46 protein-coding genes (2 of these 46 only partly in view) are annotated in these 57,671 nt (G+C 65.8%); 27 read left to right on the top strand and 19 right to left on the bottom strand.

Annotated features, from left to right (window positions below; translation table 11 throughout):
* The 6 genes from DUGA2_RS01340 to DUGA2_RS01315 form a co-directional block, all read right to left on the bottom strand.
* Positions 1–4,832, bottom strand: partial view of a non-ribosomal peptide synthetase gene (locus DUGA2_RS01340; protein WP_070266763.1) — the 5' portion only. Its footprint begins 1,624 nt before the window's first position; the window shows 4,832 of its 6,456 coding nt (coding positions 1–4,832); it begins with the start codon at positions 4,830–4,832; the stop codon falls past the left edge of the window.
* Positions 4,833–4,863: 31 nt separating this feature from the next.
* Positions 4,864–6,651, bottom strand: a complete 1,788-nt coding sequence (locus tag DUGA2_RS01335) for a non-ribosomal peptide synthetase (RefSeq protein WP_168167746.1) — start codon at positions 6,649–6,651, stop codon at positions 4,864–4,866.
* Positions 6,652–6,696: 45 nt separating this feature from the next.
* On the bottom strand, positions 6,697–7,875 hold the full coding sequence (locus tag DUGA2_RS01330; protein ID WP_083296158.1) for an acyl-CoA dehydrogenase family protein: 1,179 nt from the start codon (positions 7,873–7,875) through the stop codon (positions 6,697–6,699).
* 31 nt (positions 7,876–7,906) lie between these two features.
* The gene (locus DUGA2_RS01325; RefSeq protein WP_070266759.1) at positions 7,907–9,052 is read right to left on the bottom strand and encodes an acyl-CoA dehydrogenase family protein; all 1,146 of its coding nucleotides are present in this window, start codon (positions 9,050–9,052) and stop codon (positions 7,907–7,909) included.
* A gap of 30 nt (positions 9,053–9,082) precedes the next feature.
* Positions 9,083–9,292 carry an MbtH family NRPS accessory protein gene (locus DUGA2_RS01320; protein WP_070266758.1) on the bottom strand — a complete coding sequence of 70 codons (210 nt, stop codon included), beginning with the start codon at positions 9,290–9,292 and terminating at the stop codon, positions 9,083–9,085.
* 307 nt (positions 9,293–9,599) lie between these two features.
* Positions 9,600–10,088 carry a MarR family winged helix-turn-helix transcriptional regulator gene (locus DUGA2_RS01315; protein ID WP_070266757.1) on the bottom strand — a complete coding sequence of 163 codons (489 nt, stop codon included), beginning with the start codon at positions 10,086–10,088 and terminating at the stop codon, positions 9,600–9,602.
* A gap of 78 nt (positions 10,089–10,166) precedes the next feature.
* Between DUGA2_RS01315 and DUGA2_RS01310 the strand changes: the two genes are divergently transcribed.
* Positions 10,167–11,357 carry a serine hydrolase gene (locus DUGA2_RS01310; RefSeq protein ID WP_070266756.1) on the top strand — a complete coding sequence of 397 codons (1,191 nt, stop codon included), beginning with the start codon at positions 10,167–10,169 and terminating at the stop codon, positions 11,355–11,357.
* Here DUGA2_RS01310 and DUGA2_RS01305 read toward each other — a convergent pair.
* The 3 genes from DUGA2_RS01305 to DUGA2_RS01295 all read right to left on the bottom strand — a co-directional run bounded on the left by DUGA2_RS01305 (position 11,354) and on the right by DUGA2_RS01295 (position 15,409).
* Positions 11,354–13,552, bottom strand: a complete 2,199-nt coding sequence (locus DUGA2_RS01305) for an OsmC domain/YcaO domain-containing protein (RefSeq protein ID WP_070266755.1) — start codon at positions 13,550–13,552, stop codon at positions 11,354–11,356. The genes DUGA2_RS01310 and DUGA2_RS01305 overlap by 4 nt on opposite strands.
* 84 nt (positions 13,553–13,636) lie before the next feature.
* Entirely contained in the window at positions 13,637–14,371 is a 735-nt protein-coding gene (locus DUGA2_RS01300; protein WP_210402523.1) for an ABC transporter substrate-binding protein, read from the bottom strand.
* Positions 14,372–14,425: 54 nt separating this feature from the next.
* Positions 14,426–15,409 carry a porin gene (locus DUGA2_RS01295; protein WP_070266752.1) on the bottom strand — a complete coding sequence of 328 codons (984 nt, stop codon included), beginning with the start codon at positions 15,407–15,409 and terminating at the stop codon, positions 14,426–14,428.
* Positions 15,410–15,738: 329 nt separating this feature from the next.
* On the opposite strand from DUGA2_RS01295, the gene DUGA2_RS01290 reads away from it, so the two are divergent.
* Both DUGA2_RS01290 and DUGA2_RS01285 read left to right on the top strand, forming a co-directional pair.
* Complete coding sequence (locus DUGA2_RS01290) at positions 15,739–16,659, top strand: hypothetical protein (RefSeq protein WP_070266750.1); 921 nt, start codon at positions 15,739–15,741, stop codon at positions 16,657–16,659.
* A 33-nt stretch (positions 16,660–16,692) separates the two neighbouring features.
* Positions 16,693–17,184, top strand: coding sequence for a hypothetical protein (locus DUGA2_RS01285; protein WP_070266748.1), 492 nt, complete (start codon positions 16,693–16,695; stop codon positions 17,182–17,184).
* Positions 17,185–17,236: 52 nt separating this feature from the next.
* Here the strand turns inward: DUGA2_RS01285 and DUGA2_RS01280 are convergent, their stop codons facing one another.
* Both DUGA2_RS01280 and DUGA2_RS01275 read right to left on the bottom strand, forming a co-directional pair.
* Positions 17,237–17,650 carry an SRPBCC domain-containing protein gene (locus tag DUGA2_RS01280; RefSeq protein ID WP_070266746.1) on the bottom strand — a complete coding sequence of 138 codons (414 nt, stop codon included), beginning with the start codon at positions 17,648–17,650 and terminating at the stop codon, positions 17,237–17,239.
* A complete protein-coding gene (locus tag DUGA2_RS01275; RefSeq protein ID WP_070267084.1) occupies positions 17,647–17,970 on the bottom strand; it encodes a helix-turn-helix transcriptional regulator in 324 nt (107 codons plus the stop codon). Before DUGA2_RS01275 ends, DUGA2_RS01280 begins: the two co-directional genes overlap by 4 nt.
* A 338-nt stretch (positions 17,971–18,308) precedes the next feature.
* On the opposite strand from DUGA2_RS01275, the gene DUGA2_RS01270 reads away from it, so the two are divergent.
* The 22 genes from DUGA2_RS01270 to DUGA2_RS01165 all read left to right on the top strand — a co-directional run bounded on the left by DUGA2_RS01270 (position 18,309) and on the right by DUGA2_RS01165 (position 45,746).
* Positions 18,309–20,834 carry an ATP-binding protein gene (locus DUGA2_RS01270; RefSeq protein ID WP_141753154.1) on the top strand — a complete coding sequence of 842 codons (2,526 nt, stop codon included), beginning with the start codon at positions 18,309–18,311 and terminating at the stop codon, positions 20,832–20,834.
* Positions 20,835–20,843: 9 nt separating this feature from the next.
* Complete coding sequence (locus DUGA2_RS01265) at positions 20,844–21,434, top strand: DUF4255 domain-containing protein (protein WP_070266740.1); 591 nt, start codon at positions 20,844–20,846, stop codon at positions 21,432–21,434.
* On the top strand, positions 21,431–22,087 hold the full coding sequence (locus tag DUGA2_RS01260) for a hypothetical protein (RefSeq protein ID WP_070266738.1): 657 nt from the start codon (positions 21,431–21,433) through the stop codon (positions 22,085–22,087). Before DUGA2_RS01265 ends, DUGA2_RS01260 begins: the two co-directional genes overlap by 4 nt.
* A gap of 24 nt (positions 22,088–22,111) precedes the next feature.
* The gene (locus DUGA2_RS01255) at positions 22,112–23,302 is read left to right on the top strand and encodes a hypothetical protein (RefSeq protein WP_070266736.1); all 1,191 of its coding nucleotides are present in this window, start codon (positions 22,112–22,114) and stop codon (positions 23,300–23,302) included.
* A 15-nt stretch (positions 23,303–23,317) separates the two neighbouring features.
* Complete coding sequence (locus DUGA2_RS01250; RefSeq protein WP_070266734.1) at positions 23,318–24,877, top strand: phage tail sheath family protein; 1,560 nt, start codon at positions 23,318–23,320, stop codon at positions 24,875–24,877.
* 12 nt (positions 24,878–24,889) lie between these two features.
* Entirely contained in the window at positions 24,890–25,333 is a 444-nt protein-coding gene (locus DUGA2_RS01245; RefSeq protein ID WP_008448509.1) for a phage tail protein, read from the top strand.
* Positions 25,334–25,350: 17 nt separating this feature from the next.
* Complete coding sequence (locus DUGA2_RS01240; RefSeq protein WP_070267083.1) at positions 25,351–25,731, top strand: hypothetical protein; 381 nt, start codon at positions 25,351–25,353, stop codon at positions 25,729–25,731.
* Positions 25,728–25,907, top strand: a complete 180-nt coding sequence (locus DUGA2_RS01235; RefSeq protein WP_008448507.1) for a DUF6760 family protein — start codon at positions 25,728–25,730, stop codon at positions 25,905–25,907. Before DUGA2_RS01240 ends, DUGA2_RS01235 begins: the two co-directional genes overlap by 4 nt.
* 5 nt (positions 25,908–25,912) lie before the next feature.
* On the top strand, positions 25,913–26,341 hold the full coding sequence (locus tag DUGA2_RS01230) for a phage tail protein (protein ID WP_070267082.1): 429 nt from the start codon (positions 25,913–25,915) through the stop codon (positions 26,339–26,341).
* Between the two features lie 479 nt (positions 26,342–26,820).
* On the top strand, positions 26,821–27,372 hold the full coding sequence (locus DUGA2_RS01225) for a hypothetical protein (protein WP_141753153.1): 552 nt from the start codon (positions 26,821–26,823) through the stop codon (positions 27,370–27,372).
* 11 nt (positions 27,373–27,383) lie between these two features.
* Positions 27,384–28,082, top strand: a complete 699-nt coding sequence (locus tag DUGA2_RS01220; protein ID WP_070266730.1) for a LysM peptidoglycan-binding domain-containing protein — start codon at positions 27,384–27,386, stop codon at positions 28,080–28,082.
* Positions 28,060–29,172, top strand: coding sequence for a phage late control D family protein (locus tag DUGA2_RS01215; protein WP_070266729.1), 1,113 nt, complete (start codon positions 28,060–28,062; stop codon positions 29,170–29,172). The genes DUGA2_RS01220 and DUGA2_RS01215 overlap by 23 nt, the downstream gene beginning before the upstream one ends.
* Complete coding sequence (locus tag DUGA2_RS01210; RefSeq protein ID WP_008448500.1) at positions 29,169–29,804, top strand: phage baseplate assembly protein V; 636 nt, start codon at positions 29,169–29,171, stop codon at positions 29,802–29,804. Before DUGA2_RS01215 ends, DUGA2_RS01210 begins: the two co-directional genes overlap by 4 nt.
* Positions 29,805–29,814: 10 nt before the next feature.
* Positions 29,815–30,111, top strand: coding sequence for a PAAR domain-containing protein (locus DUGA2_RS01205; protein ID WP_070266727.1), 297 nt, complete (start codon positions 29,815–29,817; stop codon positions 30,109–30,111).
* A gap of 19 nt (positions 30,112–30,130) precedes the next feature.
* Positions 30,131–30,541 (top strand): GPW/gp25 family protein, encoded by a 411-nt coding sequence (locus DUGA2_RS01200; protein ID WP_070266725.1) that lies wholly within the window; start codon positions 30,131–30,133, stop codon positions 30,539–30,541.
* The gene (locus DUGA2_RS01195; protein WP_141753152.1) at positions 30,538–35,529 is read left to right on the top strand and encodes a hypothetical protein; all 4,992 of its coding nucleotides are present in this window, start codon (positions 30,538–30,540) and stop codon (positions 35,527–35,529) included. The genes DUGA2_RS01200 and DUGA2_RS01195 overlap by 4 nt, the downstream gene beginning before the upstream one ends.
* A complete protein-coding gene (locus DUGA2_RS01190; protein WP_070266721.1) occupies positions 35,526–37,439 on the top strand; it encodes a putative baseplate assembly protein in 1,914 nt (637 codons plus the stop codon). The genes DUGA2_RS01195 and DUGA2_RS01190 overlap by 4 nt, the downstream gene beginning before the upstream one ends.
* On the top strand, positions 37,436–39,526 hold the full coding sequence (locus tag DUGA2_RS01185; protein ID WP_070266719.1) for a phage tail protein: 2,091 nt from the start codon (positions 37,436–37,438) through the stop codon (positions 39,524–39,526). The genes DUGA2_RS01190 and DUGA2_RS01185 overlap by 4 nt, the downstream gene beginning before the upstream one ends.
* 40 nt (positions 39,527–39,566) lie before the next feature.
* On the top strand, positions 39,567–41,048 hold the full coding sequence (locus DUGA2_RS01180) for a hypothetical protein (protein ID WP_070266717.1): 1,482 nt from the start codon (positions 39,567–39,569) through the stop codon (positions 41,046–41,048).
* Positions 41,045–41,908 carry a hypothetical protein gene (locus DUGA2_RS01175; RefSeq protein ID WP_070266713.1) on the top strand — a complete coding sequence of 288 codons (864 nt, stop codon included), beginning with the start codon at positions 41,045–41,047 and terminating at the stop codon, positions 41,906–41,908. Before DUGA2_RS01180 ends, DUGA2_RS01175 begins: the two co-directional genes overlap by 4 nt.
* Before the next feature lie 11 nt (positions 41,909–41,919).
* Complete coding sequence (locus DUGA2_RS01170) at positions 41,920–45,171, top strand: DUF4157 domain-containing protein (RefSeq protein ID WP_070266711.1); 3,252 nt, start codon at positions 41,920–41,922, stop codon at positions 45,169–45,171.
* On the top strand, positions 45,168–45,746 hold the full coding sequence (locus DUGA2_RS01165) for a GAD-like domain-containing protein (protein WP_070266709.1): 579 nt from the start codon (positions 45,168–45,170) through the stop codon (positions 45,744–45,746). Before DUGA2_RS01170 ends, DUGA2_RS01165 begins: the two co-directional genes overlap by 4 nt.
* Before the next feature lie 18 nt (positions 45,747–45,764).
* On the opposite strand, the gene DUGA2_RS01160 is transcribed toward DUGA2_RS01165, so the two are convergent.
* Positions 45,765–46,370 (bottom strand): response regulator transcription factor, encoded by a 606-nt coding sequence (locus DUGA2_RS01160; protein ID WP_229214560.1) that lies wholly within the window; start codon positions 46,368–46,370, stop codon positions 45,765–45,767.
* Positions 46,371–46,863: 493 nt separating this feature from the next.
* On the opposite strand from DUGA2_RS01160, the gene DUGA2_RS01155 reads away from it, so the two are divergent.
* The gene (locus tag DUGA2_RS01155; protein ID WP_070266704.1) at positions 46,864–50,082 is read left to right on the top strand and encodes a di-heme oxidoredictase family protein; all 3,219 of its coding nucleotides are present in this window, start codon (positions 46,864–46,866) and stop codon (positions 50,080–50,082) included.
* Between the two features lie 15 nt (positions 50,083–50,097).
* On the opposite strand, the gene DUGA2_RS01150 is transcribed toward DUGA2_RS01155, so the two are convergent.
* From DUGA2_RS01150 to DUGA2_RS01130, 5 genes are read right to left on the bottom strand one after another with little or no spacing between them, the layout of a single operon-like run.
* A complete protein-coding gene (locus tag DUGA2_RS01150) occupies positions 50,098–50,997 on the bottom strand; it encodes a copper resistance D family protein (protein ID WP_070266702.1) in 900 nt (299 codons plus the stop codon).
* Entirely contained in the window at positions 50,997–51,380 is a 384-nt protein-coding gene (locus DUGA2_RS01145; RefSeq protein ID WP_070266701.1) for a copper resistance protein CopC, read from the bottom strand. The genes DUGA2_RS01150 and DUGA2_RS01145 overlap by 1 nt, the downstream gene beginning before the upstream one ends.
* An 11-nt stretch (positions 51,381–51,391) precedes the next feature.
* Entirely contained in the window at positions 51,392–52,783 is a 1,392-nt protein-coding gene (locus DUGA2_RS01140; RefSeq protein ID WP_070266700.1) for a multicopper oxidase family protein, read from the bottom strand.
* Positions 52,780–54,138, bottom strand: a complete 1,359-nt coding sequence (locus DUGA2_RS01135) for a TolC family protein (RefSeq protein WP_070266699.1) — start codon at positions 54,136–54,138, stop codon at positions 52,780–52,782. Before DUGA2_RS01135 ends, DUGA2_RS01140 begins: the two co-directional genes overlap by 4 nt.
* Before the next feature lies 1 nt (position 54,139).
* Entirely contained in the window at positions 54,140–54,466 is a 327-nt protein-coding gene (locus tag DUGA2_RS01130; RefSeq protein WP_070266698.1) for a hypothetical protein, read from the bottom strand.
* Positions 54,467–54,948: 482 nt separating this feature from the next.
* Between DUGA2_RS01130 and DUGA2_RS01125 the strand changes: the two genes are divergently transcribed.
* Positions 54,949–57,102 (top strand): patatin-like phospholipase family protein, encoded by a 2,154-nt coding sequence (locus DUGA2_RS01125; protein WP_229214559.1) that lies wholly within the window; start codon positions 54,949–54,951, stop codon positions 57,100–57,102.
* On the opposite strand, the gene DUGA2_RS01120 is transcribed toward DUGA2_RS01125, so the two are convergent.
* Positions 57,076–57,549 (bottom strand): GNAT family N-acetyltransferase, encoded by a 474-nt coding sequence (locus DUGA2_RS01120; protein WP_070266696.1) that lies wholly within the window; start codon positions 57,547–57,549, stop codon positions 57,076–57,078. The two genes, DUGA2_RS01125 and DUGA2_RS01120, sit on opposite strands and share 27 nt — an antisense overlap.
* Positions 57,549–57,671 carry the final stretch of a hypothetical protein gene (locus DUGA2_RS01115; protein ID WP_008448473.1) on the bottom strand. It continues 165 nt past the right edge of the window, so the window shows 123 of its 288 coding nt (coding positions 166–288); the start codon falls outside the window, past its right edge; its stop codon occupies positions 57,549–57,551. The genes DUGA2_RS01120 and DUGA2_RS01115 overlap by 1 nt, the downstream gene beginning before the upstream one ends.

The raw sequence follows: 57,671 nt of genomic DNA, 5'->3' as shown, positions 1-57,671 counted from the left end.
GCGCCGCCGGCCTTGAGTACGGCCAGCAAGGCGACCACCATCCCGGCCGAACGCTCGGCGCAAATCGCCACCAGTACATCCGCGCCGACGCCCAGCGCCCGCAGATGCCGCGCCAGTCGTTCGGCGCGCGCATCGAGTTCGCCGTAGCTCAACGAGACATCGCCGACCACCACCGCGACCTGGTCGGGGGCCTCGGCCGCGCGCGCTTCGAAGCAGGCGTGGATGGTGGTGGCCTGCGTCGGCGCCAGCTGCGCTGTGTGGTTCCAGTCGACCAGCAGCTGCTTTGTCTCGGATGCGGTCAGCATGGGCAGCGCACCGACAGGTGTGTCCGGAGCGGCGGCGGCAGCCGCCAGAAGGCTGGCGAAATGGCCTGCTAGGCGGGCGATGGTGCCGGCGTCGAACAGGTCGGTGTTGTATTCGAAGGAAGCCTGCAAGCGCCCGTCGATCTCGATGACGTTGAGCGTCAGGTCGAACTTGGCGACGTTGCTCGGAATCGTGAGCATTTCCATCGCCAGGCCGGGCAGCGCCGGATTCGCCGGCGGCGTATTCTGAAGCACGAGCATGGCCTGGAACAGCGGCGTATGACTGACGTCCCTCACGGGCTTGAGCGCCTCCACCAGCTGCTCGAACGGCATGTCCTGGTGCGCGTAGGCGTCCAGCGACAGGTCGCGCATCTGCTCAAGCAGGCGCGTAAAGCTGGCGTTTTCGTCCACCTGCGCGCGCAGCACCAGCGTGTTGACGAAAAAGCCGATCATGCCCTCCACCTCGCCGCGCTGGCGGTTGGCGATCGGCGTGCCGATGCAGATGTCGTCCTGGCCCGAGTGGCGTGCCAGCAGCACACTGAACGCCGCCGCCAGCGTCATGAACAGCGTCGCCTGGTGGCGTTGTCCCAATGCGTGCAGGGCTTGCGTGGCCGGGCCGTCCACCATGAACGGCAGCAGTGCGCCGGCATAGGTTTGCACGGCGGGGCGCGGCCGGTCGCTCGGCAGCGACAGCAAGGTGGGCGCACCGGCCAGCCGGGCGGTCCAGTAGTCGATCTGGCGCTGCCGGGCTTCTCCCGCCAGCCACTGGCGCTGCCACTGCGCGTAGTCGGCGTACTGGATGGGCAGCGGAGCAAGCACTGGGGGCCGGCCGGCGATGAACGCGGCATAGAGCTCCACCATCTCCTGCATCAGCACACCGATGGACCAGCCATCCGAGACGATGTGGTGCACCGTGACGAGCAGCACGTGCTCCTGCGGGGCGAGCCGCAGCACTCCGGCGCGCAGCAAGGGGCCGGCGGCCAGATCGAACGGCGCACGCGCTTCGGCCAACATCAGGCGCTCTGCCTCGGCCTGGCGTCCGCCGCTATCCAACGTGGTCAAGTCCGTCACGGGCAGCGCCAGCGGCCCGGGAGCGCGGAACACGGTCAACGGTGCGCCGTCGTCCGATGCGAAGGTGGTACGCAAGGCTTCGTGGCGTTCCACAATGGTTTCGAGCGCGCGCGCCATGGCCTCAACGCTCAACGCCCCGGCCAGGCGCAGCGCCAAGGGCATGTTGTACAGCGCGCCGCCGGGCGCCATGCGGTCGAAGAACCACAGCCGTTGCTGGGCGAACGATGGCAGCAGCGCGCCGTGCCGGCTGGCCGGTGCGATGATATCGCTGCCGCCGGCATGGCCGGCCTTGTCGTTGCCGGCCTCGCGCAGGCGCAGCGCCAGCGCGGCGACGGTAGGCGCTTCGAAGATGGCGCGCAACGGCAAGGCAAGGCCGAACGCGGCCCGCAACTTCGATACGGCCCGCGTGGCCAACAGCGAATGACCGCCCAGGGCGAAGAAATTATCGTGCGCGCCTATCCGCTCGCACTTGAGCACTTCGCTCCAGATCGCGGCAACGGCCAGCTCGTCCGCGCCTTGCGGTGCGATGAACTCCGCCGCAACAACGCCAGGGACAGGCAGCGCCGCCCGGTCTACCTTGCCGTTGGGCGTGAGCGGCAGGCCGTCCATGACGACGATCTGCGCCGGCACCATGTGGGCGGGCAGCATGGCCGCCAGCGCTGAACGCAGCACGGTGGATAGCACGGCCGGCTGCGTGCCTGATTCGCCGGCCGCATCGGCGACCACGTAGGCATACAGGCGATCTTCGCGTGCGATCGCGAGCGCGTCGCGCACACCTGGCTGCGCCGCCAGCGCCGCCTCGATTTCGCCTAGCTCGACACGCATGCCGCGTAGCTTGACCTGCTGGTCGATCCGGCCCAGGTATTCGATATTGCCGTCGGCAAGGTAGCGCGCCAGGTCGCCGCTCTTGTACAGGCGTGCACCGGGCACCGGTCCGAAGGGATCGGGAATAAACTTGTCCGCGCTAAGGTCCGGGCGATTCAGGTAGCCACGCGCCAGGCCCATGCCGCCGATATGCAGTTCGCCGGCCACGCCTGCCGGCTGCGGATTCAGGTCTGCGTCCAGGATGTAGACCTGCGTGTTGGGCAGAGGCCGGCCTATCGGCGGCGCGCTGCCCTGCCCCGTTGCGCACTGATAAAGCGTGGCGCAGACTGTCGCCTCGGTCGGGCCGTAGCCATTGAACAGGCGGCGGCCCGTCGTCGCCCAACGGTTCGCCAGCGCCTGCGGGCAGGCTTCGCCGGCCGCGATCACGGTGTGCAGCTGCGGCAGGCCTTCGGGTTCCAGCAAGTTCAGCGCGACCGGCCCGAGCGTCGCCACGCCGATGGCGCGGTCCTGCAAGGTTTTCTGCAAATCCTCGCCGGGCATCAGCGCGTCGCGCTCGGCCAGGCACAGCGTGGCGCCGCACGACAGCGCCATGACGATTTCCCAGATCGATGCATCAAAATTGAAGGACGCGAACTGCAACACGCGCTGGCCGGGCGCCAGGCCGAAAGCCAGCGACTGCGCGTGGATCAGGTTGCGCAAGCCGCGATGGGCGAGCGCCGCCCCTTTCGGTCGGCCGGTCGTGCCGGAGGTGTAGATCACGTAGGCCAGGTTGTCGGGCAGCGCGTGATCGGGCAGATTGGCCTCGCCATCAGCGGCAGCCAGGCCGCCGGCGTCTTCGAAGCACAACACCGGCGTATCGCCGGCTGGCAGGCGGTCGAGCAGCGTCCGCTCCGTCAGCAGCAGCGCGGGACGGGCGTCGGCCAGCATGTAGGCCAGACGGTCTGCCGGATAGGCCGGGTCGAGCGGCACGTAAGCGCCGCCGGCCTTGAGTATGGCCAGTACGCCGGCCACCATGTCGGCCGACCGCTCCGCGCACAGGCCCACCAGCGCATCCGCGCCAACGCCGCGCGTGCGCAGTTGGCGCGCCAGACGGTTGGCCCGCGCATTCAGGACGGCGTAGCTGAGGCGCTCCCCGTGCGCGGTTTCAACCGCGCATGCATCAGGGGTGCGCAGCACTTGCTCTTCAAACTGGCGGTGCGCCGGCTGCCCCTCCGGGAACGGGCTGGCGGTGCGGTTCCAGCCTTCCAGCAGCTGGGCGCGTTCCGCGACGTCGAAGAAATCGATATGGCTGATGGGGCGTTCGGGCGCTTCGACCGCCGCCGTCAACACGCGCACCAGGCGCCGGGCCAAGGTCGCCACGCTGGCGCGGTCGAACAGGTCGGTCGCGTACTCGATGATGCCGGTCAGGCCGTGTGCGTTGGCGTGTGCGCCGCACCGCTCGGTGATGCTGATGCTCAGGTCGAACTTGGCGACATGCTGGTTGACCGGCTGCGGTGTCGCCGTCAGGCCGGGCAGGTCGAAGCCTGCTTCATCGTTGTTCTGCAGGACCAGCATCACCTGGAACAGCGGCTGGTGCGCCAGCGAGCGCGCCGGGCAGAGCACCTCGACCAGGCGGTCGAACGGCAAGTCCTGGTGGCGATAGGCGGCCAGGTTGGTCTTGCGCACGCGCGCCGCCAATGCCGTGAAACTGGGATCGCCCGACGTATCGGTGCGCAGCACCAGCGTGTTGGCGAAGAAGCCGACCAGATCGTGCAGCGCATCATCGGTGCGTCCGGCGATCGGGCTGCCGACGGCGATGTCATGCCCCGCGCCCATGCGCGACAGCAGCACGGCCAACCCGGCCTGCAGCAGCATGAACAGCGTGGTGCGGGTGGCGCGGGCCAATGCGAGCAGGCGCCGATAAAGCTGCGCATCGATTTCGAAGTGCAGCGTGTCGCCACGATGGTTGGCCAGCGCGGGACGCGGACGGTCCAACGGCAGCGTGGTCAGCTCGGGCAGGCCGGCCAGCGCCTGTTTCCAGTACGCGAGCTGCTCCGCGATCAGGCTGTCCGGTTCATGCTCGGCTCCCAGCAGCTCGCGCTGCCAGCGCGTATAGTCGGCATACTGGACCGGCAGCGCCGCCCAGCCGGGCGCCCTGCCCGCGCGGCGCGCGCCATACGCCGTGCCCAGGTCGCGCGCCAGCGGCACCATCGACCAGCCGTCCCCCGCGATGTGGTGCAACAGCAGTAGCAGCACATGGCCGCCCTGCTCCAGCCGGAACAGGCTGGCCCGCAAGGGCAGTTCGCGGGCCAGGTCGAAACAGTGGCCGGCGGCGTGCGCGAGCAAATCCGGCAGCGCCGCCTCGCTGCCGCTGACACGGTCGAAGGCCAGCGGCACGGCGCCGGGTGCGACGATTTTTTGTCGCGGCTGATCGTCCACCACCTCGAACAAGGTGCGCAGGCTCTCATGCCGGTCCACCACGTCGACCAGCGCCGCACCCAGCGCCTCCTCGTCCAGCGCCCCGTCCAGCCGAAGCGCCAGCGCGATGTTGTAGGTCGCGTTCGGCCCCTCCAGATGATCGAGGAACCACAGCCGCTGCTGGGCAAACGAAAGCGGTGGCGTGGCGGTGCTATCGGACTGGCGGGCTTGCGGCACTTGGGTCTCCTTGGTTGCTACACTACATTCGTCAGGCCGCGCGCAGCGCTGCTGGGCGGCGCACCGGCGGCGCGTGCTCGACGCGTTCCGCCAGGCCGGCTACGGTGGGTGCATCGAACACGTCTTCAAGCTCCAGCTGGACGCCGAGCGTGGCGCGTATCCGGCTGATCAAGCGGGTGGCGCTGAGCGAATGTCCGCCCAGGTCGAAGAAGCTGGCGTCGATGCCGACCAGTTCAAGACCGAGAATCTCGGCGAACAGCCCGGCCAGCGCTTCCTCGCGCGGCGAGCGCGGCGCCGTGTGGCCGTCGCCGTCGAACGTCGGCGCCGGTAAGGCCTGCCGATCGAGTTTTCCGTTCGGCGTCAGCGGCAATGCGTCGAGTTGCAGCAAGGCCGCAGGCACCATGTAGTCGGGCAGCTGCAGCGCGAGCGACTGACGCAACGCGCCGGCATCCAGCACCGCGCCGGGTGCGCCGGCCAGGTAGCCGACCAGCAGCGGCTCGCCGGGCCTGTCCTCGCGTGCCACGACGACGGCCGCAGCCACGCCGGGCTGTTTCATGAGCAGGGATTCGACCTCGCCCGGTTCGATGCGGAAGCCGCGCAGCTTGATCTGATGATCGGCGCGGCCCAGGAAGTCGAGGCGGCCGTCGGCGTGGCGGCGGGCCAGGTCGCCACTGCGGTACATGCGCGCGCCCGACGGCCCGGCGGGATCGGGCAGGAAGCGTTCGGCCGTCAGGCCGGGGCGTCCGAGGTAGCCGCGCGCCAAGCCGGCGCCGGCGATGTACAGTTCCCCGGCCTCGCCATCGGCAACCGGCTGTAGCGCGTCGTCAAACAACTGCACACGCAGACCAGCCAACGGCAGTCCCAGCGAAGGCGCGACGGCCCCGGACAAGGGCGCGCTCATCGTCGCGCACACCGTACTCTCGGTAGGCCCATAGGCGTTGATCATGCGACGCCCGGCCGACCACTGCTCCACCAGATGCGGCGGACACTGTTCACCCGCCACGATCAGCGTGCGCAGCGTGGGCATGGCCTGCGCAGGCATCGCCGCCAGCGCCGACGGCGGCAGCGTCGCGTGCGTGACGCCGGCCTGGTTGATCAGCGCGACCAGCGCATCGCCGGGCAGCAGCCGGGCAGCCGGCGCAAGAACCAGGCAAGCGCCGGCCAGCAGCGCGATGCACAGCTCCGAAACGGCCGCGTCGAAACTGGCCGAGGCGAATTGCAGCACGCGCGCATCGGCGCCGATGGCGAAGCTTTCGATCTGCGCCGAGGCCAGGCCTGCGATGCCGGCGTGCGTCACCAGCACCCCTTTCGGCTGACCGGTCGAACCGGAGGTGTAGATCAGGTAGGCCGCGCCGTCGCGCAATGGGACCGGGCCGGCGTCCGTAAGGCACTGCGCCACGGCCGCCGGCGCATCCAGCAGCATGCGCGGCACGCCCTGCGGCAGGCGCCCGTCCAGCGCGGCGCTGGTGAGCAGACACACTGGCTGTGCATCGGCCAGCATGTAGGCCAGCCGCGCGGCCGGGTAATCGGGATCGAGCGGCAGGAACGCAGCGCCGGTCTTCATAATGCCCAGCATGGCGACCGGCAGGTCGAGCGAACGGGGCAACGCCAGTGCGACGATCGCCTCCCTGCCCACACCGGCGGCACGCAAGCGCGCGGCGATCTGCTCGGCGCGCGCATCCAGCTGGGCGTAGCTGAGCCGCTCGCCCTCGAATTCCAGCGCTATCGCCGCAGGGCTGCGCGCCACCTGGGCCGCGAACAGCGCCGGCAGGGTCGCACCGGGCGGCAACGCGGGCAGACCGCCGTTATTTGTTTGCATGGTCATCCTTCATTGATGGGGTGAGAGACTGGCGAACGGCCCCGTTCACAGGAACGAGAACTGTGCGTCGAAGCCCAGGATCAGCCGGCCGGCGGCCTCCTGGCCCCGGCGCTGCGCCATCACGTGCTGGCACGCCGTGTTGATGTCGCGCAGATGACGCTCCAGCGCCGACTGGCCGGCGTAGATCGCGGCGCCGCCCAGGGCGTCGAACAGCAATTGCACGGCGTCGCGCGCGCTCTGGAAAGCGTTGGCGCGCGACAGGAACACCGCGACCCGCTCGGCCTCGTCGGGCAGTTCGCCGGCATCGAGCCGGGCGCCCAGCGCGGCCAGCGCGCCATGCACATAGGCGCGCGCGCTGGCGTACAAGGTATGGGCCTTGGCCAAGGCCAGCGTCGCCTGGTCGGATGCCTCCTTGCGCTCGCGCAGGATCGCCTCGACCGTCTCGATCGCGTTGCGCGCAAGGCCCAGAACGACCCCCGGCATCTTCGCGCACAGCACGGCCGGCCAGCGATACAGCGCGCCATCGTGGGCGCGGCCGCCCAGGTCGAACAGCTGATCGGCCGGCAGGAACAGGTCTTTGATTTCGATGTCGCAGCTGCCGGTACCGCGCAGGCCCAGCGTGTGCCAGGTGTCGTGCGCGATCAGCTGGTCGCGCCGCGCCAGGGCCATGCGGTGCAAGGGCTGCCCCGCCTCATCCTTGAGCGGTTCGTCGCCGTCGTCGCCGTACAGCAGGCAGCCGCCGGCAAACAGGTCGGTGTGCAGACAGCCGCTGGCGAAGCTCCAGCGTCCGTTGACGATATAGCCTCCCTCGACCTGGCGGGCGCGACCCGCCGCGCGGATCACGTTGGAGGTCGCGGTATCGAGACTGGGATACAGTCGCCGCCCTGTATCTTCTTCCAGCATGCCGCTGTATAAGCCGCTGTCGAGCTGTATCATCACGCACCACGCGGCGGCGGCGTTGCCCAGCGCAAGCTCCTCCAGCGCGATATTGATGTCGACCAGGTTCATTTCCGGGCCGCCCCAGGCGCGCGGCATCATCATGCGCATGGCTCCGGACGCGCGCAGCAGTGCGACCACATCGTCCGGCACGCGGCGGCCAAGCTCGATCTCGTCGGAGCGTTCGCGCAGCATGGGGCGCAGCGCGCGGATGTTTTCAAGGATGGCCACGCCATCCAGTTCGACTGGGGGCAAGGACGTACGGGCGAGTTCCAGCATTGCGGACATCTTCTCTCCTAACGGTGACGGACTGGCGGGCCTACAGGTTGTAGGCGATGATTTCCTTCATGACTTCATTGGCGCCGCCGTAGATCTTCTGCACGCGCGCATCGGCATACATCTGCGCGATGGGAAAATCGAGCGAGTAGCCATAGCCGCCGAACAGCTGCAGGCAGTCGTCGATGACGCGGCACTGCATATCGGTCAGATACCACTTGGCCATCGACGCCACATCGGTCTCCATGCTGCCATCGATGATCTTGCCGATGCACCAGTCGATGAACACCCGCGCCACCACCGCCTGCGTCTTCGCCTCGGCCAGTTTGAAGCGGGTGTTCTGTAGTTCGAACAGCGGCTTGCCGAAGACCTTGCGCTGCTGCGCGTGGTCGGTGGCGAGTGCCACGGCGCGTTCGATCGCGGCCACCGCCGTCACGCCGAGCAGCGTGCGTTCGTAGGGCAGTTCGCGCATCAGTTGGGCCAGCCCGCGCCCTTCGACTGCGCCGAGGACGGCGTGCGCCGGCACCCGCACGTCGTCGAAGAAAAGCTCGCAGGTGTCCTGGCTCTTGCGCCCTATCAGATCGAGGATGGGGCCGACCCGATAACCGGACAAGGCCCGCGTCTCGACCAGCAATAGCGAGATCGCCTTGGCGCCGCCGGCAGGATCGGTCTTGACCGCCAATACCAGCAGGTCGGCCAGATGGCCGTTCGAGATGAACGTCTTGGCGCCGTTGATCCGGTACTCGTCGCCATCGCGCACCGCGCTGCAGCGTATCGCCTGCAGGTCCGAGCCCGCATCGGGTTCGGTGATCGCGATCGCCGCGATCATTTTGCCGCTGGCCAGTTGCGGCAGGTAGCGCTGCTTCTGCTCCTCGCTGCCGTTATTGAGGATGTAGCGCGCCGCGACAGAATGCACATGGGTGCCGAAGCCCACCTCGCCCACCGCCATCAGCTCCTGCCACAGCACGACCATGTGGGCATAGCTGCCGCCGGCGCCGCCATACTGCTCGGGTACATCGGCCAGCAACAGATCCAATGCGCCCGCGCGTTCCCACAGCGCCCGGTCCACGTGGCGCTGCGCGCGCCAGCGCTCCTGGCCGGGCAGCACTTCGGCCTTGACGAAGCGCCGCACCGAGTCGCGGTACAGCTCCAGACCGGCGTCCATCCAAGGCGAAACCTGAACATCCATGCGAGACCTCTGCTGTCGGTGGAATGGGCCTCAGCCCGCCATTTGCTGGCGCAGCGAGAGTGGCCGCATGTCGGTCCAGACGGTGTTGATGTAGTCGAGGCAGACGCTCTTGACGCCCTGCTGGCCAACCAGGCGCCAGCCGTTCGGCACGCTGCGGCCGGCCGGCCAGATGGAGTATTGTTCCTCGTCGTTAATGACCACTTCGTAGCGAGGTTCGGCGAAATCAGATTCGGTAGACATACATCTCCTTTCAAGTGTTATCCGCTTGTTATGTAGACAAGCATGCTGCCTTGTTAATTGGTAGTCAAGTGGTTTTGTAATACTAATGCCGGAGCAATACCAAACCGCAGGGTTACGCATGCAGTGGCCTTGTCGGCAGAGACAGCTGGAGAGTGAAAAAGACGTTTGGCGGCGCGCATTCGGCCGCCTTGAAATAATACCAATTTCGCAACACTATCGAACTGGTATTATCTGTTGGGACGCAATGAACGATGAAAATCGTTCAATTGTTTGATGATTATCAATATGCGGATTGCCTATTGATTGCCTATTGATTGCCAATTCGATGCATGATGCGGTCAAAGATAGATTGCCGCTCCAGAGCGTCGTCGAGCTTGTTCAGCGAGGCCACGACATTGCCCGCTTCGGCGTTCAGCTCCAGGGCGGCTTCGTCAAATGCCGTCCAGATCGGCCGCAGTTTTGCGACCAGTTTCTTGCCTGCGGCGGTGAGCATGATCTTCTTCTTGCGGGCGTCCTCGGGATCAGGCTGCGATGTCACGATCCCGGATTTCTCCAGCGATTGCCGCGTCTGGCTCACGGAGACATGCGTGATTCTCAGCGTCGCCGCCAGTTCCCCCACTGTGGCGGAGCCGTTGATGGCCAGCTGATTCAGCACGCCAAACCAGCGCTGCTCGAATGCGATTCCCAGGGCGGCGTAGACCCGCGCCGAGTCGCCGTCGAGGCTTTCAGACAAGCGCCTTAGCCTGGCGCCGATGGCCGCCCCACCGGCGACGCGCGAATAATCCTGATTGCTCATGATAGCTTAAATTCTCCGATTGACATTTATGTAGGCACCTACACATAATAACACATCCATCAGAGAGAAAGCGACATCATGCCCGCCTACGCCCCCGCTCCTGCATCGCCGATTTCCCGACGCGCGTTTCTTGGCGCAGGACTATCAGCGCTCCTGCTGCCCGGTGCGGCGACGGCGGACGTCCTGGCGCCGCCCTCCCCGGATCTGGATACATTTATCCGCAACGAAATGCGCACGGCGAATATTCCGGGTCTGGCCGCCGGTTATGCCCGCGATGGCGCCGTGCGGTTTGCGCAAGGCTACGGCATGGCCGACATCGCGCAACGCAAGGCTGTGACTGCCAATACGATGTTTCATATTGCATCGGTCACAAAGACAGTCACCGCAACCATGATTATGCGTTTGGCTGAGCGAGGCAAGCTGACGCTGGATGAGCCGATCTCGCGCCACCTGGATTTCCCCGTTGCGAATCCGCGCTTCCGCGATACCCCTATCACGTTCCGCCAGCTGCTGACGCACACATCCAGCATTTCCGACGCACGGTATTACGAGATCGATTTCCGCGAGCAGGGTCGCGATGCCCAGCTCACCCTGCCCGACCTCCTCAAGCAATACCTCGCGCCGGGGGGAATCAATTATTCGGACGCGACGTGTTACTCGGCAGCGCGCCCCGGAGCGGCATGGGGCTACTGCAATGTGGCCTATGGCTTGCTGGGGCATCTTGGGAGCCGCATCGGCGGGATGGACATGCGTGAACTAAGCCGCAAGGAAATTCTCGCGCCGCTCGCCATGGATCATACGAGCTGGACAATCAAAGACACGCCTCAACTGCATAGCGCCGTGCCATATGAGCTCGTAGACGGCGCGCTGGTCGCTGTTCAACCGGTCGGCTTTCCAGACTGGCCGGCAGGCATGCTACGTTCATCGATCGGCGATTTCATGAAGTTCGTCGCCGCGTCGGCAAATGGCGGCAGATCGGGCGGCGTCGAGTTGCTGGGTACGGCTGCCATGGCGCAGATGCTGGAGATGCAGACACCGGCCGGGCTGCCTGCATGGCTCAGCGGCCAGGCCCTGGGCTGGATGGAGTCGCCCTTGGCCGGACAGGCGCGGCCCAACCACTGGGGCGGCGATCCGGGTGTGTTTACCGCCGTCTATCTGGCTCCTGCCACGCGCAGCGGCGTGGCGATATTCACCAACGTTGGCGCATCGGCTGAAACCAAAACCGCCGTCAAGAATATCGCCCATCGCCTTTTTCAGGCAGCTACCTAGGCAACTGCGGCCTTGGCGCGCGCCTTGTGCAGCTTTTTGTAGCTGTCGATCAGGCGCTCGTGGCGGTCCAGCCCTTCCAGCTTCATGCTGGTCGGCGTCAGGCCGTGGAAGCGCACGCTGCCATCCACCGAGCCGATGACCGCATCCATCCGTTCGTTGCCAAACATGCGGCGGAAATTGAACTCGTACTCGTCCAGTTCCATGTCGTCATCCAGCTCCACCTCCAGCACCGCATTCAAGGCCTGGTAGAACAGTCCGCGCTCGACCGAGTTGTCGTTGTACTGCAGGAAGGCTTGCACCAGCTCTTGCGCCTCTTCGAACTGCTGCAAGGCCAGTTGAATCAACAGCTTCAGCTCCAGCACCGTCAGCTGGCCCCAGACCGTGTTCTCGTCGAACTCAATGCCGATCAGGGTGGCGATATCGCCGTACTCATCCAGCTCGCTATTCTCCAGGCGGTCGAGCAGCGCTTCCAGCTGCTTGTCTTCCAGGCGATGCAAGTTCAGGATGTCGGCGCGGAACAGCAGCGCTTTGTTGGTGTTATCCCAGATCAGGTCTTCCACCGGATAGACTTCCGAATATCCCGGCACCAGGATACGGCAGGCTGCGGCGCCAAGATGCTCATACACCGCCATATACGACTCCTTGCCCATGGTTTCAAGGATGCCGAACAAGGTCGCGGCCTCCTCGGCGTTGGAGTTTTCGCCCTGGCCGGAGAAATCCCACTCGACGAAATCGTAATCGGCCTTGGCGCTGAAGAAGCGCCACGACACCACGCCGCTGGAATCGATGAAGTGTTCGACGAAGTTGTTCGGTTCGGTGACGGCGTTGCTGACAAAGGTAGGACGCGGCAAATCGTTCAAGCCTTCGAAGCTGCGGCCTTGCAGCAATTCGGTCAGGCTGCGCTCCAGCGCGACCTCGAAGCTTGGATGCGCGCCGAACGAGGCGAACACGCCGCCGGTACGCGGGTTCATCAAGGTGACGCACATCAGCGGGTACTGCCCGCCCAGCGACGCATCCTTCACCAGCACCGGGAAACCCTGCTCTTCCAGGCCTTGTATTCCAGCCAGGATGCCTGGGTACTTCGCCAGCACTTCTTGCGGCACATCCGGCAAGGCGATCTCGCCTTCGAGGATTTCACGCTTGACCGCCCGTTCGAAAATCTCCGACAGGCACTGCACCTGCGCCTCGACCAGCGTGTTACCCGCACTCATGCCATTGCTGACATAGAGGTTTTCGACCAGGTTGGACGGGAAGTACACGACCTCGCCGTCCGATTGCCGCACGAACGGCAGCGAGCAGATGCCGCGTTCCACGTTACCGGAGTTGGTGTCGTACAGATGCGAGCCGCGCAGCTCGCCATCCGGGTTGTAGATGTCGAGGCAGTACTCGTCGAGAATTTCAGCGGGCAGCGCATCCTTGCGGCCCGGCTTGAACCAGCGCTCGTTCGGGTAGTGGACAAATTCGGCGTTGGCGAGGTCTTCGCCCCAGAAGGCGCCGGCGTAGAAATGGTTGTTGTTCAACCGTTCGATATACTCGCCCAGCGCCGAGGCCAGCGCGCTTTCCTTGGTCGAACCCTTGCCGTTGGTGAAGCACATCGGCGAGTGCGCATCGCGGATATGCAGCGACCAGACGTTGGGAACGATGTTGCGCCATGACGCGATTTCAATCTTGATGCCCAAGCCTGCCAACAAGCCCGACATATTTGCGATGGTTTGTTCCAGCGGCAGATCCTTGCCCGGAATATAGGTGCGCGCTGCCGTATCCGGATTCAGCACCAGCAGGCCCTGGGCGTCCGCGTCCAGGTTCTCCACCTCTTCGATGACGAAATCGGGGCCCTCTTGCACCACCTTTTTGACGGTGCAGCGGTCGATGGAACGCAAAATGCCCTGGCGGTCCTTGTCGGAAATATCCGCCGGCAGTTCAACCTGGATCTTGAAAATCTGCTTGTAGCGGTTTTCAGGATCAACGATATTATTCTGCGACAGGCGGATATTTTCGGTTGGAATATTGCGGGTATTGCAATACAACTTCACGAAATACGCTGCGCACAAGGCCGATGACGCGAGAAAGTAATCGAACGGGCCAGGCGCCGAGCCATCGCCTTTATAGCGGATAGGCTGGTCGGCGACCACCGTGAAGTCATCGAACTTGGCTTCGAGACGTAGCTTGTCGAGAAAGTTGACCTTAATTTCCATGAAAGAATCCCAAATAGCGCTCAAAATTGACGTAGCCGCTATTATCCGTTCTTTTCGCTGTACAGCATAGGCTGACGACCGCCTTCAGTTCTTGTCCTTGTCGCCCAGGTATTTTTGATAGATCGCGTTGAACTTGCCGTTGTCCTTCAGTTGCTTCAGGCCGGCGTTGAAATCGTCGCGGATCTTGGGGTCGCGAAACACCGGCCGGTAGTCCATCGGGTTGAATTTGACGAAGCTCTGTTCGACGATCGGCTTGGGATGGAAAGCCTTGTTGAGTTTGAGCTGCAAGGTGAAATACTTGAAGATGTTGCGGTCGCTGAGCACCACGTCGTAGCGCCCGATATTCAGCGTCAGCACCTGCAATTCCTGATTGTTCTGCTCGAAATAATGGCCTTGGCGTTTGACTTCGTCCAGCCATTCGGGATAGCGCTTGGCCGCGCCCACGAACGAGATGATCTTCAGCCCGCGCAAATCCTCCGGTTTCTTGATGACCAGGTTGCGTTCCTTGAGACTGATGAACACGTTATCGTAGAACACTGCCGGGTCGCCGTAGTAACCGCCCCAGGCCGTCATGTCCTCGCCGAGGTCCGTCATGGCGGCGTCCACCTCCCCCGCCTTGAACTCGACCGGAATCCGGGCAAACGAATAGTAGCGCGGCTTCAATGTGTGTCCGCGATATGCCAGCGCCGCGCGCATCACTTCCAGCTCGATCCCGGAATCGCTCTCCGGAAAACAAAACGGCGGAATCTTTTCGCCGAAGGCCATGATCACCACGTCCGCGCTGGCCGAGGCACACCAGGCGCATGACAGCGCCAACATGGTCCGGACCATGCGTACCGCAAGATGTTTACTGCGCATCATAGACTCCACTGCTTAAAATTGATGACGTATTCCGGCAGCGATTATCCGCCTGGTCCCGCCCGGCTGCGCCGCCTGGTAGCCGGCGTTGGCGTCGTTGGCCAGCCGCGAGCCGACCAGGTAGAGATTGGTGCGCTTGGACAGGGTATGGTAATAGGCCAGTGCCAGTTGCGTGGCGTCGGCGTCGGAATAGAATTTGTCTTTCTTGTGGACGTAGTCGGCTGCGACGGTGTCCAGGCCCAGCGGCACGCTGATGCCGAACAAGGTGTCCTCGGTATCGAGCGTGGTGTCGTTGCGGCTGCGCGCGACCACCGCCCAGCCGCGCAGCGGGCCGAAATTGTAGTTGCCGCCGACCAGGTAGCTGCGCGCGGGATTGCCGCCGAAAGCGTCGTAGGTGCTGTGATAAGCCAGCTGGACATTCAATGGCCCGCGCGCGTAGCCCAGGTCCATGCTCAGCTGCCGGTTTGCGCGGGCATTGCCGGCGACCTCGCCGGCGCCGTACGCCACATCGCCATAGAAGCCCCGTAAGGTCGGCGGCAAGGAATACTTGACCGTGTTATTCATGCGCACGCCGCTGTCGTAAAACACGCGGGTGGATTCGCCCGGCCCCTTGGCGTCGAAGGGGTCGTTGCTTGCTATCGCGCCAAAGTACGGCGTGAAAATGCGGCCGATCGTGACGCTGCCCAAAGGACCACCCAGGCTGACCCAGGCCTGGCTGCCGAACAAGGTGCCCGCAAAGGATGGCACGCCCCTGTCCGCCTCGATCTGCGATTCGAGCACGAATCTGGCGACCAGGCCATCCCCCAGGTTTTCGCTGCCCTTGATGCCAAAGCGCGAGGCGGTCTGCTGCCCGCTGTCGACCGCCGCCATCGTCCTGCCGGAGTTGCTGTCGGAGGTAACGGCCAGGTCCACCACCCCGTACACGTTGATGGACTCCTGGGCCTGAGTCTGTTGCGAGAGCGGCAGAAGCAGCGCCGCGGCGATTAACGTTGATCTCATAGCAGTCACCCGGTGTAGAGCCTTTTCCCGCCGTCGTGTTCGCTTTCCTACCTCACAGTTTTACTCTCTGTCATGACACCGATCAATAACTATTGCAATACCGCGTTGCGCATACGCCGCGCCTTAAAAAAACCGCCATTTCTTGTTGCAATATTGCGTCAACCATAACGTTTACAAAAAGATATTAAGTCCATATACTTTTTTGGTGCCGACGATCGCAGCCGTAATCCAGCGACAGAGGCATTCAGGAACGTAGTGACCATGGCCGTATTTTTGGTGAAATGCTGATTTATATCTCGCAAATTAATCCACAAAAAATAGGAAAAACAATGGCATCAACACTTTCTCACAGCTTCAAACCGCTGCGCGTCGCGGCGGCTCTCCTGGCGTGCTCGGTCGCGCTGCAAGCCTCGGCGGCGCACAGCTACACCGACAAGCTGGTGGCTGGCGAAACGCTGCAAGCCAACGAATCGATCAAACCGATCGACAACAACCTGGCCTACCTGGTCATGCAAGGCGACGGCAATCTGGTGCTGTATCGCACATCGGACAACGCGCCTTTGTGGCACACCAGCAGCTGGGGCCATCCCGGCGCCGTCACCGTGATGCAGGGCGATGGCAATCTGGTGGTCTACGGCCCCAATCCCGGCGAAGTCCTGTTCCACACCAGTACCTATAACAATCCCGGCTCCTACCTGCAGCTGCTCTCTAGCGGCAACCTGGTGGTCAAGGCAGCCAACAACACCGTGCTGTGGGCCAGCAATACCTCGGTCCAGCCTGTTCCTACCTACTCCACGCCTTCGTACCAGCCGACCTTCTGGAACGACAATGGCACCGTCCAGCGCAACAACAACTGCTACAACTACGCGAACAACAAACGCACCGACACCTTCGCCCAGCCTGGCCGCGCACACGGCGTGACCGGCTATCCGATGACGGGATCGGCGGTGTACAACGCGGCCGTGGCCGACGGCCTGGTGCCTACCACCGCCAGCGGCACCTCGCCGGATGGCAAGACCAAAATCGCGCTGGTGGTCGCCCCTGGATACGACTACCATTGGTATCGTCAAGACAGCGATGGCCGCTGGACCCACAAGCCGGGACAAACCCGCGCTACCAACGTCGACAACAGCGGCGTAACGATATCCAATCCCGAAACGGCCAATCGCGGCGCCTATACCCAGTTCGTCGGCTACTTCTTCACGCCGTCGGACGCAGTCCAAGGACAAGGCAAAGCGGACATCCGCTAATCCGATCACTCCACACAGACAGGACATATCCATATGAAGCAATCTTTTATCAAGCACGCGCTATTGGTGGTCGGCACATTTTGCGCTCTGACGAGCGCGCAGGCGGGGGAAATCGTGAAGGCGTTGAAAGTTGAACTGCTGGTGTTCTCCGGCCGCCCCAACCCGACTTTCGTCGTGACCGATCCGGCCCAGATCAAGGAGATCCTGGCGCTGGCGAAAAACCTGCCGAAGAAAAAAGGCGTCAGCGCAAGCGACAACGACCAGCCTGAACCGAAGCTCGGCTACCAGGGCTTTATCGTCACCAACAATTCGGACGTCTCGTCCGAAATCAAATCGTTCGCGGTGCATGGTTCGAATGTGCATCTGGCGCTGGTGACGGGCGCCAGGGAAGCCGGCAAGTCTTCCATCGTGCAGGCCGCTGCCGTCGATGCGGACAGCACGCTGGAAAACAAGCTGCTCGCGCAGGGCCAGAAAACCGGCGCGGTCGATGACAAGCTGCTGGAGTTTATCGAGAACTCCAAGTAAGCCCTCGTCAGTTCGATGGAGCGCCGTGGCCGGCGCCCCATCTCCCGCCCGATCAGGCGGCTTCCTTCTGCACCAGCTGTTCCAGCGCGCCGAAGAATTTCTGCCAGCCGAACTTGGCGCCTTGATAGGCCTGCTCCTGGTCGGCGCGGAATCCCGACTGCTCCATCCGCAGATGCGTACCCTTGCCGCTGGCTTCCAGCGTCCAGGTGACGACGCTCTCCAGGCCCATGGCCGACCACGTGTAGGCCAGCGTCTTGATCGGCTCGACCTCGGTCACGCGGCAATCGACCGTGCCCCAGTCAGCCTTGAAATTAAAATGATGTCCCGCCACAGGCAGGAAATCGTTCTTCATCAGCCAGGCTTCGATCAGGTGTGGCTGGGTCAGCGCGCGCCAGAGTTTTTCCGGCGGATGTGAAAACTCCCGTTCGACAACGACGGTACGGAGTTCAGGTGCGATAGCGTTCATTGGTCCATCCTTTGCAGTAGGTTTTCAAGATCGTCGAACCGGTCGTCCCAGAAGCGAGCCATCTGGTTGGTCCAGTCGAGCAGCGGAGCCAGCGCCTTGGGTTGCGCGCTGTAGTGGGTCTGGCGCCCTTCGTGCCGGTCACATACGAGCCCGGCTTGCTTCAACACGGCCAAATGCTTGGATACGGCGGGCTGCGAGACCTCGGCCTGCGCGGTCAGCCCCCCGACCGTCTGCTCGCCGTTGGCGCACAGCCGCTCGAAAATGGCCCGCCGCGTAGGATCGGCCAGCGCCCGGAAAATCGCGTCGTGAGTAGGTGTCATTTCAATCCATAACCGTGTGGTGATGAATTGAATCATAACCCCGTGGTTATGGGTTCGTCAATCGGAGAATACAACAAGTTCGACATTGGCAATAGCGACTATCAGGATCGGCACCCGCCCCTGAATTTTTCCAACGGATACTAAAACTCCTCTCCGGCAACGTCGGCGCGGAGCCGGGTGCCATATCGCCATTCAAGGCTATCAATCTTCCGATCCAGATCCTCCATCCAATTTCCCACCTGGCGATCCGCATCCTCTTTGCACCCGGAGGGAGCATGTGCAGACAATGTTGTCCATGTCACCATGCCTGCTCCTCCCTTCGCATCGATTGCATGCATATGTCGCGAATTAACGTGCTGGTGGCAGCAAAGCCTGAGGATGTGCTAGCGCACGGCATCGCCCGCGTGGTCGCGGACTCCGCAAACATGATGCTGGTGGGCGGCCGTCCGCTGGCCCTGGACCAGGTCGAGTCCTGCCTCAAACAGATTCCTGCCAACGAGCCCTCTGCGCTTATCCTGGTCGGCAACGACCCGGAGAACCAGCAGCTGGCCGATCGCCTGCTCCTGGCCCGTGGGGACCTGGTGGTGCTGCGGGTGGAGATCGGCGGACACCAGGTAAAGATCGCCCGCTACGCCACGCGCAACGAGTCGCTTAAACTGGCCTCCCTGCTGGCGGCACTGTGCGACTTGGTCGCCACCGCCCACGATACGGACGGCGAGCGCACCGCGTGCTTCGTCGTGCACACCGACCTGCCCGGCCCGCGGCCGCTGCTCGACAGCGCGATCGACTGGGTGCATGCGGTGCTGCGCCATGGCGCCTTGAACCAGGGCGGCGGCAACGGCGAGATCCCGGGCCTGACGCTGACGGCGACCACCGTCAACAGCCTGCTGGACGAACGCCCCAGCCACGCGGCGCCGGAACAGACGGACGACGTCAAACAGGCCGACGAGGCGCTGACCCACGCCCTGCAGAACGCCGACATCCACAGCGAACCACTGGCAGCCGCCGCAAAAGCCTTCGGCCTGACCGCGCTGGAGTTCCGCCTGCTGCTGCTGGCCATGGCGCCGGAGCTGGACCTGCGCTACCAGCGCTGCATAGGCCTGCTGCTCGACGACATGGGCCGCCGCGTGGGCAGCCTGGCGCTGTTCATGGCCTTGTTGGGCGAGTCCGCCAGCGTGCGCTGCCAGCTGGCGCAGTCCGGCAACCTGGCGCGCTGGCGCGTGCTGGAAAACCGCCAGGCAGCCTTGCCCGCCGCCGACGAGCCGCTGCGGGTGGATGGGCCGCTGCTGGCCTGGCTGCTGGGCGAAACCGGCGCGCTCGATCACGATCCCGCCGTGCGCCGCGCGCTGCGCCTGGCCGACTGGCCGGGAGCCAGCCTGTATCAGCAACGCCCGGACCGCGACTTCGCGCTCGCGCGCATCAAGCACTTGCTGACCCCACCCGACGACGCCGACGACGCCCGCTTCGTGCTGTACAGCGGCGATGCCAGCGCCTGGTGCGCGCTGCTGGAAGTGGGCGCGCACGCGGCATGCGCCGCGCCGTTGCGCATCGACGCCGCACGCTTGATCGGACTCGATCCGGCGGCCATCGAAGAATCGGGCGCACGGCTGGGCCGTCTGGCGCGCCTGGCGCGGCGTCCGCTGCTGCTGGACGCCAGCACGGCCGAACTCACACCGCAGACCGACGACAGCCTGCGCCTGCTGCTGGCCGCCATCGGCGCGGCGGGCGGCCGCACCGGCGTGCTGTGCGCCGAGCCGACGCGCATCGTGCGCCTGATCGGCTCCGCGCCGTTCACGCTGGCGGACGAACACGCGGTCAACGCCTCGACCCGGCTGTCCAACGTGCGCGCCGCCGTCGGCTTGCTGGGACTGAGCGCCGACGATGCGGCGCTGCAAATGCTGGCGCGCCAGTATCCGCTCGACGTGGACGGCTTCGAACACGCGGTGCGCCTGGCGCGCGCCCGGGCCGTGCCCGGCGAGGCCGCCGACGCCGGCATGGCGCGCTTCGTCAGCGCCTGCCAGCACGTGGCGGCGGAAGGCGTGTCGCGCATGGCCGAGTGCATCGAACCGTCGCAACGGCTGGGCGAAGTGATACTGCCGCCGGATCGCGCCCGCCAGCTCGACGAGATCGTCGACAGCGTGCGGCTGGCCGCGCAGGTGCTCGATGGCTGGCGCTTCGGCGAGCAACTGCCTTTCGGTCGCGGCGTGACGGCGCTGTTCCACGGCGCCAGCGGCACCGGCAAGACCATGGCGGCGGTCGGCATCGCGCAGCGCCTGAACATCCGCATCCTGCGCATCGACCTGTCGCGCGTGGTCAGCAAATACATCGGCGAGACGGAAAAGAATATCGACCGCATCTTCCTCGACGCCAGCCGCTCCGGCGCGGCCATCCTGATCGACGAGGCCGAGGCCTTGCTGGGCAAGCGCAGCGAAGTGAAGGACGCCCACGACCGCTACGCGAACATCGAAGTGGCCTATCTGCTGCAACGCATGGAGACCTACGAAGGCCTGGCCATCCTCACCACCAATCTGCGCCAGAATCTCGATCCCGCCTTCCTGCGCCGGCTGCGCTTCGTGATCGATTTCCCGCGTCCGGACGCGGACGCGCGCGAGAAAATCTGGCGCCGCTGCCTGCCGTCCGGCGCCCATGAGCTGAGCGAGCCCGCCTTCCGCCACCTGGCGCGCAAGGTCGACCTCACCGGCGGCAATATCCGCCAGATCACGCTGCGCGCCGCCTTCCTTGCCGCAGCCGCAGGCACCAGGATCGAACTGTCGCATATCGCCCAGGCCACCAGCGCGGAGTTGACCAAGCTGGGAATGGCGGCCATCGATCTCACGCTGCCGGGCGACCGGCTCGCCGCCTGAGGACGCGCCATGGACTACGAAGCCATCTACAAGGTCAGCACAGCGCTCAGGGAGCGGGTGCAACAAGGTTATACGGCAGCCGGTGGAGCCGGCAACGGCGTCTACGTCGGCCCGCTCGACGATCCCGACGCCGCCGGCGCGAAGCTGATCCTGTTCCTGTACCGGATCGCGCCCAATCCCAGCATGCGCAACGCCGCCCACACCGTGCCTTCGCCGGTCGTGCCGCCGGCCACCATCACCTACCGCGATTCGCTGCCGCTCGACCTGTACTACCTGCTGACGCTGGGCGACGCGTCCGGCGAAAGCGCCGACCTGGAACAGCTCAAGTTCCTCGGCTCGGCCATGCAGGTGCTGCATCGCGAGCCGGTGCTGTCCGGCATAGGCGTCGCCCACGAGCCGGTCAAGCTGACGCTGGACCCGCTGGGCAATGAGGACATGAGCAGGCTGTGGGCCTTGTTCCCGACTGTGAACTACCGCACCTCGGTGGCCTACCTGGCGTCGCCGGTATGGATCGATCCGCTCAAGCCGGATGCCCCCGGTGCGCCGGTCATCCGCGACGGCCTGGACTCCGGCCAGCGTGAACGGGTGTTGCAACCATGAGCCGCCTGATCGCCCCCGCCGAACGCGCCTACCAGCGCAAAGTGCTGTTCGCCGCCGAAGTGGTCGACGGCGTGACGCTGGCGCGCATCTCGCGCGGCGTCACCGTCAGCGCCAGCGCGATCTCCGCGCCGCCCGTGGTCAACGCCAGCGGCATGTTCGTCTGGCTCGACGATGGCGTGCCGCTGGCGCCGCAACAGGTCAGCGTCGATCCCGGCCTGCTGCCGTACCTGGGCGCCAGCGTGGCCACGCCGCTGCCGCCGCAGCGGCTGGTGCAGATCCAGCTGGCCCCTGGTCGTGGCTACGCCTTCCAGGCCGGCGTGACGGCGCTGCGGTTCTCGCTGATCGTCAGCGACATCGGCCCGCCGGCGCCTGCCGTCGATGTCGAAGTATTCCTGCGCTGGTACGACGCGGGCGCGGCGCCGCCATGGACGGACGCGCCGGTACGCTCCCGCACCGATATGCACGGCGACGCCAGCGTGGCGCTGCGCTTCCGGCGCAGCGACGAACCGGCCAAGGACGCCGCTGGCGCCCTGCGCGTGCGCCTGTGCGCACAGCGCGGCGGCAACGTCACGATGTCCGATGAATTCGTGCTGGCCGAAGGCCGCGTCACCGACCAGCCAACCGCTTTTGCCCTGAACAAGTTCTTACCGTGAGTTGCGACCGAGAGGATAAGCGCCATGAACAACGACACCAACCAACAAGCCGTCAACCCGGCCAGACAGCCCAAGCAAGGCGGCCATTGCTGCCCCGGGGAAGACGGGCCGGCCGACCAGCCCAAGCCACCGCACGACACCTGTCCTCCTCCCGACACCCAGGGCGCGCCGGAGTTGCCGCCGGTGGAAGGCCCCGCGCCCTGCAAGGTCGCATGCAACTGCCCGGCCACGGACTCGGGAAAGCCGGATTGTTTCGACGATCTGATTAACGTCCAGGCGCGCGTGATCAGCGAGGCTGAGCGGGCAAAGACCTTCAAGGCGGACCTGGAAGCCTTGCTGCAAAAGGCCAAGGCCGCGCAAGGCGAATACACCAGCGAGAAGTACAAGCAGCTGCTGGAGCGCTGGAAGCAGCAGGACAACGACATCGTCGACCTGATCCACCGCGTGGTGTGCGCCAACCCTTGCTGGTACTGCCAGCTGGAGTGCCAGGTCTGCGCCTTGTTCAACAAGGTGCGCGACCTGGAGCTACAGCTCAATGGCGACGGCAAGAAGGAACACCGCTATTCCAAGACCTATTCGCTGTATGACCAGCGCTACTGGCTTGAACGCGACCTGGCGCTGAAGCAGGCCACCTTCGATCGCATCAAGGCGGTGCTGACGGCATGGGAAAAGCCGGCCGGCGACATCGAGGCGGTCCTCAACGACAACCAGAAACTGATCGCCGCCATCAAGTCCGCCGACAGTGCGCAGGCCCTGTACGACTTGTTCATCAAGCTGATCCCCAGCCACCTGGCCATCGCGCCGCCCGCAACCACGCCGGCCACCACCACCGGCATCGACAGGAAGTACACGCAGCTGTGCTGCTGCGACCAGGACGATCCGGACGACTGCTGCGGCCCGGATGTCGGCGAGCAGACGGTGCGCCTGCGCCTGCAGGGCCGACACGCCTATCTGGTGGACCCCGCACAGTACTTCACCATCATCTGCTGCCTGGTCAAGAGCCGCTACCTGCCCGCCAAGGACGAACTGGCCAAGGCCGAGGGCCTGTTGAGCAGCAAGGTGGCCGAGATCAAGCGCGTGAGCGACGAGATCAAGGCGCGCATCGACAGCCTGGAAAAAACCGCCAGGGCGGAACTGGCCAAACCCTTCGACTGCACCAACGTCAAGCCGGTCGAAGATTCCCCCGGCCAGCAGCAACAGCAGCAGGTCAACTGATACTGGAGAACGATCATGCCTGAATACCTGACTCCCGGCGTCTACATCGAAGAAATCGAACGCGGCCCGCGTCCCATCGAGGGCGTGCCGACCAGCACCGCCGCCTTCCTCGGCGAGACCGAACGGGGCGCCATCAAACCGCGCCTCGTCACCAGCTACAAGGAATACCAGCGCTGGTACGGCGGCACCTTCGGCGACAGCAAGTTCATGCCCTACACCGTCAGCGGCTTTTTCGAGAACGGCGGCAAGCGCCTGTACGTGTGCCGCATCGTCGGCGAAAACGCCACGCCGGCCGAGGCCACCTTCGGCCAGTTCCTGGTGCGGGCGTCCGGCGCTGGCTCCTGGGGCAAACGGGTCTGGGCGCGCATCGACGACAGCACGACCAAGCGGCCCGATGCCGGCGGCACGCCGGTCGCCGTGGGCTTCCGGCTGCGCTTCGCCTTCTGGGCCAATCCGCCGGCCAATTTCCAGCCTTTCGATCCCATCGCCGAGCCGCTGCGGCTGCCCCGGCCCGCGCTGAGCGAGGACTTCGACGACCTTGTCACCGACGCCTCGTCGCCCGACTACTGGCAGAAGCGCATGCGCGACAGTTCGGCGCTGGCCGTGCTGGTGCCGGTGCCGCCGGCCGCACCGGATGCCAGGCCCGCCAACGGTTCGTCCGCGCTGTCGCAGGCGGGCGACGACGATCCCGCTCCGCTCGACGTGGCCGACTACAAGGGCGACCTGGTGCCCGGCGCGCCACGCGCCGAGCTGCAAGGCCTGGCGGCGCTGGAGCTCGATCCCTTCCGCGAGGTATCGCTGGTGTATGCGCCGGCGGCCGACAACGACACCACGGTGGCCATCATCGACCACTGCGAAAGAATGCGCTTCCGCTTCGCCGCGGTCGATGTCAGCAAGGGCGCCAGCAACGCCGGCGGCCTGGACCCGCGCACCAACGTCAAGGACAGCTCGTATGCGGCGTTCTACTACCCGTGGATCTCCATGTCCGATCCGCAGACCGGAGCGCGCAAGACGGTGCCGCCCGGGGGCCACGTGCTCGGCGTGTACGCCCGCACCGACGTCGAACGGGGCGTCTTCAAGGCGCCTGCCAACGAGACCGTGCGCGGCGCGCTGGAACTGGAGTTCGACATCAACGACAGGACGCAGGAAGTGCTCAATCCGCGCGGCGTCAACGCGGTGCGCCAGTTCCCGGGTCGCGGCATACGCATCTGGGGCGCGCGCACCCTGAGTTCCAACCCTCTATGGAAGTATGTGAGCGTGCGGCGCCTGTTCATCTTCCTGGAACGCTCGATCTACGAAGGAACGCAATGGGTGGTGTTCGAACCGAACGACATCCAGCTGTGGGACCGCGTGACCGACACGCTGCGCCTGTTCTTGCGCAGCCAGTGGCGCCAGGGGGCGCTGTTCGGCAGGACCGAGGAGCAGGCCTTCTTCGTCACCTGCAACGAGAGCACGATGACGCAGGACGACATCCTGAACGGCCGCCTGATCTGCGAGATCGGCATCGCGCCGGTCCGGCCGGCGGAGTTCGTGGTGTTCCGCATCTTCCAGAACACCGCAGAAGCACAGCGCTAACAGGAGCCCATCATGGATCGCAATGACCCGCTACGCAACTTCCGCTTCCGCCTGGAGATCGACAACATCACCCAGGCGGGCTTCAACGAAGTGGCGATCGCCGAGACCACGGTCGAAGCAGTCGACTACCGCGAAGGAACGGACCCGCCCCACATGCGCAAGCTATCGGGCTTGACCAAGTTCGGCAACATCACGCTCAAATCGGGCGTCACCTTCGGCACCAATGCGCTCGACCTGTTCAAGTGGCACAACGACGTCTCCAACGGCCTGGTGTCGGAACGCCGCAAGAAAGTGGTCATCGTCGTCAAGGACGAATCGGGCGCCGACCGCGCGCGTTTCGTCATCAGCGAGGCGTGGCCGGTCAAGTACGACCCGAGCGATCTCAGTGCCAAGGGCAACGAGGTCTTCATCGAAGTGCTTGAACTGTGCAACGAGGGCATCGAGCGCGTCAAATAACCACCATGGAGAGCGTCATGAACGACCATGTCCGTCCCGGTTTTGCGACCGAAGTGGATTTCCACCTGCCGAAAGGCTATGTGGACGCCGGCGGTACCCTGCACCGCCACGGCGTGATGCGCCTGGCGACAGCGGCCGACGAGATCCTGCCGCTGCGCGATCCGCGCGTGCAGCAGAACGAGGCCTACCTGATCGTCATCGTGCTGGCGCGGGTGCTGACTCGGCTCGGCACCTTGACCGACATCGACACCAGCACCATCGAAGGGTTGTACGCCTCGGACCTGGCCTACCTGCAGCAGCTGTACGAGCGGCTCAACGCGCCGGGAGAACTAGAAGGCGACGAGGCCGCGCCAGCCGGACGGTCCATGCACGGGATGAGCGCATCGGGGGGAGCATGAAGGCCTATCCCGTCAAATCGCTGTACGAGGAGATGGCCTTCATCGCGATGCACTTTCATTGGTCACACAGCGATTTGATGCAGCTTGAGCACCGGGAGCGGCGCCGCTGGTGCCGCGAGATTTCGGCCATCAACCGTGCCCAGTCGGGCCGGCCGGCCAACCCTTTTGACGTTTGACCGCCATGGCTACCCGAACCGATCCCCTGCGCGGCTTCCGCTTCCTCGTCGAAATCGACGGCATAGCGGTGGGCGGCTTCCTGCGTGCCAAGGGCCTGGTGCGCGAGGTGAAGTACGAGTCGCAGCGCGAGGGCGGCGTGAATCATTACGAGCACAAGCTGTTCACCCAGGTTACGCATCCGGCGGTGGTGCTGGAGCGCGGCCTGGCCCTGGACCAGCTGTGGAACTGGGCCTCCGACGTGTCCGAAGGCCGCATCGTGCGCAAGACGATCTCGGTGCGCCTGCTCGACGAGCGTGGCGGCAAGGGCTGGACCTGGCATGTGGACCATGCCTTCCCGGTCAAGTGGTCGAGCGCCGACCTGGACGCCAACTCGTCGCAGGTGCTGATGGAGAGCGTGGAGTTCGCCCATCATGGGCTGAGGAAGGGAAGCTGATGAAACTGGGGATGCGTGACTCGGCGCGAAAACTGGCGCAGGCGTTGAAACGCTGCGACTGGAGGAAGGCGCGTACGCCCTTCCCCGCACGCGCCTTCCTCCGCCAGCGCGGCGTTCCGGCGGGCGACCGTTGGGGCGCTCAGCGGCTGCAATGGCGGCGTGCCGCGCAGCTGCCGATGGCACTGGCGCCTGCCGTTGCCGCCGCCCGGCCCTACAGCGCCGCCGCGACGCAGCACTGGTCGACACATATTCATCTGCACCTCGCCGCGCCGGCCATGGCGGCGCGATTGAAAACCTCATCCGGCCGGGAGCCCGGCTATGCATCCCGCGCGGCGCGCAACGTCGGCGCCAATGCTACAACATACAGCGTCGCGGCACCGCAGGCCTTCGCAGCGCAGCCGCTCGCCAGGCTCACCGCTCCGCGGATCGGCGGGCTATCCACGGCGCGCTCTCAGCGTGCCCGGATCGTGGCGCCGGCAGTGTCACCGGGCGTTCGCCCCGGCGGATCGGCAGGAATCGCATCGGCATCGGCACTGGCGACACCTAAGCGTGCCGCCGCCACGCACATGGCCTTTACGGCGCGACGTCCGGAATTGCTGGCTGTACGGCCCGCCGGCATCGCCCAGCCGGCACCCAACGCTACACTGAACTGGCGGCGCGGCGCGGCGCCGTTCAAGACGGCGACGCAGCAAAGCCATGCTGCCGAGCCGGGTGTACATGCCGCGCCGCCGTCGGCGGCGGCGCTGTGGCAGCCACAATCGCCGGCGCTGGTCTGGCGCAGACAGCCGGCCACGCAGACGGATAGCGGCGGCGATGCCTTGGCGGATGGCGCGGAAGTCAGCGGCCAGGCCGCAACGGCACGCAAGGCCGCGCCGCCGCAAGCCGTCCCGGTCGCGCCCACCGCCAGCGCGATCGCCGCACAACTGCGCGCCGCCCAGCTGGACCCCGTACTGACCGACCGCCTGGCAACCGAAGTGATACGCCGGGTTGAGCGCAGCTTGCGCATCGCGCGCGAACGGCGCGGCTACTGAAGGACGACACCATGGCACAGGCACAACTCAAAAAAGCGACCATCACGGTGCTCGATGGCGACGACAAGGACAAAGTGATCAGCGTCCTGTTCAATCCATCCGAATACAGCTTCGAGCGGTCGAACAGCTACAAGGCCACACCGGTGCCCGGTTTGAGCTCGCCCATCCTCCAATTCGTCAACGGCGAAGCGGACCAGCTGTCGATGGAGCTGTTCCTGGACGACTACACCGATCCGGAAGGCCCGACTTCGCGCGAACGCAAGGAACAGAATCCGGTGATGACGCGTCTGCGCGACCTGAGCAAGCTGCTGCTGGTAGACAGCAAGATCCATGCGCCGTCGCCGGTGCGCTTCAACTGGGGGCCGATGGAATTCACCGCCATCATCGAAAAACTGAGCCGCAAAGTCACCATGTTCCAGCCCGACGGCACGCCGGCGCGCGCCACGCTGTCCGTCACGTTCAAGGAATACCGCACCCTCAAGCAGCAGGTGGAATCGCCGCGCCGCGAATCGGCCGACAAGAGCAAGCGCCGCGTCGTCGTCGGGCGCGATCGCCTGTGGTTGCTGGCGGCGCGCGAGTACAACGACCCGAATGAATGGCTGCGGATCGCCGAGGCCAATGATCTCGATGACCCGCGCGAAATCGCCCCCGGCGACTGGCTCGAACTGCCACCGATGGAGAATCCAAATGGATCTCGCAACACTGTCTAGCCGCTATGGCGACTTCTATGTGCCGGCATTCGCGGTCCGCGTGGCGCGCGACGACCTGGTGCGCGATACGCTGGTCGCCGTCAGCCAGGTCGAGGTGGACATGATGCTGGGCGGTGCGGCGCATTTCAGCTTCACCGTGGTCAACGCCTACAGCATCGAAATGCGCGCATTCGTCACGGGGCGCAACCGCAAGCTGCTCGACATCCTGACCTTCGGCGCCGAAGTCGATGTCTGCATGGGCTACGGCGATGCCCGGGCGACGCCGCTCGTGCTGAGCGGCGTGATCACCGAGATATCCACCAACTTCCCGGATGCGGGCACGCCGGAGCTGGTGGTATCGGGCTACGATCATGCCTTCCCGCTCACCACCGGCAAGAACTCCCGCACCTGGTCGAAGGCGCGCGACAGCGACGCCGTGCAGGATATCGCCAGCTACCACAACCTGATGACGGACCTCTCGCCCACCAAGGAGCGGCGGCCGCAGATCGAACAAAACCAGGAGAGCGACTTCGAGTTCCTGAAAAAGCTGGCCGACGCCAATCACTACGAGCTGTTCGTCGATGCGCAGAAGGTGCTGCACTTCCACCCGCCCCACGACAAAGGCGACGCCGTGGTGCGGCTGGCTTGGGGCGAAGGCCTGATCAGCTTCAAGCCGGAGGCCAACCTGGCCCGCCAGGTCGCCAAGGTCGAGATTTTCGGCTGGGATCCCAAGCGCAAGGAGAAGATCGTCGGCGTGGCGCAGGCAGGCCAGGAATCTGGCCTGGAGGCCAAGGGCCGCAGCGGCGGCCAGCAACTGAAGTCCTTCGTGCGCGACAGCTCCAAGCAGCCTGCCCTGCGCCTGCGCCAGCCGGTGTTCAGCCAGGCGGAGGCCAACCAGCTGGCCAAGGCCACGCTCGACGAACGCGCCAAGGAGTTCCTCACCGGCGAGGCGGAGGCGATAGGCCTGCCCGAGCTGCGCCCCGACCGCAACGTCTTCCTCGACCGGCTGGGCGATCCGTTCTCGAAGACCTACTACATCCAGCAGGCCAACCACAAAATCGATTCCGGCGGCTACCGCACGCGCTTCAAGGTCAAGGAGACCGGCTTATGAACCTCATGGAAGTGCCGCGCGAAGCGGAGAGCGAATCCGGCGGCAACGTCAAGGGCGTGGCGATCGGCGTGGTGACGCAGAACGACGACCCGGAAGGACTGTGCCGCGTAAAGGTCAGCTATCCGTGGCATGAGCAGCCGCGCGAGAGCTACTGGGCGCGACTGGCCTCGCCAATGGCGGGCAAGCAGCGCGGCCTGGTGCTGATCCCCGAGATCGGCGACGAGGTGCTGCTGGCCTTCGAACGCGATGACCTGCGCTTCCCTTTCGTGCTTGGCGCGCTGTGGAACGGCAAGGACCAGCCGCCTGTGGCCAACAGCGACGGCAAGAACGACCAGCGCCTGTTCAAGTCGCGCAAGGGCCACCAGCTGATGTTCGATGACGGCTCCAAGGGTGTGGTCGAGCTGTCCCTCAACGACGGCAAGAAGCTGCGGCTGGACGACGACGGCATGCGCTTCGACGATGGCAAGGGCAACCGCTTCACTGTGGACAGCAACGGCGGCGCGTTGACCATCGAATCGACGGGCAAGCTGACGATCAAGGCGACGTCGGTCTCAATACAGGCCAGCGGCGGCCTCGATATCAAGGCCGGCGCGGTCATGAGCCTGAACGGCTCTGTGATCAAGCTTAACTAGGGAGGCGGCAATGGGACAGGCAGCGGCACGCGTAGGCGACAACACCAGCCATGGCACGCCCCTGGGTCCGGGCCCGGGATGCCCGACGGTGCTGATCGGCGGCCGGCCTGCGTGGCGGGCCGGCTCCGATACCCATGTCTGCCCGCTGTCGGACGGTCCCAAGCCGCACGTGGGCGGCGTGGTCGCGGTGGGCAGCGTGACGGTGCTGATCGGCGGCCTGCCGGCGGCGCGCATGGGCGACGCCATTGTCGAAGCGGGCGCCCCCAATCCGATCGCCGCCGGTGCGCCGACGGTATTGATCGGCTAGACGAGTAAGGGAGACAGCCATGGACGAGCACAAGGACTTCCTGGGACGCGGATGGGCGATGCCGGTGGCGCTGGACCCGCATACCGGCCGCCTCGCGGTGGCGGAGTTCGAAGACGACATCCGCCAGTCTATCCTGATCATCCTGGAAACCGCGCCGGGCGAGCGCTTGATGCATCCCGACTTCGGCTGCGGCATCCATGAACTGGTGTTCAGCGCCGTCGATTCCACATCCCTGCAGAGGGTGCGCTCGGTGGTGGAGGAAGCGCTGCGCCAGTTCGAGCCACGGATAGACGTGCTGTCGGTCGTCGCCGATATGGACAGCGGGACCGACGGCCTGCTGACGGTGGAAATCGAATACCGCGTGCGCAAGACCAACCAGACCGGCAACCTGGTATTCCCGTTCTACTTCCGTGAAGGAGGACGGGCATGAGCGCGCGGCGCCCGCCGGGGTTGGACCCGCGCCGCGAAAGCGAGTTCCGGCGGCAGCTGCTTGAACGCGCGCGACAATGGATACCCGCCTGGGCGATGGACGAGAACCATCCCGACTTCGCGCAGGCGCTGCTGGCGGTTGCCGCGCGCTTCCAGGGCGAGGTCGCGGAGCGGCTCGACAAGGGCGGCGACAAGATGGCGCTGGGGTTCCTGGATTGGCTGGCCGTGCGCGGGCAGGCGGCGGTGCCGGCGCGCATGCCGGTGGTATTCAAGCTGGCCGACAAGGCGGCAGCCATCGACGCCCCCGCCCCTGTCCAGCTGACTGTCGACGCAGGCGGCACGCAAGTGGTGTTCGAGACCGAGAGCAGCGTCAGGCTGCTGCCGGCCAGCCTGCAGATGGTGGTCGCCGCCGACAGCGCGAAGGACGAATACTATTTGCCGCCGCCCGGCCTGTCCAGCCTCGAACCGCTGGAGCCGCTGCCGACCGAATGGACATTGCGCAGCTTTGCGGCGCCCGGCAGCACTACCTTGCAGCTCGATCCGCCGCTGGGACTGAAGGCGGAGATGGTGCTGGACCTGGATGGCCAGGAGTTCCGCATCGTCAGCGTCAACGAGGATCTGGTCGGCATCGATCCGCCGATCCCGGCATCCGTGCAGTTCGAACCGGCCACCACGCGGGTGCGCAAGGTCGGTGCGTTCGACCCGTTCAACCAACGCACCCGCAACCGGCAAAGCCACGCGCTGTACCTGGGGCACTCCGACCTGCTCAATATAGCCTCGGAGGCCGTCATCAAGATCGCGGCCCTGTCGGCGCTGGGCAACGACGTTCAGTGGCACTACTGGGGCATGACGCCGAATGCCGCAGCGCCGGCGTGGCTGCCGTTCGAGCCGGGTTCCAACGCGGACGCGCTGCGCAAACCGAGAGGCTCGATGGAGGAACTCCAGATCGGAGCGCTGACGTCACGCTGGATACGCGCCAGCATCGCCAAGGTGCAGCCGCCGGCCCACGCGCTGAGCTACGAAACCATCGAGCTGCTGGTCAACCCGGCCGACTTGACGGGAGCTTGCACGGCGCCCGGCGGCGGCGTTATCGATGTCGAAGGCGTGGTCGCCATGGCCAACACCACGCCGCTGGAACTGAAAACCACCAGTTTCCCGCTGGGCCGCGAGCCGCGCCAGTTCGACGCCTTCTATCTTGGCTCGGACGAGGCATTTTCCAAGCACGGTGCGAAGGTCCGCGTCTGCGTCGACATGGCGGATCCCTCGTTCATATGCTTCGCCGCGCTGCGGGCTGGCGACAAAGCCAATCAACTGCTGGCGGGCGTGGCCCAGGACGGCCACCTGCATTTGCTCAGCTTCACGCCCTCGAATGGACGGCTGCTGCCCTACCGCGAGCCCTTGCAACCGCCGTCGCCCATGTCGTTTGGGCAGCCGGCGGAAGGCCTGCCGGTCGCGCTGGATGCGCCGGCCACATTCCGGCCGGCCTTGTGGTCCCAGGCCAACCCTCTGTTCGGCCGCGACGTCACCATCGCCGTCAGCGCGGGCGCGTCGGTGTGGGCCTGGCGCGAGATCGGGTTCATCCCTTCCTTCAGCGGCTGGACTTCGCTGGGTACGGTGAACGCCACGCCCGGAATCGGCGCCATCCAGGGACTCGTCTATCTCGCCGCCGGCGCCGCCGGGAATCTGTTTGCGCTGCTTGACGGCGCGCTTTACGTGCGCGACCCGAACGGCAGCGGCACGTCATGGGCGCCGGTGCCAGTGGACCGCGCGGGCACGCCCGTCAAGCTGGAGCAGATCGCACCGGTCATCACCCATGACGGCGACCTTGGTGTGGGCACCATGGCGGAAGGACTGCTGGCAGTGGGCGTCGACCGCAATGTCTACTCGATAGTCCTGGTGGCGGCGCCGGCGGGCCTGGCCGGCCACGCCACTGTCCTGTTCACCCAGGCCTTGCCCAGCGTGGCGCCTGCGGGCCTGCGCCGGGATGACGCCAAGCTGCTGGTGGTCGCTGCGTGCGAAACGGGACCGGGCCACCAGTTGCTGCGGGCATACCTGCAAGGCACCATCATCGACGCCCATCTTGAGGACGGCGCCACCATCCTTCCCTGCGCGATCGATGTCAACCAAAGTTCCGGCCAGTTGGGATTTGCCGCCTCGCTGCAGCTGTCCGGCGGCGCCTCCGCCATCGGGTGGTGGTCCTCAGACGATGGGCCGCTGCCGGAAGGCTTGCTTGTCACCACCGTCCCCGACGGACTGGGTACCGCGGCGGGATCGCCTACGCTGCTGGCGCAGCACATCGTAGTGCCGGCCAGGTCTGGCCAGGTCCTGGTGGCGCAGTTCAATCTGGCCCTCCGGCGAACATTCTTCACCTATCTGGCGTGCGCCGTGGTGACGCCGCTGTCCGACCAAAGGCTGGCAAAAGACGACCGCATCGCGATCACCATCGGCGCGGGCGCATACGCGCTGCGCAAGATACTCGTCGACGACATCAACAACGACCGCGAAATGATGTACGTCATGGATGACAAGTTCGGCGCACTGCAAGTGGGCGACGATCTGCTGGTCTATCGCACATCGACAGCCGGACTGGCGGCAACGGTGTCGTCCACGATAGACAAGATAGACCTCCCCGCAACCGATACGCAGACGGCAATGGGGGATATCCTGGCGGTTGACGACAATGTGACCATCGACCTGTACATCGTCACCGACGTCACGGCCGGCGTGGCGACGCTGGACCGCGACATGAACGCAGCCTCCGGCGACGGCATCGCCTACTGGCGTCCCGAGCCTGCCATCGGCAAGGCGCGCCCGCTGATGAAACTGAACCCCACCACCAACGGCAACTGGGACGCCACCTTGCTCGACCGGACCCTGCTGACCTTCCCCGATGCGACCCCGTTGCTACAGCATGGCACCGCCTTTGCCACGGATGCCGGTCGGCCGACGTTGGTCGTACTGGAGAAGGAATTCACGGCCGTACCGACTCCGGCCAAGTTCATCGTCGACGGCTCCATCGACAAGTGGAGCAGCCAGCCGGAAGATATCGGCACCAATCCGGAGCTGTCCTGGGAATACTGGAACGGCAGCGCGTGGTGGAAGCTCAGCGGCCTGACCGACGGCACCGGGAACCTGAAGCGCAGCGGTGCGATCCGCTTCGACATACCGGCCGACATGCAGTCCACCGACTGGGCCGGCACGACCAGCCATTGGATACGCGCCCGCCTGATCGGCGGCGACTATGGCCAGCCACGCACGGTGGTCAAGACTGTCCCCGGCCCCAACGGCACGGTCGAGCAGACCGTCCAGCGCTTCCCCGACGAAGTCAATGCGCCGCAGGTTTTGCGGCTGCGCGTGCAATACGCCGTCAACACGCCGGTCGCGCCGACCTATGTCCTCACCGCCGACGGCGGCGCCCTGCGCGACCAGAGCGACGCCAATAGCACGGACGGCGCGCTGGTGACGATCTTTACCCCGCTGGCCGACGCGCTGCCTGCCGCCACAGGCGCCAGCGCCGGCGCGGAGCCGGTGCGCGCGCTGTATCTGGGCTTCAGCGGCGCACTGGCCGGCCAGCCGGTCAACCTGCTGGCACTGGTCGAGCGCGAACAGCAGCTGGGCGCCTTCGCGCCGATGCGCATCGAAGCACTCAGCGGCGAACACTTCATCCCCGTTGCTGCGGAAGACAGCACGCGTGCCCTGGGCGAAAGCGGCTTGCTGTCGCTCAGCCTCTCGCTGCCGACCGTCACCGCCGCGCTGTTCGGCCGGCCCCTGTGCTGGCTGCGGCTGTCGCCGTCGCAGCACGCGTCGGCGGACGGATGGACCCCGGCGCTGCGCGGGCTGTATCTCAATGCCGTCTGGGCGCGCGCCAGCGAGACCATGACACGCGAACGGCTCGGCAGCTCGACCGGCGCACCCGGCCAGGCCTTCCTGCTGGCTCGTCCACCAGTGCTGCACGCCTCGCTGGAACTGCGCGTGCGCGAACCGCTCAGCATCGAAGAACGGGAGGCGCTGCTGCGCGCCGACCGGGCCAGCGTGGTCAGCGACGTCGCCTCCGACCTGCCCGGCCATTGGGTACGCTGGCGCCAGGTCGCCGATGTGGACGATGCCGGCCCGCTCGACCGGGTCTACGCGCTGGACGAGGCCAGCGGCGAGGTTCGCTTCGGCGACGCCGTGCATGGTGCGATTCCGCCCATCGGCCGCGACGCCATCGTGGCGTTCTCCTATCGCCGCACCGAAGCCGGCGCGCAGCCGGATGCCGTCCCTGCAAACGGCATCGCCCCCCGTACCAGCCTGAATCTGGTGACGCCGCTCGAAGGCGTGGAGGCTGCCTTCGCGGCGGACCAGTCGGCGGGCGGCTCGCCGCCGGAGTCCACCGAACGGGTGCGGCGATTCGCATCGGCGCGGCTGCGCCACCGTGGACGCGTAGTGACACTGCCGGACTTTGAAGCCTACGCACTGCAATCGTCACCGGACATCGCCCAGGCGCGGGCCTGGTCCGACGGCGGCGTGCGCCTGCTGATCGCCATGCGAGGCAAGGAGGTGCTGCCCAGCCAGGCGGTGAAGCGTGAGCTGCGCCGCGCCCTGCTCGCGGTGGCGGCGCCGCACATGGCCGTCGGGCAGGCGTTGCGCATCGAGGGGCCCGTGCTGCGGCGGTTGAGAATTTCCGTCGCGCTGACGGTGGAAACGCTGGCTGGCAGCGGCCAACTGGCCGACTACGTCAAGGCCACGCTGTCGGCGTTCTTCGACCCGGCGCTCGGAGGCCTGGGACGGCAAGGCTGGCCGCTGGGCGCGGATCCGGCCGAAGACGATATCGCACTGGCGTTGCTCGACGCGCCGGGCCTGGAAGGTCTGGACAGCATCGTCTTCGAGGAGATCAAGGACGACGGCAGCGCCGTGATCTGGCCGCACACGGTACGCAGAAACGAACTGGTGGTGCTGGACCAGGATGGCGTGCGGATCGACTTCATCATCATGGAGGCCGAACTATGATCGCGCTGGCACCCGACTATTTCGACCGCCGTTTCGACGACCTGATGGAGATCGGCCGGTCACGCCTGCCGGGCATGGCCCCAGGCTGGACCGACTACAACCTGCACGATCCCGGCATCACGCTGCTGGAGCTGATGGCCTGGGTCACGGAGGCGCAGTTGTACGCCTTGTCGCGCATGCGGCGCGATGAACGCACGGCCTACGCCGCGCTGTTGGGACTGGGGCCGCGCGGGCCGTTGCCCGCCCATGGGTTCATCTGGCCGGAAGCCGGGCCAGCGCGCTACACGCGCAGCCTGGCGATAGACGCCGGCGCCGTGGTTGTGCCGGAGCAGTCGGGCAACCCGGCCTATCGCTCGGTCTACAGGCAACTGTGGCTGGCGGCGGTCATTCGCGCGGTGCGCACCATCGGCGCCGACGGTAAGGTGCGCGACCATACCGCCACCAACGAACGTGCCAACGTTGTGTTCCTCCCGTTCGGCGACAGTGCCGGGTCCAACGATGTGCTGTCCATCGACATCGCCTGCCCTGCCGGCGGCGGCCTGTTTCCGGAGCGGCGCAGCGACGCCGAGCGCGCCTTCCTGATCGTCGGCGTGCGGGCCGACGCCACCTCGGGCGAGGACGGTGCGGCCGCGGCCCCGGTGCCGCTGCAGATCGCACTCAACGACGGCGCCGCGCGCCATAGCCTGCGGTTGGTCGACGATACCAGCGCCGGATTCACAAGCACGGGCGTGCTGGTGCTCGACGTATCAGGTGTCGCCGGTTCCCCGGCCGCGTTCGCGCTGGAGTTCCGTGCACCCGGAGGCTTCCCGAGACCGCCACGCGTCAGCCGTATTGCGTTGAACGTCATGCCAGTGCGCCAGGGCAGCCTGATAGAACAGGAGCTGCACATCGCCACGGGACTGCCGGACCAGGTGCTCAAGCTTCAGCAGCAGGGCCTTGAGTTCGCGGCCGGCGCCGAAGCGGTCAAGGTGCAGATCGAACAAGACGGCCTGCTGCGCACCTGGTCGCAGCGCAGTCGACTCGACGATGCCGGTCCGCGCGACTCGGTGTACGTCCTCGATCCGCTACAGGCCACCATCACGTTCGGCAACGGCATCAACGGCAGCCTGCCGCCGCCCGGCGCCCAGATATTGCTGACCTATGTAGTCTGCGACGGCGTCGAAGGCAACGCCATGCGCAACCAGCGCTGGAAGGTAAAGGGTTTCGACGGCGTTTACGGCCTCAATCCGGACCCAATGCTGGGTGGCCTCAATGGTTTCGACCGTGCCGACCAACGGCGCGAAGCGCGTCGCCGTGTGCGCGACGAACATGCGCTGGTGACGGCATCGGATCTGGAGGCCGCCGCCCTGGCGCTGCCAGCGCTGGAGGTCGCGCGCGCGCTGGTTCCCGCCGCTCCATCCGGGCCGCAAGCGGATAGAGGCATCGCCAATCTGGTGGCGATGCGTCTGCGCATAGGCGGCGTCGAACCGGATGAGACGCCGGAAACCGCCCGATGGCTGCGCGCAGTGCAGCGCGCGCTGGCGCCGCGCCTGCCGCTGGGCCGGCGCCTTCAGGTGCAAGCGCCCCGTTACGTGCCGTTCCATATCGCGCTGGAAGTCGAGGCCATGGCCGGGTACCGGGAGACCGTGGTCGAAACGGCGATCAAGTCCACGCTGCAGGACCGCCTGGCTTTGACCGCCAGGCAGCCGGGCGGCATGCAGCGCGACCTGGGCCTGGGTGTCACCCAGCGCGACCTGACGGCGTGGATACGCAAGGTTGAAGGTGTCGCCCGCATCCTGTCGCTCAAGCTGTTCGACGCGGACAACCACGCCATTGCCACAGTCGCGGTGCCCCGCCTCGGCCTGCCGAAATTCGTCCTCAAAGACAGCGTCGTAACGGTGCGCCGGCCGGCGCCAGGGAGTACGAGATGAGCGCGAATCTTCAACGCCGCTACCGCTTTGAAACCGCCGGGCAGTGGACCGCCGGCCTGGGCGCGCGCGTCGATGGCCAGGCCATGAACACGACGGGCGCTGTGGCTCCATTTGCCCCGTACGGCGAAGTGCCTGTGCTGTTCGCGTCCAGGGGTGCGTTTGCACCGGCGTCCACGCGCTACGGGCGCGTGCTCTGGCGAGCAGCCGACTGCAAGCTGCTGCGCCTCGATCCCGGCGACGACGGCGTCCATATGCTGTCCGCGCCCTCCGCACCAGACGCGGTGCGCCGCATGGCGGCCACCCACGACAATCTTTGGGTGGCCGGCGGCACGCCGCCACAGCTGCGCTGCCACGATAGCGAAGACCTGGCCCGGCGCTTCGTTACCGACCTCGCCGGAATGAACCTCATCGATTTCGCGTCAGACGGATGCGATGGCGTCTGGGCGCTGGCGCTGTCAGCCAGTGGCGATGGGCCGCCCTGCTGCATCCATATCGACTGCGCGGGCTACGAGGCAGGCCGCTTCGCGATCGCCGATGCACCAGCGCCTACCCAGCTTGCATGGCTTGCGCGCGCCGAACGCCTGTTCGTGCTGGCGGCTGGCGGCAAGCGCCTGACTGCCTACGCCCCTGGACTATCGGAACCGCTGTTCGCCATCGACATCGACCGCGTGCGCCCCTGCTTCACCGTGACCTGCGTGGGCAGCGACATACGCTCACGCCTGGTGCTTGCCGGTCTCGAACACAGCGCCTGGGGTGGTGGGGCTACCGCGTTGACGCTGGACGCCGACGGCCAGGCCCTGCATACGCTGCCCTTGCCTGCACCTGCCACCGGCCTGCACGCCGCGGCCGACGCCCTGCTTGTCACCACGATGGACGGACTGCTGCGCTACCCGCTGGACGCCAACAACGGCGGTGCGTCGGAGAGCCGCTGCGATTTCATCACGCCGGTGCTGCAATCCCCGGTCAACGAAAATCCCCGTCGCTGGCTGCGGGTGGAGGCACTTGCCAAGCTGCCGCCGGGCAGCAGTATGGAGATCAGCTATGCCGCCACGAGCGACCCGCAAGTGCAGGAGCAGGCCGTCCGCATCGCCGCCGACCGCAGCCTGACTGCGGGGCAGCGGCTGGCGCGCTTGCGCGAATATCTGCCGGCTTGGCACGCGCCGATTGTATTCCAGGGCACGGATGCCGACACCGACGGCCCGCTTGCCGTGCCTTTGTTCGACGTGCACGAGCCATGGCTGTGGGTCGGCGTCACACTGGTCGCCGCTCCCGCTTCCGCGCTGCCGCGCCTCACCCGGCTCGACGTGCTCTATCCGGGCCTGACGCTGATGGAATACCTGCCGCAGGTCTACCAGCGCGCGGAGGCGGAGTCGGGCAACTTCCTGCGCGCCCTGGTGGGGGTGCTCGAAACCGGCACCCAGGAACAGGACCAACGCATCGCCGCCATGGGCAGCATGATCGCGCCCGACACAGCACCGGCTGAATGGCTGGACTATGTCGCCCGCTGGCTGGACCTGCCATGGGACGACGCACTGGAAATCGACCAGAAGCGCTGCTTGCTCGCCAGCGCCGACAGCCTTGCCGGTGGCCGCGGCACCCGCGCAGGACTGGAAGCGCTGCTGGCGGCGCTGCTGCCCGGAACACCGTCGCCCTACAGCGTTGTCGATCGCAGCGCGCAATACGGCTTTATGGCGCTGGGCGGCGCGACCTTGCCGGCATTGCTAGCGGGCTTGCCGGCATCGGCGATGGCGCTGAACCGCAAGGCCATCCTGGGCCGCGGGCGCCTGACCTGCCCGGACGCACCGCCCGACGACACCGCGTGGCTGGCCGGCCAGGTAAAGATCGCCGTCACCGCGACGGCGGCGCAGCGGGCCGCGTGGGAGCCGTGGCTGGCCGCGCTGGTCGGCGCCATGTTGCCGGCCACCGTGAGGCTGGTGCTGGAATGGCGCAGCGCCGCCGCGCGCTGGCTGGACGACCGCCTGGTCGGCGGTTATGTGCTGAATGAAGCGCCGGCGCCGCACCTGGGCACCGACGCAGTCACCGGGCTGGCCCGCCTGGGCGGAACCGGCGGGCCGGAATTGCGATGAGCAGTCCTCAAGAACAAGCCACACTGGAAGAGGTGAAAATATGAGTACCAATAGGACTACTACCTGGAGCACGGCCAAGCAAGGCTGCAAGCCGCAACCGGAACCCTGCTGCGAGCACGACTGCACCTCGGGCACCAGGAACCGCTACTTCCTCAACAAGCACATAACGCCGGATGTCTGGCAGGTCGAGCAGGACTACCAGATCGGGCGGCGGCGGCTGGTCAACCGCGCGGTGCACGGCTGGGGCGTGGTGTACGGCTATCCGGTGACGATGGCGGCCGGCGCGGCATGCGGCGGCGCCACCGACCAGGCCCCTGCCGGCATTAAGGTGGGCGCCGGCCTGGCGTTCGACCGCATGGGACGGGAACTGGTGCAGACGGATCAGATAACCGTGTCGCTCGACGACATGCTGGAGCTGCCGGGCAGCGAGGGCGAAGACGACAGCTACCTGCTGCGCGTGCACTATGCCGAGCAGCTATTGGCGCCGGTGTCGGTCAAGGACTCCTGCAGCTGCGAGCGGCAGCAGTGGGACCGCGTCTGCGAGACGGTGCGCTATTCGCTGCAAAGGGTGCCGCGTTCCGCATGCTGCGACCCGCACCCGTGCGAACTCGATTGCAGTTGCGCCGCCTGCTGCACCGGGCACGAGACGCGCGCCGGCGGCCGGGAAGACGACGACAACGGCGTTCGCGCCGGCGCCGCGCGCTGCCTGTGCGACCACCTCACGGAGCTGTCGCCCGGGGCGGAGTGCAGCGGACTGACCGAAGTATCCAAGCGCGTTCGGGTCGACCTGCATAACGGCGTGGCGCTGGCCTGCCTCTCGCTGCAGCAGGACGAATGCGGCAAATGGCATATCGCGGAAGTCATCGACGCCTGCGGTCCGCGCAGGCTGGTCAAGCGCAACGACCTGCTGTTCGACCTGATACGCGGCTGCGACCTGACCCGCATCAGCGAAATCAGCTGGGCCGAGTGGCATCGTTCGCGGGAGCGTATCGCGTGGGATGAATTCGACAGCTTCTTCGATACCCAGCGCAGCGAGCAAGGCGGCTGCGAGACCGACTTCGTGGTCCGCTTCACGCGGCCGGTACGCATCGACACGTTGACGGCGGACTGCTTCAGCATGACCTTCCTGATACGGCAGCGCGAAGGCGGCTGGCTGATACCGATGCGCGCGCCCATCGTGCGTGTCATCTACGGCGAGATATCGGGCGATGAGGAAGAGCTGGCCCAGCGCGCGTCGCTGGTGGTGGGCTGGGGCTGGGTCTGCGACGCGTTGCGCGGCCTGGAGACCGAGTTCGAACGCCCCGGCGTCACCGTCGAAATGGAGATCTACGGCGACTTCATCCTCGACTGCAACGGCCAGGCACTGGACGCGGATGCGCGCGGCCGCTCGCCTGGCCCCAGCGGCAACGGCACGCCGGGCGGCACGTTCCGCTCCAGCTTCCAACTGGACGCCAAGCCACTACGGCCCGATCCCGACGCGGCACAACCACAGAACACCGTTCAAGGAGGTAATCTGTCATGAACCAGAAATCCATCATCGGCACGCAAAAGGCGCAGTCCACGCTGGTCCGTCCGCAGTACAGCCCAGGCTTGCTGCTGAACGACGATGATCTCAGCCAGGCGGTCGACTACACGCGCGATTTGAACCGCATGTTGTTCCGCGCCTTGCTGGGCTGCGGCGTGGTCTGCGGCCTGGTGGTCAAGGCGGTCAAGTCGACCGGCACCTGCGGCGCGCTGCAGGTCAGCGTCGATCCCGGCCTGGCCCTCGATTGCCATGGCGACCCGTTGCACCTGCCCGCCGCCTGCACGGTCAACATCGATCCCTGCGTCGTCCTGTCCTCGCCGTTATGGGTCATGGCACGCCGCTACGACAAGCATTGCGCGCCGCGCGGCACCGAGTGCTCGCCTTGCGACGATGCCACGACGGTCTGCACCCGTATCCGCGACAGCATCGAAATCGCCGTCGTCAACGCGCTGCCCGGCTGCTCCTGCGGCTGCACCGAGGCCGCTCCCGCAACGTCCACCGACACCGACGCCACAAAAGACGGTACCGGCGGCGGCGCCAAAGCCAAGACTGCGGCGGCAGCGGCGGGAACGACCGACGGCGGCGGAAAATCCAAGGCAGCGGCGGCAGCCGCGCCGGCTCCGGGCAACAGCAGCCAGCCCGCTGCCAGCTCGCCCGACGATCCCTGCTACAAGGATCACTATGCCGGCACTTGCGCCGCCTGCTGCAACGACTGCGGCTGCGAATGGGTGCTGCTGGCCCGTCTTACCTCATTGGCCGACGGCAGCTGGAAGCCCGACCATTCGGTGCGGCGTTTCATTCGTCCGCTGCTGCTGGCCGATCCGCAGCCAGCCCTGGACAAAGCGGCTAACTCCTGATGTGAGGCGAAATGAGGCCAGAGCGCATTGCGGCCCGCGCGCCGGTAACGGAACGCCGCCCTGTGGTGGCGGCCTTGTCGCGCCAGGCCGGCGCGGTGCGCTCGCCCGCAATGGCCCTGCGCCAGCGGCTCGGCAACCAGGGCACGCAAACGCTGATTGCCCGTTCGGCCATCCCCGCCGTCACCAGCAGCGGCAGCGGCCCGGCCATCCAATGCCTGACCGCCGTCACCGCGCCCAACGACCCGTCTGAAGTCGAAGCCCACGCCGTCGCCGCCAAGGTGATGCGGATGTCCGCGCCCGAGCCGTCGGCGGCGATAGGCGGCGCGGCGCATGGCGTGGTGCAGCGGTCTCCGGCGGGCCCTGGTGCGCCCGCGCCTGTCAGCGTGCAGACCGGCGGCGGTGCGCCGCTGCCTGCGGGCGTGCGCAGCTTCATGGAACCGCGCTTCGGCGCGGATTTCAGCAAGGTGCGCATTCACACCGGCGCGGATGCAGCCAGGCAGAGCGCCCGCCTCAACGCCAATGCCTTTGCACTCGGCCAGAACATCTATTTCGGCGCCGGCCAGTACCAGCCAGATACGCCGGCCGGCAAGGCGCTGATCGCCCACGAGCTGACCCACACCATCCAGCAGGGCGCATCGCCGCAGGCGGCTGTGGCGCCGCGCAGCGAGGCGCCTGCGGTATCCTCGCAGCCCGGCCCGCGCGTGCAGCGCGACTTCCTCGGCATCCCCAGTCCGCGCGACTACTTCGCCGGCAAGGCCAGCGCCATTCCCGGCTTTACCATGCTGACCGTGGTGATCGGCTTCAACCCGATCAACAATGCGCGGGTCGAGCGCAGCGCCGGCAACATCCTGCGCGGCGCCATCGAGCTGATACCCGGCGGCTTCGTGATCACCGAGGCGCTCAACAACCACGGCATATTCGACAAGGTCAGTGCCTGGGCTTCCGAGCAGTTCCAGACCATCAAGGACATCGGCGCCAGCATCTGGCAGGACATCGAGAACTTCATCGACGGCTTCTCGGTGCTGGACCTGCGCCACCCGGGCAAGCTGTGGGATCGCGCCAAGGCCATCGTCACCCGTCCCATCGACCGCATCATCGCGTTTGCGCGCATGCTCAAGGACGGCATCGTCAACCTGATCAAGGAAGCCATCCTCAAACCCATCGGCGCGTTTGCGCGCACCACCAGCGGCTATCCCCTGCTCTGCACCATCATGGGCAAGGATCCGATCACCGGCGAGAGCGTGCCGCAGGACCCGATCGCGCTGCTGGGCGGCTTCATGAAGTTCATCGGCGAGGAGGAAATCTGGAACAACATGCAAAAGGCGAATGCGATTCCGCGCGCCTTTGCCTGGTTTAACGGCGCGCTGGCGGCGCTGCGCGGCTTCCTCAACGAGATCCCCGGCCTGTTCGTGGCGGCCTTCAAGGCATTGGAGGTAATCGACATCCTGCTGATCCCGCGCGCCTTCCTCAAACTCGCCAAGGTGTTCGGCAACTTCGCCGGACGCTTCATCAGCTGGGGCGCGGAGGCGGCCTGGAATCTGCTGGAGATCATCTTCGATGTCGTCAGTCCCGGCGCGCTGGCCTACATCAAGAAGACCGGCGCCGCGCTGAAGAGCATACTGAAAAATCCGCTGCCCTTCGTCGGCAACCTGGTCAAGGCGGCCAAGCTGGGCTTCATCAACTTCGGCGCCAACTTCCTCGTCCATCTGAAGGCCGGCCTGATCGACTGGCTCACCGGCTCGCTGCCGGGCATCTACATCCCCAAGGCCTTCTCGCTGGGCGAGATCGCCAAGTTCGCCTTCTCGGTGCTGGGCCTGAGCTGGGCCAACATCCGGCAAAAACTGGTGAAAGCCACCAGCGAGCCGGTGGTCAAGACGCTGGAGACCACCTTCGACATCGTGGTGACGCTGGTGCGCGAAGGACCGGGTGCGGCGTGGGAGAAAATCAAGGAGCAGCTGTCCAACCTGAAGGACATGGTCATCGGCGGCATCACCGATTTCGTGGTCGACATGGTGGTGCAGAAGGCGATACCGAAGATGATCGCGATGTTCATCCCGGGCGCGGGCTTCATCTCGGCCATCCTGTCCATCTACGACACGGTGATGGTCTTCGTGAACAAGATCTCCAGGATCATCCAGGTGGTCACGGGCTTCATCGACTCCATCGTCAACATCGCCGCCGGCAATATCGGATCGGCGGCCACCAAGGTGGAGACCACGCTGGCCGGGCTGCTGTCGCTGGCGATCAACTTCCTGGCCGGATTTGCGGGGATGGGCAAGGTGGCCGACAAGATCATGGCCGTGTTCAACAAGATCCGCGCGCCTATCGACAAGGCGATCGACTGGCTGGTCAACTGGATCGTCACCGCCGCCAAGAAACTCGGCAAGATGGTGGTGCAGGCCGGCGTGCCCGCCGATCCCAAAGAGCGTTTCAAGCTCGGCATGGATGCGGCGGAAAAAGCCGCGAATCGCTTTGCCGGCAAGGCCGTTGGCAAGCTGGTGCTGTCGCCTCTTCTTTACGGCATCAAGGCCAGGTATGGCTTCCAGGTGCTCGACGTGGTGGCGACAGGCAAAACCTGGTCCATCCAGGGCGTGCTCAACCCCACCGGCACGCGGCCGACCAGGGTGACAGTCGCCAAGAACGACGCCGCGCCCGGCACCAAGGCCTTGAAAATGCCGGCCATGAGCATCAGCTTCAGCGTCAAGAAGTCGCTGCAGGTAGATCCCGTGACCAAGGCCGACCTGCTCACCGAGTACAAGACGCAACTGTCGCAACAGGAAGGCGCGCTGCGGCAGATGAAGATCGCCACCTGGTTGACCAACATCGCCAAGTTCTACGGCGACCCGGGCAAAGGCATAGCCAAGGAGGGCCGCAGCGTCAAAGGCGACAGCAGGGCCAAGCAGATCAGGCTCACATTGGTTGCCAACAAGGCCGCCGAACTGATGGCCAAGGACAAGAAACTCAGCGAGAGCGCCGCCACGGCCGCCGCTATGGCACACTACAAGGACGTCGCTGTGCTGCACTTGCTGGACCAGGGCGGCGGCGGCGAGGGCACGACGTTTGTCGGCGATGACGTCAAGAAAAAGAATCCCGCCGCGAGCGACGAAGTCCACCTCGGCAACGCCAGGATCGACTATTCGATCGGCGCCGCCTGGCCGACGCGGGCGCGTGAGCTCAAGAAAAATATCGAGGACATCGTCGACCCGGCCGCCTTCCCGGTCGAGACCATGAATGTAACGCTGAAAGCGGACCCCACAAAATGACCACCATCACCGACCTGCCGGCCTTCAGTAAAGCCCACAAGCGGCAGCGCAGCTACCAGCCCTGCCCTGCCGAGACCATCGCCAAATACCGGGGGCGCCTTCCCGATGTACTGGTTGACAGCTGGCAGGAACACGGCTTCCAGGAGTTTTCGGACGGCTTCCTGTGGACCGTCAATCCGGACGACTACCGCGACGTGATCGCCAACTTCGTGCACGGCTACCAGATCGACGATCTCGACGTGATATTGCGCACCGGCTTGGGCGACATGATCGTCTCCCACAAGGGCAAGCTGTTCTATTTTTCGGTCGTGACGATGGTCAGCATGCCCTTGCCCGACAGCCTGGAGCCCGTGCTGGGCTTGCACCTGAGCCAGCCGGCATTGGTGAACGGCATCTTCTTCCTGTCGATGTACAAGAAAGCGCTGAAGCGTCTGGGGCCGCCGGCCGAGGACGAGGTCTATGCGCTCGTGCCGGCGCCGGCTATCGGTGGAGAAGTCGCGGCCGATCATCTGCAAAAAGCCAAGCTCAGGGTCTACCTGGATTATCTGGCCCAGTTGCAGTCGCGAGAGGACTGACGCCCCCGGCGGCGGCGGTCAGCCGGCGCGGCCGCCCTGCTTGGCCGACGGCGCCAGCCACGGCGCCTCGCGCACGCGCCGCATCGCCTGCGCGCGGCCGTGCAGTTGCAGTTTTTCCAGCAGGTTGTGGACATGGTGCTTGACGGTCGCCACGCTGATGCACAGCTCGCGGGCGATCTCCTTGTTCGAGCGGGCCTCGCCGATCAGGCGCAGCACTTCGGCTTCGCGCCTGGTCAGCGCAGGATCCTGGTCCGCAGGCAGGCGAGCAGATGCCGCAGGCGTGTCTTCCATTCGAAACAAGGCGCGCAGCAGGCCGCTGGAAATCTCCGCCGAGCACGACAGGCGGCCCGCCACCACATCGGTCAGCGCGTCGTACAGCGCGTCGACCGGGGTGGCGCGCGCGACGTAGCCGGTAAAGCCGGCGCGGCCGCATCGGATGACTTCTTGCCGCTGCTCGGTGAGGCCCAGCGCGACCAATGCCACGGCGGGATATTGCGCGGCCAGCGCGCGCACGTCGTACAAGTCCATGCCCTGGGTGACGTCGATCAGCACCAGGTCGGTGGCGGTGGAGTCGAGCATGCTGCGCAGCAAGGGAAATTCGTCGACCACGGCAATGACGTGCATTTGGGGAAACCGGCTCAGGCAGGCATGTAATCCATCGCCCAGTATGCGAATAGGCGTCAACACGATGATGTTCATGGATGTCCAGTGATCGGGAAATACCGCTTGAAAAGGCAAAAACCGAACTTTAATCTTATCACGGCGATAAGACGAGAAGCCGTAGTAAATCAACAATCTAGGCGATATTGCATTGCGCTCATCATTTCGTAGCGCACCTGCTACAGTCGGCTGAAATGCTTTCACCCAGAGCAAGCACGAATCAAAAAATCTCGCAACTGCCGGACCCAACAGTGCGCAAACGCACGCTTGACAGGTCTGATGACTCAAGATATCTTCACAACTATTGCCCTATCGAAAGTTTTACTAAAACTCAATCCGGGCAAGATGTCGCCGCTCCAGCACCCAAGTAACTACGCAACAACCCGATCGGAAAGCCACGGCTGGGCGTGGAAACGCTTCCACACCCAGCACCCGCCATCACGAACAAGGACGTACTATGAACAAACGTAGCAGGAATCTTGCGGCACAGGGCTGGCCCCTGGCCCTGGCGCTCACGCTGGCCGCATGCGGCGGCGGCGGCGACCAAGCCGCCGCGCCGCAAAGCGCGCGCATGCTGGGCGCGATGAAGGTCCAGGGCGGCGCCGCGCAGCCGGCGGCGCAGTCGGCGGAAGTGGCGCTGACGCCGCTCGGCGCCACCGCCAGTTCTTCCGAACGGGGCGACCTGTCGGCCGCCGCCGCCATCGACCACAACGATACGACCCGCTGGGGCAGCGGCTTCGCCGACGACCAATACCTGACGCTGGACTTCGGCACATCCCAGCCGATTACCCGCGTCCACATCGAGTGGGAAAACGCCCACGCCACCCAGTACCTGCTGCAGGTCTCGGACGACAACGCGACCTGGACCACGATCAAGACCGTGGACAACAGCCAGGGCGGCAGCGAAGACTGGACCGGCCTGAGCGGCCAGGGCCGCTACCTGCGCATGAAGGGCATCAAGCGCTCGACCAACTACGGCTATTCGATCTTCGAGATCCAGGCCTTCTCCGGCACGCCGGTGACGGCGCCGCCTGAAACGCCGCCGGTGGACAATCCGCCGCCGGTCGTCATCGATCCGGGCCAGCCCGGCGTGGCGATCAGGCCGGTCGCCGCGACTTCTTCGCAGGTCGAAAACGGCGGCCTGTCGGCTTCGATGGCCATCGACGGCAAGGCCGCCACCCGCTGGGCCAGCACCGCCGAAGACGGCGCCTGGATACAGTTCGACTTCGGCGTCAAAACCCAGGTCGGCTACATGAAGCTGCTGTGGGAAAACGCGTACGGCAAGCAATACTCGCTGCGCGTGTCGAACGACGGCCAGACCTGGTCGCAGGTGCGCTACGTCAGCGCCGGCCAGGGCGGCACCGAAGAGTTCTACAACCTCGGCATCAACGCCCGCTACATCCGCCTGCAAGGCGTAGCCCGCGCCACCCAGTACGGCTACTCGCTGTACGAAGTGGAATTCAAGACACCCGGCAGCGACAACACGCTGGCCGGCAGCGCCACCTCGCCGCTGAAGTATCCCGCCAGCGGCGCCGGCTGGGCGCCCTTGCCCGCCGCCGCGCAGCCGCTGGAAACGCTGCAGTTCACCCTGCCCGACGGCACGCTGGTGACGCGCTTCGGCGCGCGCGGCCTGGCCCGCCACGGCCGCGAACGGGGCGAGGACTGGAACGAGATCGGCTACGGCCCCAACGAGACGGTCGATCCCGCCACCGGCCTGCCGGTCGACAAGGGCCCGGGCAACTACCTGACCTTCGTGTCGAACTACTTCAAGAACCGCAGCTGGGGCGTGGAGATTATCGACAACAGCCGCGTGCCGGGCGTGACCAAGCCTACGCTGATCGTCAACCAGTACACCACGGTCGACTTCCTGCCGGGCGGCGTCGCCTTCTTCCGCGGCTTCGACCGGCCTGGCGTCACCGGCTACGGCTGGATGGCGCCGGGCGAGCTGGTGGACCGCAACGTGACGATCTGCAAGCCGGTGGCCTACCCTGCCGCCGGCAAGCTGGCCAGCGCCGACGGCTTGAACAACGCCTGCACCCTGCGCATCAAGGATTATCCGGGCCACGGCGACCTCGACGCCAACGGTATGCCGAACGGTAAGGACGTGAAAGCGCGTCCGCTGGTCGCGGGTGACATCATCGAAGTCTCGCCGTCGATGTTCTCCACCACCGCATCGATGACCGCCAACGGCGACACCGGCGGCATCCGCTACTACTCCTACGAGTGGATCTATGTGGTCGGCGCGGGCCTCAAGCCGTGGTATGGCGTGCAGCCGCGTTTGAATTCGGTGCCGCTGCCTGAGGAAACGCTGTCCGGCGGCCAGGGCTCGGTGTCGTACAACTACTCGGACAACGGCGCCTTCATGTTCCAGCAGCCGCATAACAACATCGGCATGCAGAATATGCAGCGCTTCGTCGAAGGCCGCCGCCTGGTGCATACCAACTTCACCACCGGCGATCACAATGAACCGGGCAACGACCGCTACGCAGCGGCCGTGGGCTTGCAGGGACAGCGCTTCAACCAGTCCGCCTGTATCGCCTGCCACGTCAACAACGGCCGCAGCCCGGCGCCCATCGCCGTCAACCAGAAGCTCGACGCCATGTCGATCCGGGTAGCGAGCACCAACGCGCAAGGCCAGCAAGTGCCGCACGCGCAGTACGGTACCGCGGTGCAGATGAACGCCTTCTCGGCCGGCGGCGCGCCGCAAAACTGGGGCAACACGGTCAGCGTGGGTGGCTTCGAATCGCGCACCGTCAAGCTGGCCGACGGCAGCGCCGTCGAACTGCGCAAGCCGACGCTGGCCTTCGAAGGTCCGGTGCCGGACATCTGGTCGCTGCGCGCAGCCCAGCCGATGATAGGCACCGGCCTGCTGGAAGCCGTGCCGGAAGCGGACATCATCGCCCGCGCCCGCACCGCGCCCGATGCGGACGGCGTGATCGGCGTGGCCAACTATGTGTACGAACCGGAGACCGGCGCCGTGCGTCTGGGCCGCTTCGGCTGGAAGGCCGCCAAGGCCACGCTGCGCCACCAGGCCAGCGAGGCGCTGCTGCTGGATATGTCGGTGACGTCGCCGGTCTATCCCAACCGCGCCTGCGCCACCGGCCCCGCCGGCTGCGCGGCCGGCGGCACGCAGAAAGGCATCACGGAAGCGGACCTGCAATCGATCTCGCGTTATCTGTCGCTGGTGGCCGTGCCGGCCCAGCGCAGTATTCCGAGCGGCTTCCCGAAAGGCGTGGCGCCGCTGGATGAACACCGTGTCGACGCACAGCAGGTCGCGGCAGGCTCCAAGCTGTTCCAGGGCATGCGCTGCGTGGCCTGCCACACCGCCGAGATGAAAACCGGTTCGGGCCATCTGTTCGCGGAGCTGCGCAACCAGACCATCCGTCCCTACTCCGACCTGCTGCTGCACGATATGGGCGCGGGCCTGGCGGACAAGTTCGCCGAGGGCCAGGCCAAGGGTGGCATGTGGCGCACATCGCCGCTGTGGGGCCTGGGCTACACGGACAAGGTGATGGGCAACAGCAGCAAGGTCGGCTACCTGCACGACGGCCGCGCGCGCAACCTCACGGAAGCCATCATGTGGCACGCCGGCGAGGCCGACAAATCGCGCCAGCGCTTCGAAAATCTGTCGAAGGCCGACCGCGATGCGCTGCTGGCGTTCCTGAAGTCCCTCTAATCGCGGCAGCCGCCGTCAGATGGCTGTCGGCGGCTGTTGGGATGTCAGGATGGCGGCGGCCAGTATGGCGCCGACCAGCAGAATGGTCTCTATCCTCAACGCCAGCCGCACCGCCGCGACGCCGGCCGGCGACCGCGACGCGGCCGGCAAACCGATAAATTTGTTGTAGCCGCCGATGCCGATGGCTGCCAGCACCAAGGCCACCTTGCTCAACAAGGTAATGCCATAAACGGTATAAATCAAATTGCCGGCACTGCCTACGCGGTGCCAGCCGCTGTAGATCCCCGTGATCGCGATGGCCGCCAGCGCCGCCGTTGCGGCATGCGACATCCAGTTCAGGTAGCGGTTCATGGCGTCCATCTCCCATCGCTCCTGCAATACCAGCAAGCCGGAAACCGCCACCACGCCCGCCCACACGGAGATGGCCGACAGATGGATGGACTCCGCAGCCATGCCTGGCGACCAAAGCCCCTGCTCGCCCGCGTGGCCCATCGACGAGCGGGTAACGGCGAACATGGCCATGCCCAGCAGGATAAGCACTTCGCCAACCGGCGGCAGGCGCGGGATGCAGCGCAACGCCAGCACCGCCGCCAGCGCCGCAATGGCGGTGCAGCCCGACCAGCCGTAGGCCGTACTTGTCGCCGTCGTCCAGAACATGCCGCAAGCTTCGCGCAGGCCGGTGCCGCCCATGACGGCGGTCGCCGCCAGCAGCGATAGCCCGCCGGCCGCGATGGCGACGCCCGCCGCCAACACGTCCAGCATGCGCATCCGCGCAACGAAAGCCGCCGGACGGCCCGCGCCAGCCGGTAGCCAGCGGCGCGCGCACCAGGAACCGGCCAGCCAGCTGAAGCAGCAGTTGAGCAGGAAAGCCGAGCCGGTTTGCAGCAGCCAGACGGCGTCGACGCCCGCTTCCACTATTTGACCGTGAAGGTGAACTCGCCCTTGCGGCGATGTCCATCAGGGCCGGCCACCGCCCAGGCTACCGTGTACGCGCCGGCGGGCAGCGGCGGCAAGACCAGCCGCAGGATCGCCGGATTGGCGTTGTCCACGGTGGCCTTGGCCTTGTCGGACAGGGCGCCGGCAGGCACTCGGCCGGCGGCACCGGTCAGCGTGATGCTGCTGAACGCCGGTTCGACCTTCTCGTTGAACATCAGCGCGATCTCTTTCGGCGATGAGTCCAGAACGGCGTTGGCCGCCGGGTTGGAACTCTTCAAGCTGGCGTGTGCCGTGGCGACGGGCGCGGACAACGTCGCCACCGCGACGACGGCAGCGGCCACCAAAGTATGCAAAGTCTTCATTTGTAGTCTCCTCAATGACCGCTATGGCCGCTTGGTTTGCGTACTGTGAGCTCCACGTCCGGCGGGTTCACCGCAGGCATGGACTGGCCACCGGCCGTGTACTTGCGCGCGGGTTCGGGCAAGGCGCCGGTCCACTCGTAGGCCAGCGTGCCCGGTGGATGCTTGTACCAGCCGGGGTCCGTGTAGTCGCCGCGCTTCTGCTCCTTGCGCACCTTGACCACGGTGAACATGCCGCCCATGTCCACGCCGCCAAACGGGCCCTCGCCTGTCATCATCGGCAGCGTGTTTTCCGGCAGCGCCATCTGCATGCCGCCCATGGCGCCGCCCTTGTCGCCCATGGTCATATACTCCGGCACGATCTTGTTGATCTTCTCGGCGATGCCGCGATGGTCCACGCCTATCATGGTCGGTACGTTGTGGCCCATGGCGTTCATCGTGTGGTGCGATTTGTGGCAGTGGAAGGCCCAGTCGCCAGGATCGGTGGCGACGAATTCAATCGCCCGCATCTGGCCGACGGCGACATCGGTCGTGACCTCCGGCCAGCGCGATGCCGGCGGCGTCCAACCGCCATCGGTGCCGGTGACGAAGAACTCGTGGCCGTGGATATGTATTGGATGATTGGTCATCGTCAGGTTGCCGACGCGGATGCGCACCTTGTCGCCCTGCCGCACGGGCATGGAATCGATGCCGGGGAAGACGCGGCTGTTGAAGGTCCACAGGTTAAAGTCCAGCATGGTGTTGGTCTTCGGCGTGTAGCTGCCCGGGTCTATGTCGTAGGCGTTCAGCAGGAACACGAAGTCGCGGTCCACCGCGAACTGCGTGTGATCCCTGGGGTGCGTGACCCAGAAGCCCATCATGCCCATCGCCATCTGCGTCATCTCGTCAGCATGCGGGTGGTACATGAAGGTGCCAGGACGCCTGGCGACGAATTCGTAGACGAAGGTTTTGCCCGGTGCGATGCCGGGCTGTGTCAGGCCGGTGACGCCGTCCATGCCGTTCGGCAGGCGCTGGCCGTGCCAGTGCACGCTGGTGTGCTCCGGCAGCTTGTTGGTGACGAAGATGCGCACGCGGTCGCCCTCCACCACTTCGATGGTCGGGCCGGGCGACTGGCCGTTGTAGCCCCACAGATTGGCCTTCATGCCGGGCGCCATTTCGCGCACTACCGGCTCGGCGATCAGGTGGAATTCCTTGACGCCGCTATTCATCCGCCACGGCAGCGACCAGCCGTTCAGCGTTACCACCGGGTTGAACGGACGGCCGTTGGACGGCAGCGGCGGCACGTGGGTGTCGGCGTTATCCATTGTCATAGCCTCCGGCAGCGTGGCCGCGCCGGCCTTGCTGACAGCGGCCGCGCTGACCGCGACGGCGCCCGCGCCCTTGAAGAAGTCTCTACGTGAAATCATGGGGTGGTCCTCGTTTCGTTGGCGCTGCCGCCGTTGACGGCGGTGTGCAGCCGGGTTTCGGCGATCCAGAAGTCGCGCTGTGTTTCGATGGCGGTGTTGACGCTGTTGAGCTGCTCTCGCGAGTCGGCCAGCAGCTCGAAGACGCTGGCCAGCATGCCGTTGTATCGCAGCAGTACCTCGTCCGAGATTTTTTTACGCAGCGGCACCACCTCGTCGCGGTAGTGGCGGGCGATGTCGTAGGTGGTGCGGTAGGACGAATACGCCTCGCGCACTTCCGAACGGGCCCGCACCGCCGTGTCGGTGGTGCGGTGTACGGACTGCATGTACTGCGCCTGCGCCCGCGCGACCTTGGCGCTGCCCCAGTCGAAGATCGGCAATTCGAACGAGACCTGGTAGCCGTTCTCGCGCGGCTTGCCGGTGCTGCTCTTGTTGGCGTAGCCGGCGTCGAACACGTTGATAAAGCCGGTGGCCTTGGTCAGGCCGAGAGCCTCGGCCGTGGCTTCGGTATCGCGGCGCGCGGCTTGCATGTCCAGGCGCTGCGTCAGCGCCTGCGCCTCAGCGTCGTTCATTTCCCGCGGTTGCGGCGGCAGGTCGGGCAGACGGTCCGGCAATGTGAAGTTTTGCTGCTCGCCCCAGAGGCCGAGAAGACGGATCAACTGCTCACGCGAGGCGGTCGCCTCGTGGCGGCTGCGGGCCAGCTGCGTCAACGCATCCTGGTAGAAGGCGCGTTCGCGGGCCTGATCCAGCTTGCTCCAGTTGCCCACCTTGGCCATTTTTTCCGCCAGCTCGGACGAAGCGTCTGCGGCCACGCGCACCTGCTCGGCGAAGGCCGCCGATTGGGCCGCCGCCACGGCGGTGAAATAGGCGCGGCGCGTATCCGCCGCCAGTTGAACCGCCTGGGCTGCGGCTTGCAGCTTGGCCTGTTCGAAGCGGCGGCCTTCAATACGCGAACGCGCCGGCAATGTCAGCAAGCCGGCGATATCGAACGTGACGCTGCGGTCGATTTCGGTTTCGCCGCCGCCGCGGATGCGGCCAAAACCCAGGCTGGGATTGCGCATGCGGCCGGATTGGACGAACTCCGCCTCCGTCACGCCCAGCTCCGCCAGCGAGGCCTTCAGCGCGGGGCTGTTCAGCAGCGCAATCTGCACTGCGGTTTCCGGGGTCAGCGGCTGCGCCAGCAGCGTGCCTACTTGCTGGCTGTTGTCCGCGTCGCGGGACAAGCTGGCCGGCTGGCCGATGCGCTCCTGCGTCAAACGGGAGACGTCGGCCAGGCCGCCATCGCTGGACAGGCTGGCGCAGCCAGCCAGCAGCATGGCGGACAGTCCTGCCGCAGCTGTCTTGGGTAATCGTGCCATGTTATTGGCCTTTCATGTGCTGGTGATGGCCCTTGTGCGGGTCGTCGCTGGTCTCGGCCTTCGGCGTCTCGGGCTGCATCTGCATCTGCGGCTGCATCTCCATCTGCATGGAGTGGCCGGGTTGCGCGGCAAGCTCGCGGTTCGCCTGCAGCCAGAGCTTGTCCGGCGTGATGGCGGGGGCCGGGGTGGGACGGATGTCGGCAAAAGCCGAACGGTATGCTGGCGGCGGCACCTTGGCATCCGCATCCGGCGCCTTGGGCGCGGATTGGGCGGATGCATAGGCAGGCGCGCAGGCTACTGCCAGCAGCAGTATGCGAAAGCGATTCATAGGATTCCTTGAAAATGGCGGATACGCGGGCAAGCCCGCAGCTTCGGCAAATCTCAGGAAAGGCGGGGCGGACGCTCCAGCGTGGCGGGGATATAGGCGGTCATCGCGGGTTCAGGCGCGCTCAATCCAGGGCCGGAAAACCCCGCAGGCAGCACGATGGCTGGCACGCCGGGCGGCGCCGAAGCGCCAACGCAACTGGCGCAATGACTGCATTTTCCATGCGCAGCCGACGCTGGCTCAGGCTTGTCCGGAGCGCAGTGCTCCGACCGCGCTTCCGTCTGCGTCGTCACCGTATGGCACGGAGTCAAGGCAACAGCCACCCCTTGCAGCGGCAGGGCTGTTATCAAAATCCAGAGCAGGAAGCGGATGAATGGACGCATAGTGGACAGAATCTTACACCTTCCCACGGAGGTAAGGTCAAGCGACTTTTGTGCTAGAGTCCTCGCATGCGAATAATTCCTGCGCTTATACTCTTGTGCTGCTTGAGCTGCCAGCTCGCCCATGCCGCTACGCGGCCCAAAATAGCCGTGGTGCTGTCGGGCGGCGGTGCTCGCGGCGGCGCCCATATCGGCGTGTTGAAGGTACTGGAGGAACTGCGGGTGCCGGTCGATATCATCGTCGGCACCAGCGCCGGCGCCATCGTCGGCGGGGCCTACGCCAGCGGCATGCCGTTGTCCGAGATCGAGCGCGAGATGCAGACGCTGAGCACCGCCAACCTGTTCCACGACGTCGCCCGCCGCGACCTCTCCATCGCCCGCAAGACCGACGATGCGGACAGCTTCGTCGGCCCGGAGATCGGCATCGGCCCCGGAGGCCTGTCGCTGCCGAAAGGCGCGGTATCCGGCGTGGCGCTCGAAGCGCTGCTGCGCCGCCTGACCGTGCGCCAGTCCGTTCCCGACTTCGACCAGCTGCCCATCCCCTTCCGCGCGATCGCCACGGACGTCAGCAGCGGCGAGATGGTGGTGCTGGAACACGGCAACCTGGCGCAGGCCATCCGCGCCAGCATGGCCATCCCCGCCGTGATCACGCCGGTGGAAATCGACGGCCAGTTGCTGGTCGACGGCGGCATCGCCCGCAACCTGCCGGTCGATGTGGCGCGCAAGATGGGCGCGGACATCATCATCGCCATCAATATCGGCACGCCGCTGCTCAAGCGCGACGAGATCAAATCGGTACTGTCGATGTCCGAACAGATGACGCGCATGCTCACCGCCAGCAACCTGCGTACGTCCCTGGCCGAGCTCAATCCGCAGATCGATGTGCTGATCACGCCCAACCTGGCGACCGTCGATGCCGGCAGCTTCGATCTGCTGAAGGAGGCCGCGGCCTACGGCGAGCAGGCCGGCCACCAGGCCGCGGACAGGTTGCAGCGCTACGCCGTATCGTCCGAGGACTATGCGGTGCTGAGTGCGCGCCGCCGTCACGCCCAGTCGCCGCAGGGCGTGCTGCTGTCGTCGGTGCGCATCGACGGCACGCAGCGGGTGCCGGAGGAATCCCTGCGCGGCATCATGGAGACCCAGCCCGGAGGCAAGTTCGACGCCGCCAGGGCCGAGCGCGACATGCGGCGCCTGTTCGGGCGCGGCGACTTCGAACACGTCAGCTATACGCTTACGCCGCTGCCGGATGGCCGCCACGAGCTGACCACCACCGTCAATGAAAAATCCTGGGGGCCGCAATACCTGCGCCTGGGCCTGGGCGTATCGACCGACTTCGAAGGCGATTCCTTCTTCACGCTGCGCGCCATGCACCGCTGGACGTGGCTCAACGCGCTGGGAGCGGAGTGGCGCAACGACCTGGAGATCGGCCACACCGATCGCCTCAGCACCGAATGGCTGCAACCACTGACGCCGGCGCAGCGCCTGTTCGCCAGCGCCTCGCTCTCGGGCGAGCGCACGCCGCTGGACATCTACTCCAGGGGCAGCCGGCTGGCGCGCTACCGCTACGAGTCGATCACTGCGGGCCTGGACCTCGGCGTGCCGCTGGCCGAATGGGGCGAGGCGCGCATCGGCGTTTCGCGCGGCCACGTCAATCTGCTGCTGGACACCAGCTTCGTGCCGCCGTCGGACCTGTTCCCCAGAGCGCGCACGGGCGGCATGCAACTGCGCCTGCGGGCCGATACCCTGGACAACCGCTCCTTCCCGCGCTCGGGCGCGGAGGCGGACCTGCGGGTATTCGCTTCACGCACCGCCTTGGGTGCGGACACCAGCTACAACAAGCTCTCCTTCTCCGCGCAGACGGCGCTGGCGACCGGCCCGCACTCGCTGCAAGGGGCATTGGAAGTTCAGCACAAACTGGGAGGGAACGCCCTGCCGGACCACGAGATCCTGTCCTTCGGCGGCTTCCTGCGCATGTCCGGCTATCGCACCGGCGAATTGGTCGGCAACAGCCTGCACTTCGGCCGCCTGGTCTACAACTACCGCATCTCGGCGCCCGGCCTGCTGGATGGGGCCTACGTCGGCGCATCGGCGGAGCTGGGCCGCGTCGGCAACACCATCGATTCGCTGAACGGCGAGCAGACAGTGCGCAGCAATGCGCTGTACATCGCCATCGATACGCCTCTGGGGCCGCTCTACTTCGGCGCCGGCCGCGCTTCCCGCAACCAGACCGCGCTATACCTGCTGATCGGGAAGCCGTGACGGGATGATCTCGGCGATCATCTCGCCTGAGTCATCGATGCCGCATTCGCGGAAGCCGAAGCTGCGGTAGAACTCGCGCGCCACGGCGTTGTCCGGCTTGTAGTAGATGATGATGCGGTTGACGTCCGGCTTGTCATGCAGCTCATCGAGCAGCAGCGCCATGGCTTTGCGGCCTATGCCTTTGCCCTGCTGCGGAAAATCGACCATGAAGCGGTAGATGCCATACAGGCCGTCGACGTCTTCGGCACGCACGTCGTACAGCAGGAAGCCGGCAGGCTCGCCGTCGCAGTAAATCCCGCGCGTGACGAAATCGTCGTAGAACCTGGACTGGGCGATGGAATACGCATTGCTGTCCAGGTAGTCGCGCTGATGCTCCGGCAGCTCCATGTCCATGAAGCTCTCAAAATTGTCTACGGTGATGTCCTGCAGTGTGACGCTTGATGCCATTAGTTGAAGTCCAGTCGTTCGTGAGGTTCGAGGTCATGATACACGTCCTCCTGGTGCAGCGGAATGTAGAACTTGAGCGCTTTGCCGCGATGGAAAACGCCGCGCAGCTGGTTGCAGACGCC

Origin of the sequence: Duganella sp. HH101, assembly GCF_001758795.1 — a bacterium.
In the GTDB taxonomy this organism is placed as follows: domain Bacteria; phylum Pseudomonadota; class Gammaproteobacteria; order Burkholderiales; family Burkholderiaceae_D; genus Rugamonas; species Rugamonas rivuli.
Note: the sequence above shows the minus strand (reverse complement) of the source record. Positions and strands in the feature narration are given on the sequence as shown.

What these genes read in the sequence shown, in the direction of transcription:
- DUGA2_RS01335 (WP_168167746.1), bottom strand. Translation starts at nt 6,651, where the DNA reads ATGCAAACAAATAACGGCGGTCTGCCCGCGTTGCCGCCCGGTGCGACC.
- DUGA2_RS01330 (WP_083296158.1), bottom strand. Translation starts at nt 7,875, where the DNA reads ATGTCCGCAATGCTGGAACTCGCCCGTACGTCCTTGCCCCCAGTCGAA.
- DUGA2_RS01325 (WP_070266759.1), bottom strand. Translation starts at nt 9,052, where the DNA reads ATGGATGTTCAGGTTTCGCCTTGGATGGACGCCGGTCTGGAGCTGTAC.
- DUGA2_RS01320 (WP_070266758.1), bottom strand. Translation starts at nt 9,292, where the DNA reads ATGTCTACCGAATCTGATTTCGCCGAACCTCGCTACGAAGTGGTCATT.
- DUGA2_RS01315 (WP_070266757.1), bottom strand. Translation starts at nt 10,088, where the DNA reads ATGAGCAATCAGGATTATTCGCGCGTCGCCGGTGGGGCGGCCATCGGC.
- DUGA2_RS01310 (WP_070266756.1), top strand. Translation starts at nt 10,167, where the DNA reads ATGCCCGCCTACGCCCCCGCTCCTGCATCGCCGATTTCCCGACGCGCG.
- DUGA2_RS01305 (WP_070266755.1), bottom strand. Translation starts at nt 13,552, where the DNA reads ATGGAAATTAAGGTCAACTTTCTCGACAAGCTACGTCTCGAAGCCAAG.
- DUGA2_RS01300 (WP_210402523.1), bottom strand. Translation starts at nt 14,371, where the DNA reads ATGTTGGCGCTGTCATGCGCCTGGTGTGCCTCGGCCAGCGCGGACGTG.
- DUGA2_RS01295 (WP_070266752.1), bottom strand. Translation starts at nt 15,409, where the DNA reads ATGAGATCAACGTTAATCGCCGCGGCGCTGCTTCTGCCGCTCTCGCAA.
- DUGA2_RS01290 (WP_070266750.1), top strand. Translation starts at nt 15,739, where the DNA reads ATGGCATCAACACTTTCTCACAGCTTCAAACCGCTGCGCGTCGCGGCG.
- DUGA2_RS01285 (WP_070266748.1), top strand. Translation starts at nt 16,693, where the DNA reads ATGAAGCAATCTTTTATCAAGCACGCGCTATTGGTGGTCGGCACATTT.
- DUGA2_RS01280 (WP_070266746.1), bottom strand. Translation starts at nt 17,650, where the DNA reads ATGAACGCTATCGCACCTGAACTCCGTACCGTCGTTGTCGAACGGGAG.
- DUGA2_RS01275 (WP_070267084.1), bottom strand. Translation starts at nt 17,970, where the DNA reads ATGACACCTACTCACGACGCGATTTTCCGGGCGCTGGCCGATCCTACG.
- DUGA2_RS01270 (WP_141753154.1), top strand. Translation starts at nt 18,309, where the DNA reads ATGTCGCGAATTAACGTGCTGGTGGCAGCAAAGCCTGAGGATGTGCTA.
- DUGA2_RS01265 (WP_070266740.1), top strand. Translation starts at nt 20,844, where the DNA reads ATGGACTACGAAGCCATCTACAAGGTCAGCACAGCGCTCAGGGAGCGG.
- DUGA2_RS01260 (WP_070266738.1), top strand. Translation starts at nt 21,431, where the DNA reads ATGAGCCGCCTGATCGCCCCCGCCGAACGCGCCTACCAGCGCAAAGTG.
- DUGA2_RS01255 (WP_070266736.1), top strand. Translation starts at nt 22,112, where the DNA reads ATGAACAACGACACCAACCAACAAGCCGTCAACCCGGCCAGACAGCCC.
- DUGA2_RS01250 (WP_070266734.1), top strand. Translation starts at nt 23,318, where the DNA reads ATGCCTGAATACCTGACTCCCGGCGTCTACATCGAAGAAATCGAACGC.
- DUGA2_RS01245 (WP_008448509.1), top strand. Translation starts at nt 24,890, where the DNA reads ATGGATCGCAATGACCCGCTACGCAACTTCCGCTTCCGCCTGGAGATC.
- DUGA2_RS01240 (WP_070267083.1), top strand. Translation starts at nt 25,351, where the DNA reads ATGAACGACCATGTCCGTCCCGGTTTTGCGACCGAAGTGGATTTCCAC.
- DUGA2_RS01235 (WP_008448507.1), top strand. Translation starts at nt 25,728, where the DNA reads ATGAAGGCCTATCCCGTCAAATCGCTGTACGAGGAGATGGCCTTCATC.
- DUGA2_RS01230 (WP_070267082.1), top strand. Translation starts at nt 25,913, where the DNA reads ATGGCTACCCGAACCGATCCCCTGCGCGGCTTCCGCTTCCTCGTCGAA.
- DUGA2_RS01220 (WP_070266730.1), top strand. Translation starts at nt 27,384, where the DNA reads ATGGCACAGGCACAACTCAAAAAAGCGACCATCACGGTGCTCGATGGC.
- DUGA2_RS01215 (WP_070266729.1), top strand. Translation starts at nt 28,060, where the DNA reads ATGGATCTCGCAACACTGTCTAGCCGCTATGGCGACTTCTATGTGCCG.
- DUGA2_RS01210 (WP_008448500.1), top strand. Translation starts at nt 29,169, where the DNA reads ATGAACCTCATGGAAGTGCCGCGCGAAGCGGAGAGCGAATCCGGCGGC.
- DUGA2_RS01205 (WP_070266727.1), top strand. Translation starts at nt 29,815, where the DNA reads ATGGGACAGGCAGCGGCACGCGTAGGCGACAACACCAGCCATGGCACG.
- DUGA2_RS01200 (WP_070266725.1), top strand. Translation starts at nt 30,131, where the DNA reads ATGGACGAGCACAAGGACTTCCTGGGACGCGGATGGGCGATGCCGGTG.
- DUGA2_RS01195 (WP_141753152.1), top strand. Translation starts at nt 30,538, where the DNA reads ATGAGCGCGCGGCGCCCGCCGGGGTTGGACCCGCGCCGCGAAAGCGAG.
- DUGA2_RS01190 (WP_070266721.1), top strand. Translation starts at nt 35,526, where the DNA reads ATGATCGCGCTGGCACCCGACTATTTCGACCGCCGTTTCGACGACCTG.
- DUGA2_RS01185 (WP_070266719.1), top strand. Translation starts at nt 37,436, where the DNA reads ATGAGCGCGAATCTTCAACGCCGCTACCGCTTTGAAACCGCCGGGCAG.
- DUGA2_RS01180 (WP_070266717.1), top strand. Translation starts at nt 39,567, where the DNA reads ATGAGTACCAATAGGACTACTACCTGGAGCACGGCCAAGCAAGGCTGC.
- DUGA2_RS01175 (WP_070266713.1), top strand. Translation starts at nt 41,045, where the DNA reads ATGAACCAGAAATCCATCATCGGCACGCAAAAGGCGCAGTCCACGCTG.
- DUGA2_RS01170 (WP_070266711.1), top strand. Translation starts at nt 41,920, where the DNA reads ATGAGGCCAGAGCGCATTGCGGCCCGCGCGCCGGTAACGGAACGCCGC.
- DUGA2_RS01165 (WP_070266709.1), top strand. Translation starts at nt 45,168, where the DNA reads ATGACCACCATCACCGACCTGCCGGCCTTCAGTAAAGCCCACAAGCGG.
- DUGA2_RS01160 (WP_229214560.1), bottom strand. Translation starts at nt 46,370, where the DNA reads ATGCACGTCATTGCCGTGGTCGACGAATTTCCCTTGCTGCGCAGCATG.
- DUGA2_RS01155 (WP_070266704.1), top strand. Translation starts at nt 46,864, where the DNA reads ATGAACAAACGTAGCAGGAATCTTGCGGCACAGGGCTGGCCCCTGGCC.
- DUGA2_RS01145 (WP_070266701.1), bottom strand. Translation starts at nt 51,380, where the DNA reads ATGAAGACTTTGCATACTTTGGTGGCCGCTGCCGTCGTCGCGGTGGCG.
- DUGA2_RS01140 (WP_070266700.1), bottom strand. Translation starts at nt 52,783, where the DNA reads ATGATTTCACGTAGAGACTTCTTCAAGGGCGCGGGCGCCGTCGCGGTC.
- DUGA2_RS01135 (WP_070266699.1), bottom strand. Translation starts at nt 54,138, where the DNA reads ATGGCACGATTACCCAAGACAGCTGCGGCAGGACTGTCCGCCATGCTG.
- DUGA2_RS01130 (WP_070266698.1), bottom strand. Translation starts at nt 54,466, where the DNA reads ATGAATCGCTTTCGCATACTGCTGCTGGCAGTAGCCTGCGCGCCTGCC.
- DUGA2_RS01120 (WP_070266696.1), bottom strand. Translation starts at nt 57,549, where the DNA reads ATGGCATCAAGCGTCACACTGCAGGACATCACCGTAGACAATTTTGAG.